Annotated in this window: 50 protein-coding genes (2 of these 50 cut by a window edge); 25 read left to right on the plus strand and 25 right to left on the minus strand. The window is 60.1% G+C overall.

Features of this window, described 5'->3' with window-relative positions; genetic code table 11:
- Nucleotides 1–258: the final stretch of a YitT family protein gene (locus OKB77_RS00340; protein WP_005349421.1), read on the plus strand. Its footprint begins 354 nt before the window's first position; the window shows 258 of its 612 coding nt (coding positions 355–612); the start codon falls outside the window, past its left edge; its stop codon occupies nucleotides 256–258.
- Nucleotides 259–359: 101 nt separating this feature from the next.
- Here the strand turns inward: OKB77_RS00340 and OKB77_RS00345 are convergent, their stop codons facing one another.
- The 5 genes from OKB77_RS00345 to OKB77_RS00365 form a co-directional block, all read right to left on the minus strand.
- Nucleotides 360–1,406: an ABC transporter ATP-binding protein gene (locus tag OKB77_RS00345; protein ID WP_265776138.1), complete on the minus strand. Its 1,047-nt coding sequence runs from the start codon at nucleotides 1,404–1,406 to the stop codon at nucleotides 360–362.
- Nucleotides 1,403–2,461: an ABC transporter ATP-binding protein gene (locus OKB77_RS00350; protein WP_100646685.1), complete on the minus strand. Its 1,059-nt coding sequence runs from the start codon at nucleotides 2,459–2,461 to the stop codon at nucleotides 1,403–1,405. The genes OKB77_RS00345 and OKB77_RS00350 overlap by 4 nt, the downstream gene beginning before the upstream one ends.
- Nucleotides 2,462–2,492: 31 nt before the next feature.
- Nucleotides 2,493–4,310, minus strand: coding sequence for an extracellular solute-binding protein (locus OKB77_RS00355; protein ID WP_245132850.1), 1,818 nt, complete (start codon nucleotides 4,308–4,310; stop codon nucleotides 2,493–2,495).
- Between the two features lie 151 nt (nucleotides 4,311–4,461).
- Complete coding sequence (locus tag OKB77_RS00360; RefSeq protein ID WP_013724081.1) at nucleotides 4,462–5,505, minus strand: ABC transporter permease; 1,044 nt, start codon at nucleotides 5,503–5,505, stop codon at nucleotides 4,462–4,464.
- Between the two features lie 2 nt (nucleotides 5,506–5,507).
- Entirely contained in the window at nucleotides 5,508–6,533 is a 1,026-nt protein-coding gene (locus tag OKB77_RS00365; RefSeq protein WP_031227629.1) for an ABC transporter permease subunit, read from the minus strand.
- Nucleotides 6,534–7,272: 739 nt separating this feature from the next.
- Here OKB77_RS00365 and OKB77_RS00370 point away from each other — a divergent pair.
- The 8 genes from OKB77_RS00370 (at nucleotide 7,273) to OKB77_RS00405 (ending at nucleotide 16,421) form a co-directional block, all read left to right on the plus strand.
- The gene (locus OKB77_RS00370) at nucleotides 7,273–9,828 is read left to right on the plus strand and encodes a TonB-dependent receptor (RefSeq protein ID WP_199415948.1); all 2,556 of its coding nucleotides are present in this window, start codon (nucleotides 7,273–7,275) and stop codon (nucleotides 9,826–9,828) included.
- 108 nt (nucleotides 9,829–9,936) lie between these two features.
- Nucleotides 9,937–10,701 (plus strand): DUF3450 domain-containing protein, encoded by a 765-nt coding sequence (locus OKB77_RS00375; RefSeq protein WP_005338938.1) that lies wholly within the window; start codon nucleotides 9,937–9,939, stop codon nucleotides 10,699–10,701.
- Nucleotides 10,698–12,071 carry a MotA/TolQ/ExbB proton channel family protein gene (locus OKB77_RS00380; protein ID WP_270816788.1) on the plus strand — a complete coding sequence of 458 codons (1,374 nt, stop codon included), beginning with the start codon at nucleotides 10,698–10,700 and terminating at the stop codon, nucleotides 12,069–12,071. The genes OKB77_RS00375 and OKB77_RS00380 overlap by 4 nt, the downstream gene beginning before the upstream one ends.
- 10 nt (nucleotides 12,072–12,081) lie before the next feature.
- Nucleotides 12,082–12,609, plus strand: coding sequence for a MotA/TolQ/ExbB proton channel family protein (locus tag OKB77_RS00385; RefSeq protein ID WP_005338936.1), 528 nt, complete (start codon nucleotides 12,082–12,084; stop codon nucleotides 12,607–12,609).
- 67 nt (nucleotides 12,610–12,676) lie between these two features.
- The gene (locus OKB77_RS00390; RefSeq protein ID WP_005338933.1) at nucleotides 12,677–13,084 is read left to right on the plus strand and encodes an ExbD/TolR family protein; all 408 of its coding nucleotides are present in this window, start codon (nucleotides 12,677–12,679) and stop codon (nucleotides 13,082–13,084) included.
- A gap of 16 nt (nucleotides 13,085–13,100) precedes the next feature.
- Nucleotides 13,101–13,736, plus strand: coding sequence for an energy transducer TonB (locus OKB77_RS00395; protein ID WP_005343441.1), 636 nt, complete (start codon nucleotides 13,101–13,103; stop codon nucleotides 13,734–13,736).
- An 11-nt stretch (nucleotides 13,737–13,747) separates the two neighbouring features.
- A complete protein-coding gene (locus OKB77_RS00400; RefSeq protein ID WP_270816790.1) occupies nucleotides 13,748–14,989 on the plus strand; it encodes a tetratricopeptide repeat protein in 1,242 nt (413 codons plus the stop codon).
- A gap of 511 nt (nucleotides 14,990–15,500) precedes the next feature.
- Nucleotides 15,501–16,421, plus strand: a complete 921-nt coding sequence (locus OKB77_RS00405) for a L,D-transpeptidase family protein (protein ID WP_199415950.1) — start codon at nucleotides 15,501–15,503, stop codon at nucleotides 16,419–16,421.
- A 92-nt stretch (nucleotides 16,422–16,513) separates the two neighbouring features.
- Here OKB77_RS00405 and sppA read toward each other — a convergent pair whose 3' ends face one another.
- Nucleotides 16,514–18,358: a signal peptide peptidase SppA gene (gene sppA, locus OKB77_RS00410; RefSeq protein WP_252412946.1), complete on the minus strand. Its 1,845-nt coding sequence runs from the start codon at nucleotides 18,356–18,358 to the stop codon at nucleotides 16,514–16,516.
- Between the two features lie 208 nt (nucleotides 18,359–18,566).
- Between sppA and OKB77_RS00415 the strand changes: the two genes are divergently transcribed.
- Together OKB77_RS00415 and OKB77_RS00420 are read left to right on the plus strand one after the other, a co-directional pair.
- Nucleotides 18,567–20,606, plus strand: a complete 2,040-nt coding sequence (locus OKB77_RS00415) for an NADPH-dependent 2,4-dienoyl-CoA reductase (RefSeq protein ID WP_265776136.1) — start codon at nucleotides 18,567–18,569, stop codon at nucleotides 20,604–20,606.
- Nucleotides 20,607–20,720: 114 nt separating this feature from the next.
- On the plus strand, nucleotides 20,721–21,269 hold the full coding sequence (locus OKB77_RS00420) for an NAD(P)H nitroreductase (RefSeq protein WP_199415953.1): 549 nt from the start codon (nucleotides 20,721–20,723) through the stop codon (nucleotides 21,267–21,269).
- A 382-nt stretch (nucleotides 21,270–21,651) separates the two neighbouring features.
- Here OKB77_RS00420 and OKB77_RS00425 read toward each other — a convergent pair whose 3' ends face one another.
- The 4 genes from OKB77_RS00425 to OKB77_RS00440 all read right to left on the minus strand — a co-directional run bounded on the left by OKB77_RS00425 (nucleotide 21,652) and on the right by OKB77_RS00440 (nucleotide 25,884).
- Nucleotides 21,652–22,206, minus strand: coding sequence for a sugar O-acetyltransferase (locus OKB77_RS00425; protein ID WP_265776135.1), 555 nt, complete (start codon nucleotides 22,204–22,206; stop codon nucleotides 21,652–21,654).
- 66 nt (nucleotides 22,207–22,272) lie between these two features.
- Nucleotides 22,273–23,250, minus strand: a complete 978-nt coding sequence (locus tag OKB77_RS00430; RefSeq protein ID WP_270816796.1) for a D-2-hydroxyacid dehydrogenase family protein — start codon at nucleotides 23,248–23,250, stop codon at nucleotides 22,273–22,275.
- 201 nt (nucleotides 23,251–23,451) lie between these two features.
- On the minus strand, nucleotides 23,452–24,330 hold the full coding sequence (gene prmA / locus OKB77_RS00435) for a 50S ribosomal protein L11 methyltransferase (protein WP_005338919.1): 879 nt from the start codon (nucleotides 24,328–24,330) through the stop codon (nucleotides 23,452–23,454).
- A 537-nt stretch (nucleotides 24,331–24,867) separates the two neighbouring features.
- Nucleotides 24,868–25,884, minus strand: a complete 1,017-nt coding sequence (locus OKB77_RS00440) for a zinc-binding alcohol dehydrogenase family protein (RefSeq protein ID WP_265776133.1) — start codon at nucleotides 25,882–25,884, stop codon at nucleotides 24,868–24,870.
- A 100-nt stretch (nucleotides 25,885–25,984) separates the two neighbouring features.
- Here OKB77_RS00440 and OKB77_RS00445 point away from each other — a divergent pair, with 100 nt between their 5' ends.
- A complete protein-coding gene (locus OKB77_RS00445; RefSeq protein WP_162504381.1) occupies nucleotides 25,985–26,857 on the plus strand; it encodes a LysR family transcriptional regulator in 873 nt (290 codons plus the stop codon).
- Nucleotide 26,858: 1 nt separating this feature from the next.
- On the opposite strand, the gene OKB77_RS00450 is transcribed toward OKB77_RS00445, so the two are convergent.
- From OKB77_RS00450 to acs, 7 genes are all read right to left on the minus strand, one after another.
- Nucleotides 26,859–28,286, minus strand: a complete 1,428-nt coding sequence (locus tag OKB77_RS00450) for a PTS transporter subunit EIIC (protein WP_167570464.1) — start codon at nucleotides 28,284–28,286, stop codon at nucleotides 26,859–26,861.
- Nucleotides 28,287–28,375: 89 nt separating this feature from the next.
- Nucleotides 28,376–29,833 (minus strand): sodium/pantothenate symporter, encoded by a 1,458-nt coding sequence (gene panF, locus OKB77_RS00455; protein WP_199415957.1) that lies wholly within the window; start codon nucleotides 29,831–29,833, stop codon nucleotides 28,376–28,378.
- Nucleotides 29,823–30,086 (minus strand): YhdT family protein, encoded by a 264-nt coding sequence (locus tag OKB77_RS00460; RefSeq protein ID WP_005349483.1) that lies wholly within the window; start codon nucleotides 30,084–30,086, stop codon nucleotides 29,823–29,825. Before OKB77_RS00460 ends, panF begins: the two co-directional genes overlap by 11 nt.
- Before the next feature lie 127 nt (nucleotides 30,087–30,213).
- Nucleotides 30,214–31,554, minus strand: a complete 1,341-nt coding sequence (gene accC, locus OKB77_RS00465) for an acetyl-CoA carboxylase biotin carboxylase subunit (RefSeq protein ID WP_005338910.1) — start codon at nucleotides 31,552–31,554, stop codon at nucleotides 30,214–30,216.
- A gap of 15 nt (nucleotides 31,555–31,569) precedes the next feature.
- The gene (accB, locus tag OKB77_RS00470) at nucleotides 31,570–32,028 is read right to left on the minus strand and encodes an acetyl-CoA carboxylase biotin carboxyl carrier protein (protein WP_005338908.1); all 459 of its coding nucleotides are present in this window, start codon (nucleotides 32,026–32,028) and stop codon (nucleotides 31,570–31,572) included.
- Nucleotides 32,029–32,064: 36 nt separating this feature from the next.
- Nucleotides 32,065–32,514 carry a type II 3-dehydroquinate dehydratase gene (gene aroQ / locus OKB77_RS00475; protein ID WP_005338907.1) on the minus strand — a complete coding sequence of 150 codons (450 nt, stop codon included), beginning with the start codon at nucleotides 32,512–32,514 and terminating at the stop codon, nucleotides 32,065–32,067.
- Between the two features lie 288 nt (nucleotides 32,515–32,802).
- On the minus strand, nucleotides 32,803–34,749 hold the full coding sequence (gene acs / locus OKB77_RS00480; protein WP_139439974.1) for an acetate--CoA ligase: 1,947 nt from the start codon (nucleotides 34,747–34,749) through the stop codon (nucleotides 32,803–32,805).
- Between the two features lie 167 nt (nucleotides 34,750–34,916).
- Between acs and OKB77_RS00485 the strand changes: the two genes are divergently transcribed.
- Complete coding sequence (locus OKB77_RS00485; RefSeq protein WP_225315392.1) at nucleotides 34,917–35,198, plus strand: hypothetical protein; 282 nt, start codon at nucleotides 34,917–34,919, stop codon at nucleotides 35,196–35,198.
- A 57-nt stretch (nucleotides 35,199–35,255) separates the two neighbouring features.
- Here OKB77_RS00485 and OKB77_RS00490 read toward each other — a convergent pair whose 3' ends face one another.
- The 5 genes from OKB77_RS00490 to torC all read right to left on the minus strand — a co-directional run bounded on the left by OKB77_RS00490 (nucleotide 35,256) and on the right by torC (nucleotide 42,684).
- Nucleotides 35,256–37,700 carry a sensor domain-containing protein gene (locus tag OKB77_RS00490; RefSeq protein ID WP_443111788.1) on the minus strand — a complete coding sequence of 815 codons (2,445 nt, stop codon included), beginning with the start codon at nucleotides 37,698–37,700 and terminating at the stop codon, nucleotides 35,256–35,258.
- Between the two features lie 153 nt (nucleotides 37,701–37,853).
- On the minus strand, nucleotides 37,854–38,222 hold the full coding sequence (locus OKB77_RS00495; protein WP_005349490.1) for a hypothetical protein: 369 nt from the start codon (nucleotides 38,220–38,222) through the stop codon (nucleotides 37,854–37,856).
- A gap of 7 nt (nucleotides 38,223–38,229) precedes the next feature.
- Entirely contained in the window at nucleotides 38,230–38,898 is a 669-nt protein-coding gene (gene torD / locus OKB77_RS00500) for a molecular chaperone TorD (RefSeq protein WP_128836391.1), read from the minus strand.
- 99 nt (nucleotides 38,899–38,997) lie between these two features.
- Nucleotides 38,998–41,490, minus strand: coding sequence for a trimethylamine-N-oxide reductase TorA (torA, locus tag OKB77_RS00505; RefSeq protein ID WP_005338899.1), 2,493 nt, complete (start codon nucleotides 41,488–41,490; stop codon nucleotides 38,998–39,000).
- A gap of 27 nt (nucleotides 41,491–41,517) precedes the next feature.
- Nucleotides 41,518–42,684 (minus strand): pentaheme c-type cytochrome TorC, encoded by a 1,167-nt coding sequence (gene torC / locus OKB77_RS00510; RefSeq protein ID WP_005343495.1) that lies wholly within the window; start codon nucleotides 42,682–42,684, stop codon nucleotides 41,518–41,520.
- 145 nt (nucleotides 42,685–42,829) lie between these two features.
- On the opposite strand from torC, the gene torR reads away from it, so the two are divergent.
- Nucleotides 42,830–43,543 (plus strand): two-component system response regulator TorR, encoded by a 714-nt coding sequence (gene torR / locus OKB77_RS00515; protein ID WP_270816800.1) that lies wholly within the window; start codon nucleotides 42,830–42,832, stop codon nucleotides 43,541–43,543.
- A gap of 36 nt (nucleotides 43,544–43,579) precedes the next feature.
- Here torR and OKB77_RS00520 read toward each other — a convergent pair whose 3' ends face one another.
- Nucleotides 43,580–43,984: a GFA family protein gene (locus tag OKB77_RS00520; RefSeq protein WP_075115410.1), complete on the minus strand. Its 405-nt coding sequence runs from the start codon at nucleotides 43,982–43,984 to the stop codon at nucleotides 43,580–43,582.
- Nucleotides 43,985–44,021: 37 nt separating this feature from the next.
- Nucleotides 44,022–45,068, minus strand: a complete 1,047-nt coding sequence (torT, locus tag OKB77_RS00525) for a TMAO reductase system periplasmic protein TorT (protein WP_270816802.1) — start codon at nucleotides 45,066–45,068, stop codon at nucleotides 44,022–44,024.
- 70 nt (nucleotides 45,069–45,138) lie between these two features.
- Here torT and torS point away from each other — a divergent pair, with 70 nt between their 5' ends.
- Nucleotides 45,139–47,964, plus strand: coding sequence for a TMAO reductase system sensor histidine kinase/response regulator TorS (gene torS / locus OKB77_RS00530; protein WP_270816803.1), 2,826 nt, complete (start codon nucleotides 45,139–45,141; stop codon nucleotides 47,962–47,964).
- A gap of 48 nt (nucleotides 47,965–48,012) precedes the next feature.
- Here the strand turns inward: torS and OKB77_RS00535 are convergent, their stop codons facing one another.
- Nucleotides 48,013–48,297 carry a hypothetical protein gene (locus OKB77_RS00535; RefSeq protein ID WP_100654434.1) on the minus strand — a complete coding sequence of 95 codons (285 nt, stop codon included), beginning with the start codon at nucleotides 48,295–48,297 and terminating at the stop codon, nucleotides 48,013–48,015.
- 323 nt (nucleotides 48,298–48,620) lie between these two features.
- Between OKB77_RS00535 and glyA the strand changes: the two genes are divergently transcribed.
- The 10 genes from glyA to OKB77_RS00585 form a co-directional block, all read left to right on the plus strand.
- Nucleotides 48,621–49,874, plus strand: coding sequence for a serine hydroxymethyltransferase (glyA, locus tag OKB77_RS00540; RefSeq protein WP_040068624.1), 1,254 nt, complete (start codon nucleotides 48,621–48,623; stop codon nucleotides 49,872–49,874).
- A gap of 150 nt (nucleotides 49,875–50,024) precedes the next feature.
- The gene (gene nrdR, locus OKB77_RS00545; protein ID WP_005338880.1) at nucleotides 50,025–50,474 is read left to right on the plus strand and encodes a transcriptional regulator NrdR; all 450 of its coding nucleotides are present in this window, start codon (nucleotides 50,025–50,027) and stop codon (nucleotides 50,472–50,474) included.
- Nucleotides 50,475–50,571: 97 nt separating this feature from the next.
- Entirely contained in the window at nucleotides 50,572–51,681 is a 1,110-nt protein-coding gene (gene ribD, locus OKB77_RS00550; protein ID WP_270816804.1) for a bifunctional diaminohydroxyphosphoribosylaminopyrimidine deaminase/5-amino-6-(5-phosphoribosylamino)uracil reductase RibD, read from the plus strand.
- 55 nt (nucleotides 51,682–51,736) lie between these two features.
- Nucleotides 51,737–52,390, plus strand: coding sequence for a riboflavin synthase (locus tag OKB77_RS00555; protein WP_139399163.1), 654 nt, complete (start codon nucleotides 51,737–51,739; stop codon nucleotides 52,388–52,390).
- A gap of 149 nt (nucleotides 52,391–52,539) precedes the next feature.
- Nucleotides 52,540–53,649, plus strand: a complete 1,110-nt coding sequence (gene ribBA, locus OKB77_RS00560) for a bifunctional 3,4-dihydroxy-2-butanone-4-phosphate synthase/GTP cyclohydrolase II (protein WP_270816805.1) — start codon at nucleotides 52,540–52,542, stop codon at nucleotides 53,647–53,649.
- 130 nt (nucleotides 53,650–53,779) lie between these two features.
- Entirely contained in the window at nucleotides 53,780–54,250 is a 471-nt protein-coding gene (gene ribH / locus OKB77_RS00565) for a 6,7-dimethyl-8-ribityllumazine synthase (protein ID WP_005338866.1), read from the plus strand.
- A 14-nt stretch (nucleotides 54,251–54,264) separates the two neighbouring features.
- A complete protein-coding gene (gene nusB, locus OKB77_RS00570) occupies nucleotides 54,265–54,678 on the plus strand; it encodes a transcription antitermination factor NusB (protein ID WP_005343514.1) in 414 nt (137 codons plus the stop codon).
- A 57-nt stretch (nucleotides 54,679–54,735) separates the two neighbouring features.
- Nucleotides 54,736–55,695, plus strand: coding sequence for a thiamine-phosphate kinase (gene thiL / locus OKB77_RS00575; protein WP_026034998.1), 960 nt, complete (start codon nucleotides 54,736–54,738; stop codon nucleotides 55,693–55,695).
- Entirely contained in the window at nucleotides 55,692–56,186 is a 495-nt protein-coding gene (locus OKB77_RS00580; protein ID WP_005349509.1) for a phosphatidylglycerophosphatase A family protein, read from the plus strand. The genes thiL and OKB77_RS00580 overlap by 4 nt, the downstream gene beginning before the upstream one ends.
- Nucleotides 56,187–56,673: 487 nt before the next feature.
- A protein-coding gene (locus OKB77_RS00585) for a dipeptide ABC transporter ATP-binding protein (RefSeq protein ID WP_042060080.1) crosses the window boundary here: on the plus strand, nucleotides 56,674–57,671 show its 5' portion. Its footprint extends 727 nt past the window's final position; 998 of the gene's 1,725 nt are visible here — the first part of the coding sequence; its start codon is at nucleotides 56,674–56,676; its stop codon lies beyond the right edge, outside the window.

Here is a 57,671-nt window from a genome sequence, read left to right on the forward strand (position 1 = left end):
ACCCTGATCGGCATGGGGCTGCTCATCATGTTTCGCCACAAGTCGAGTCTGGGGGGCTTCAACATTCTGGCGCTCTTTATTCAGGATCGCTTTGGCATCCGGGCGGGCAAGCTGCAGATGGGGCTCGATTGTGCCATTGTTGTCGCCTCGTTTTTCGTGGTGCAGCCCTGGATTCTGGCGCTCTCCATCGTGGCGGCGGTCATCTGTAATCTGGTGTTGACACTCAACCATAAGCCGGGCCGCTACCAGATTGCCTGACGAGCGGCAGCCGTGACGCGATAAGACAAGAGTGACCCGATAGCACGAGGCGGCCTGATGGCCGCCTCGTCTGTTTCTCCCTTGGTGTTTGTTCGCTGCGCCTAGCTTGCCTGTTCCAGCCTGCTGTCGCCGCTCATGGCGTTGCCATTGATCGCGCTGCCACTGATGGCGTGATCATCAGCTGCGAGCGGGGTGTGGCAGGCCACCTGATGATGGGCCTCATCACACGCCTCAAGCTTGGGCGCCTTGCTTTTGCACAGCTCGGTCGCATGTGGGCAGCGCTGGTGGAAGTGGCAGCCGCTTGGCGGCGAGATGGGGGAGGGCACATCGCCGGTCAGCAGAATACGCTGGCTGCGCCTGCGCGGGTCCGGTACCGGAATGGCGGAGATCAGCGCCTGGGTGTAAGGGTGGCGCGGCGCCAGATAAAGCGACTGGGCATCCGCCAGTTCGACGATCCGTCCCAGATACATCACCGCGATGCGATCCGAGATGTGTTTGACCACCGACAGATCGTGGGCGATGAAGATGATGGAGAGGTTCATCTCCCGCTGCAGGCTGAGCAGCAGGTTGACGATCTGCGACTGCACCGAGACATCGAGGGCCGAGACCGCCTCGTCGCACACCAGCAGCTTGGGCTTGAGGGCGATGGCGCGGGCGATGCCGATCCGCTGGCGCTGACCGCCGGAAAACTCGTGGGGGTAGCGATCCACCGCACTGCCCGGCAGGCCCACTTTCGCCAGCAACTCCTGCACCCAGCCGCGGCGCTGCTCAGTGTTGCCTTTACCGTGGATGATAAAGGGCTCCTCCAGGATCTGGCCCACGGTGTGGCGGCTGTTGAGGGATTCTGCAGGGTCCTGAAACACCATCTGCATCTCCTGACGCAGGGAGCGCATCTCCTTCGGGCTGAGGGCGGTGATGTCGCGCCCCTCGAAGGTGATGGTGCCTGCGGTCGGCTCGAACAGCTTGAGCAGGCTGCGCCCGAGGGTGGACTTGCCGCAGCCCGACTCACCCACCAGCCCCAGCGTCTCTCCCTGCTTGAGATCGAAACTGATGCCATCCACCGCATGAACCGTATATTGCTTGCGCAGGAAGCCGCCTCCCAGCCGGAAGTGCTGTTTCAGATCCCTGACCGATAACAGAGTGTTCATGGGGTCAACTCCTTCCAGTAGTGACAGGCGACATGGTGGCGCGGATTGAGTTGCTCCACCGCCGGAATGGCGCTGATGCAGAGATCGGTCGCATGGGGGCAGCGGTTGGAGAAGCGGCAGCCAGCGGGCATCTCGTGCAGGGCTGGCACCTGTCCCTTGATGGTCTTGAGCAGGCTCTTGGGCTCATCCTCAAGGCGCGGGATCGAGCTCATCAAGCCGTGGGTATAGGGGTGACGGGGGTGGTCAAACAGCTCGAACACGTCGGCCTGTTCTACTGCCCGCCCGGCATACATCACCACCACTTCGTCGCACAGCTCAGCCACTACCCCCAGGTCGTGGGTAATAAAGATGATGGCCATCCCGGTCTGGGCCTGCAGCTCTTTCATCAGTTCGAGGATCTGTGCCTGAATGGTGACATCCAGCGCCGTGGTCGGCTCGTCGCAGATAAGCAGGTCTGGCTCGCAGGAGAGGGCCATGGCGATCATCACCCGCTGGCGCATGCCGCCGGAGAGGTTGTGGGGATAGACCGCAAAGCGCTGGGCCGGTTCCGGGATCCCCACCTTCTGCAGCATGGCAATGGCCGCGGCTTTGCGCTGGGCCTTGTCATACTCCGGGCGGTGGAGGCGAAACACCTCCATCAGCTGCTCACCGACCGTCTGCACCGGGTTGAGGGCCGTCATCGGCTCCTGAAAGATCATCGAGATGCGGTTGCCGCGCACCTTGTACATCTGATCCGGCGCAAGTGACAGCAGCTCCTCCCCCTGAAAGCGGATGGAACCGGCCACCACCTGACCGTGGGGCTTGGGCAGCAGCCCCATGATGGCGAGTGAAGTGACACTCTTGCCACAGCCGGACTCGCCAACGATCCCCAGCGTCTGACCCGGTGCCACCTTGAAGCTGACCCCGTCGAGCACCTTGATCTTGCCGTCGTCGACGGCGAACTCCACCTCAAGATCGCGTACTTCGAGGATTGGGGCCTGGTGCTGGCCGTGATCAACGGCGAACTCCCCCCCGTTATCCGGTACGTCAAGAATGGGGGCCTGAGTGTTGGGCATAACGGCTGCTCCCTTCGCAATGGCCTGAATATCAATGACGTGCATAGGTCTTGTCGAGCAGGTTGATGGGCGCCAGCGCCTCCCCTGCCTCCTTGGCGTTGCGGGTCTCTTCCTTCACCTTGGGATCGAGCCAGAGCAGACCGCCGCTACTGTGAGGATAACCATCCATCGGCCAGTAGAGCAGATCCGGCGTGTTCTTGGTGGCAGGCACTTCCGGCAGCATCACATAACGCCAGCTGCTGGCCCGCACATAGTTGAGCTGCACCCCGGGCACGAAGATGGCGAGATCATAGATGCGCTGCTGGATCTGCTGGGAGAGCTTGGCCCGCTTGGCCATGTCGAATTCGACGTTGTAGGCATCGATCAGCGCGTCGAGCTCCTTGTCCGCTACGTTGAACAGGTTGTTGGTCTGCGGCTTGTTGGCGTTGGCGGAGTGGAAAAACTCCCAATATTGCGGATAGAGACCGCCGCCGCCCCAGCCGAGCCAGGCCGCCTCGTGTTTCTTCTCCAGCATCACCTTGAAGCCGGTGGCGCCATCCACCAGATTGAGCTCCAGATCCAGACCCGCTTTCTTGGCCTCTTCTTTCAGCACGGTCAGTCGCTTGGAGTGCTCCTGACTGGTGTAGGTGAGCGCCAGCGTCAGCCGCTCACCCTTCTCATTTTGCAGGATGCCGTCCGGCCCCGGCTTGTTGTAGCCGCCCTTGGCAAAGTACTCCCGCGCCTTGCCAATGTCATAAGCCCGCTCCGGCAGTGTGATGTCAGTGAACTCGCCAAAGCCCGAGTCGAAGGTGGTGGCTCTGTCGTAATCGCCGCGCAGCACGGTCTCGATCATCTTGTCGATGTTGAAGGCGTGCTGGATGCCGAGGCGCACGTTTACGTCTGCCAGTTTGGGGTTGGCCACATTGAGGTGAACTCCCTGACCGCCCTGTTTGGTGTCGGTCATGGCCATCACCTTCTGCACGTACCCCTTCTTGTACTCCGGGGTGACCGCTTTTTCATGCCACCAGTTGGGCAGGATCATCTCGAAGGTATCGATCTCCCCTTTCAGGAAGTGGCGGAAGGCGATGTTGTGGTCGCGGATCACCTGCACCTTGATGGTGTCGATGTTGAATCTGTGCTGGTTGTAGCGATCGTCTTTTGCCCACCAATCCTTCTGCTTGCTGAAGGTGACCGACTTGCCCTTCTTGACGTCGCTGATCACGTAGGGACCTGTGGTGGGCACCACGGCCCAGTTGTACTGCTTCACCCAGTTGGGGGTCAGCTTGTAGTAGTGCTTGGGCTGGGGCCACAGCTCGGTGGTGTTGAGCAGATCCAGCTTGGCCTTGCGGTTGCCCGCTTTGACCAGAATGGTGTGGTCGTCGATCTTCTCTACCGCTACCACTTCAGTGGTGTAGTAGTTGTTGAACCAGGGTCCCTTGATGTGTTTGGAGCGCATCATCTCGTAGCCGAAGGTGTAGTCATCGGCATTGACCGGCTTGCCATCCGACCATTTGGCTCGCGGATCCAGCTTGAAGTAGACGGTCTGGCTGTCTGGCGCGATGGCCCAGTGGGTCGCCAGCGAGGGGATGGGGTTGCCGGTATTGGGGTGGAAGCTGATGAGCCGTAGTTGGTTATCGAGAATAAAGGAGCGGAACGATCCGTTGGAGTCAGGCCCCACGGTGCGAAACGTCAGCGGAAAGCTCTCCACAAACATATTGAGGCTGCCGCCCGGCTGCGCCTTGGGGGAGGCGAACACAGGATCCGTGTCGTTGGTCTCCCATTTGAGATCCGCGGGCAGGCTGGCCGCCCAGACCCAGGATCCGTTTACCAGCACAAAGAGAGCACCTATCCATTTGATTTTATTTTTCATGTTTGACTTCCAGGTCTGGCCCCTGCACTGGGGGTCTTGATTGATAACGGGATTATCCCTTGCTCCCGGGACCGCCGATGGCGGCGGCCCGTCCTTCATTAATGACTGTTTGTTACCCGACGCCTGCCGATGTGTGTTGGCGCTGGCTGGCTTATTGGTAACGGGTAAATTTGCGTGGATCGAATGCCTCGCGGATTGCCTCACCAATAAAGGAGACCATGATCAGCACCAGACTCACCGCTGCCACCACCGAGCTGACGATCCAGATGGCATCCAGATTGTTGATGCCCTGGGAGAGCAGCTCGCCCCAGCTCGGGGTCGGCGGTGCCAGCCCGAAGCCAAGATAGTCGAGGGCCGTCAGGGTGGAGATATTGCCCACCACGGCGAACGGCGCCAGGGTGACGATCATCATCAGGGTGTTGGGCAGGATGTGGTTGAAGATGATCCGCCCAGTGGTCGCCCCTTGCGCCCGCGCCGCCATCACATAGTCCCGCGCCCGCTCCTTGTAGGTGAGGGTGCGCATATACCAGGTGATCCCCATCCAGCCGAACAGCACGTTGATGGCGACAAACAGGCCGAAGTTGGGCTTGGCCAGCGACACCAGGATCATGATGACGTAGAGAAATGGCACCTGGGACCAGATCTCGATAAAGCGTTGCAGGATGAGGTCGAAGCGACCGCCGAGAAAGCCCATCAGACAGCCGATGGTGACCCCGATGGCGTAACTGGCCGCCAGCGCGATAAAGGCAAAGCCGATGGCGATGCGAAAGCCGTAAACCAGCCGCGCCAGCACATCGCGGCCACTGGTATCGGTGCCGAGGAAGTGGCGCTCGGCCGCGCTGGGGGCGTAGGGCGGGTAGGCATCCTCCTTGAAATCCTGCTCGTAGGGGTTCCAGGGTACCGGCGGCAGCAGTACCCAGTCGCCCTGGCCCTCTGCGGCAAACTTGGCCTTGAGCTGGCGGTAGTTGGTTTCGTACTCGTAATCGAGCCCGAACTGCTGACCGGGGATCACATCGCCATAGGTGGGGAAATGCAGCTGGCCCTGATAGCTCACCATCAGTGCCCGGCTGTTGACCAGCAGCTCCGCCAGCAGGGAGAGCAGCACCAGGGTGGTGAAGATGATGAAGGAGTAGTAACCGCGCTTGATCGACTTGAAGCGCTTGAGTTTTTTCAAGGTAACCGGATTGAGCTTCATGGTCAGTCTCCAAACCGCACGCGGGGATCAACGAGGGCAACGCAGATATCGGAGACGATATTGCCTATCAGCATAAGCATGGAGGTGATGGCCAGAATGCCCATGACGGTGGGGTAATCCCGCTCGACGATCGCCTCGTAACCGAGCAGGCCGATGCCGTCGATGTTGAAGATGGTCTCGATGAGGAAGGAGCCGCCAAAGAAAACGGTGAGCACAGACCCCAGGTGACTGGCGATGGGGATCAGGCTGTTGCGCATGGCGTGGTCGGTGACCGCCTTGCGAAACGGCAACCCCTTGGCCACGGCGGTACGCACATAATCGGCCGACAGGTTCTCCATCAGGCTGTTTTTCATGGTCATGGTGAGGATGGCGAAATCGCCGATGGCGTAGGCGATAAGCGGCAGCAGGGCGTGGGCAAAGACAGTGCGGATCTGATCCCAGCTGCTCTCCATGTACTCAAAGTCGTCTCCCGGAAATCCGCCCATCGGCAGCCACTCCAGATGGAAGGCGAAGACGGTGATGAGGAAGATCCCCACCACGTAGGCGGGCAGGGCATAGGCCATGTAGATAAGCATGGAGCTCAACGAGTCGAAGCGGCTGTTGTGCCTAAGCGCCTTCGCCACCCCCAGTGGAATGGAGACCGCATAGCTCAGCAGAAAGGTTGCCAGCCCGAAGAAGGCGGTAACGGGGAGCCGCTCCTTGATGAGATCCCACACCGGTTCGTAGTAGCGGGTCGATTCGCCCAGATCCAGCACCGCCAGCTTCTGCAGCCACTCCCAGTAGGCGACCAGCATGGGCTTGTCGAGGCCATAGAAGGCCTTGAGCTCCTCGATCTGCTCATCGGAGAGGGCCTGCGCCCCCTTGCTGCCGCTGGAGCGGCCAGATTCATTCTGGGATACCTGGGCTTGCAGCAGCATGCGTTCGACCGGTCCGCCCGGCACGAAACGGGTGATGGTGAAGACGAGCAGGGTGATACCGAGAAACGTCGGGATGATCAAAAGCATCCGGCGTAGGAAATACGACAGCATGGTGGAACCTCGTCCTTGTTGTTCTTTTTTGCGGCCAGTCAAATCCGGTGACGGGCCTGTCCTTCCTGGCATTACGCGCTGGATTGGTTGCCAAACAGCAGACAATCCGCTTGGCCACTGTAAAAGCTCTGCAACAAAAATCAAGTACAAGGAAATGGAAAACTGGGACAAATGACCCGCTGAGACCAAATGCACCGAAAAATGACGTTTTTTATCTGAAAAGTGAAAATCAAAACAAAACGCTACTGCTCAACATTATTTTAAAAAATATAAACAGCTGTTTGTTTTGGCTTTGTGTGATTTTAAGTTATTGATTTGCAATGCTTTTGTTTGGGGTGTGAAATTGAAGGAAAACGATATCATCTCGACAATTTTATCTGTTATCCCCATGAGAACGGTCAGGTGCAACCCTCATGAAGTTAGTGTTTTATTCTTATTAATGCCGATAAATCAAAATAAGATATAAACGGACAGCACGTTAACTAATAAGTTCATCAAATTTTAATTCAGCGCCATTTATGCCATTTAACAATGTTTTTACATTGCGTGGGTTGTTTTTGGCAGAATTATTCACTAATTATGCCGGTCAAAATTAATACACTCCGCTTATTCTACGCCTGACTTCGCCATACCCCTGCTCCATTGACGTCACTAGTCAAAGATTGATAAGCCTTACACATCGCTCCAAAGAGGGCGGTATCAGGAAGCAAACAATAAACAACCAGGAAGGATATAAGCGATGCTTAGGAAGAGCAGAATCTCTGCTGCGATTGCGTTCGCCTTGGCGAGCCTTGCGGCGGCCCCATCCGTATCTGCCGAAGAAGGGCAGAACGTCGAAAAACTGCAGAAAATCAAAGTCACTGGCTCCCGTATCTCCCGTGTTGATGTTGAGGGGGCGACTCCGGTTGTCTCTGTCAGCAAGGCTCAAATTGAACAGTCTGGTCAGCAGACTGTGGCCGATTATCTGAAACAGGCCTCCTACAACTCCTTTGGTGGTTACTCCCCTTCCTCTGGCGACTCCTATCAATCTCAGGGAACCGTTGGTCTGCGTGGTCTGGGCTCTACCCGTACTCTGGTACTGCTCAATGGCAAGCGGATCGCAGGTTCACCGACTATGGGTGGTACTTCCATCAACCTCAACACCATCCCCATGGCGGCGGTTGAGCGGGTGGAAGTGAACCTGGATGGTGGCTCCGCACTCTATGGTTCTGATGCCATCGGTGGCGTTATCAACGTGATCCTCAAAGAGGGTTTCGAAGGGCTGACTTTCCAGGGGCGTATCGGTTCGCCGACCGAAGAGGGTGGTGACGAGCAGAGTGGTTCCATTGTCAGTGGCATCACAGGGGACAAGGGTTCTCTGATGATGGTTTACGAGCACGATGTGAAAGATGTGATCTATTACAAGGATCGTGACTATCTGGCCAAGCAGGGTGCCGAAGCCCCCAGTATTTATGGTCGCAATATCAAGGGTGTTGATGCCACGACCGGCAAGACAGTTACCCGTACTCTGGACGGCATTGACTGTGCCAATACAGGCGCCGGTTTCGTGCCCGTGGGGACAGCCTGCCGCTTCGACTTTGCCCAGATAGCAGCCAAAACCGCTTCCCGGACGCGTGATACCGTCTATGTGAACGGCCGCTATCACATTAACGATAACGTGGACTTCGTTCCGCAGTTGATTGGCTCCCGCGTCACCAGTTTTGGTCGCTTCGCGCCAGCTGCCGGTGCCTTCACCGTGGATGGTTCCACCCCCGAAAGCGCAGCAGTCCTGTCTGCCAACAACTTCAGCACCGCCAAGGCTGCGACCGTTTACTACCGCTTTAACAACGTCGGCCCCCGTGACAACGATGTGACTGACATGACCGGTAACATGAACCTTGGTTTTGAAGGGACTGTGCCGACCGAAGCAGTAGGCGATCTGGAGTGGAATGCTGGTTACATGTATTCCAAAACAGATAACCGCAGCAATGGTTCAGGCTACGTTCTGGAGCCAGCAGTACAGACTCAGGTTAATAGCGGGAAATTCATTAATGGCAGCTTCTCTGATGCGGCCACCAAGGACCTTTCGTACGATACCAGCCGTACCTCCAAAATGGACTTCTTCCAGTGGTACGGTGGTCTGGGTTGGGAGATGGGTGAACTGCCCGCTGGCCCGGTCAGCTGGTATCTAGGGGCCGAGTATAACGATTGGGTTTACTCCGACACCTACGACAGCCAGTCCGAAGCGGGTAACGTACTGGGTTCATCCGGCAACTCCGGTAGCGGTGTGCGCGATGTGTTTGCCACCTACATCGAGAGCCTGATCCCCATCACCGAGCAGATCGAGTTGAACCTGGCGGGTCGTTACGACAAGTACAGCGACTTTGGCAGCGCCTTCTCGCCCAAAGCGAGTCTGCGTTATCAACCGCTCGACCAGCTGATGTTCCGTACCTCCTGGTCCCAGTCGTTCCGTGCGCCGGGTCTGGATGATCTCTATGCCGCAGACTCGTTCTCTGCCGACTTTGCCAAGGACTATGTAGGCTGCCAGGCCAATGGTATTGCCAACTGTTCCGAAGCGCAGTACGACACAACGCGTAAAGCGAACAAGAACCTGAAGGAAGAGACCGCCAATACCTTCACCATCGGGGCTGCTTACAACCCGCTGGACAACCTGAACCTGTCGCTCGATTACTACTACATCAAGATTGATGACGTGATCCAGCTGGCTACCACTCAGACCCAGTTCTATCAGGAGCTTAATACCGGCAGCAACCCGAACGTTATTCGTGATGCCAACGGCGATGTCGAGATGGTCTACGCCGGCATGGTCAACCTGGGGCAACTCAAGACCAGTGGTATCGACTTCAAGGCGGACTACAAGTACGACTTTAACTTCTTCACCATGCGCTATGACTTCGGTGGCACTTACATCCTGAAGTATGAAGAAGGTCTGTTTGCCGGTGGCCCAATGATCGACAAGAAGGGTTGGAATGCGTTGCCAGACCTTCGCTTCAACTCCGGGATCGGTGCCAACTTCCCGCAGTGGTGGAATCTGGATGCTTATCTGAGCGCCAACTATATCGACTCCCAGAGTCAGGATTACGTGAATGGACAGGAAGAGGGTCATATCGCTTCCAACACCGTCTGGAACCTGAACGTCGCGGTCGATACCAGCTGGAATGCCAAGATCCAGACCGGTGTGAAGAACATGTTCAACCGCGGACCTTCTCTGTCGAGCGATGGCTTCACCTATGAAGAAGACCTCTACGGCATCGACGGTCGCATCTACTACATCGATTACACCCAGAAGTTCTAATCAACCCTGTTGATATACAACCTCAGCCGGCCCGGTCGGGCCGGCTGTGCCCAACGTCCAAGGAAGTTACGGAGATAGGGTAATCCTATGAAGACAAGGACCATTACAATGAAGAAAGCGCTCCTTGGCAGCCTGGTTTCGGCCGCCTTGTTGACCAGCTTCAATCTGAGTGCCGCCACTGCCGGTCAGGCCGTGGACGCTCAAGCCGCCACCGACAACGCATCCAAAGTTTCCCAGCAGAAGATCGACAGCTATGCCGAATCTGCCGAATCCGCATTGGCCCAGTACAAGGCCGCCCTGCGTCAGGTCGACAGTCTGCGCACCTACAACGAGCAGGTGAGCAAGATGGTCGAGTCCCAGAGCGCCGAGCTGGCGTCGATGCAAAAGCAGATCGCCCAGATCGACCAGACCAGCACCGAAGTGGTGCCCCTGATGCTCAAGATGATCGACTCCCTCGAGCAGTTTGTGTCACTGGATCTGCCGTTCCAGAAGGTCGAGCGCGAGGACCGCGTGGCGGCTCTGACCGACCTGATGAACCGTGCCGATGTCACCATCTCCGAGAAATACCGCAAGATCCTGGAAGCCTACCAGATCGAGGAGGGCTTCAGCCGCACCATCGAGGCCTACAAGGCGAGCCTGGACAAGGATGGCAGCGAGAAGACCTACGAGTTCCTGCGCGTTGGCCGTATCGCACTGCTTTACCAGTCCCCGGATGGGCAGGAGACCGGCATGTGGAACAAGCAGACCCGCCAGTGGGAAGAGTTGCCCCAGGAGTATCGCAGTGCGGTTGAACAGGGCCTTCGCATCGCCAAGAAGCAGGCGCCTCCCGCGCTGATCAAGCTGCCGGTTCAAACTGCGGAGAAAGCATCATGAAAGGAATCAAACTTGCTATTGCCTCCCTGATTGCGGGAGCAACCCTGGTCACCCTGCCGGTGACCGCCGCCGAAAAACCGGTGGATCTCAATGCGTTGCTAAACCAGGTCAAGGCCTCCAGCCTGAGCGAATCCCAACTCAACAAGGAGCGGGAAGCCCGCTTCCTGGCTGACAAGAACGAGCAGGGAGCGCTGCTGGCCAAGGCCAAGGCCGAGCTGGCAGCCGAAACCGCCAAGGGCGAGCAACTCAAGGCGACCTTTGATGCCAACGACAAGCAGCTGACCGAGCTGACTGAAACCCTGCGCCAGCGTTCCGGCAACATGGGCGAGATGTTTGGTGTGCTGCGTCAGTTCGCCGGTGAGTTCAAGGGGATCTTCAACGCCTCCGCCCGTCGGGTCGAGCATCCAGAGCAATCCGCCCTGTTGACCCGTCTGGCCGAGAGTAAAGAGCTCCCCTCCAGCGACGATCTGGAAGCATTCTGGACCACCACCCTCAGCCGCATGGTGGACGGTGGAGAGGTGAGCCAGATCCCGGCGACCGTGGTTTACGGTGAGGGCAACCAGGCCGAGAAGACCGTCACCCAGATCGGCGAGTTCAACACTGTTTCCGAAGGCAAGTACCTCACCTTCGTGCCGGAGACCGGTAAATTCGAGCAGCTCTCCCGTCAACCGGAGAAGAGTGTGCTGGCTCCCATCGCCGAGTTTGAACAGGGCGGTGACGGGGTCAAGCCCATCTTTATCGACCCGTCTCGCGGCGTGATCCTCTCCCTGTTGGTGCAGTCACCGACCCTCAAGGAGCGTATCGATCAGGGTGGTTCCGTGGGTTATGTGATCCTGGCATTGGGGGTCATAGGTACCCTGCTGGCCATCTTCTGCGGTATCCGCCTGTCGCTGATCGGCTCGTCCATGCGCAAGCAGCTGAAATCCGATCAGATCATCAAGGGTAACCCCATTGGTGACATGCTGGGGGCCTACCAGAACCATCGCGGTGACAATATCGAGGATCTGGAGTCCAAGCTCGACGAGATCATCCTGCGCAACGTGCCCAAGTTCGAGAAGGGCATCAGCATCATCAAGCTGATCGCCTCCGTAGCACCACTGCTGGGCCTGCTCGGTACCGTGGTGGGGATGATTGCCACCTTCCAGGCCATCACTCTGTTTGGTACCGGCGATCCCAAGCTGATGGCGGGCGGTATCTCCGAGGCGCTGGTGACCACCATGCAGGGTCTGGTCGTCGCGGTGCCCATGCTGTTCCTCTACACCATTGTGCAGACCCAGAGCCGTCGTCTGATCCAGGTGCTGGAGGAGCAGAGCGCCGGTTTCGTGGCCCGTTATCAGGAACGTCTGCACGCCTCCAAAGCCGCAGCGTAAGGAGTCACCCATGTGGTTCTGGTTGATTGAAGAAGTCGAGTCGGTCCGTCGGTTTTTGGGATTGGGGGGCGATGTACTGGTCGCCCTGTTCTTCCTGACCCTGATGATGTGGGCCCTGTTGCTGGAGCGCTGGTTCTACTTCATGGCGGTCTACCCCAAGCAGGTGAAGCAGACCAAGGCCACCTGGCTGGCCCGTACCGATCATCTCTCCTGGTCTGCCAAGCAGATCCGGCGCGAGCTGGTCTCACGGGTTGCCATGGCGGTGGACAAGGGTATGCCGGTCATCAAGGTGCTGATCGCTCTCTGCCCGTTGATGGGGCTGCTCGGCACCGTGGTGGGAATGGTGCAGGTGTTTGACACCCTGGCCATCACCGGCACCGGTTCGCCGCGGGCGATGGCATCGGGGATCTCCAAGGCAACGGTACCGACCATGGCGGGCATGATCGCCGCCCTTTCCGGCCTGTTTTTTGTCAACCAGCTCGATCACAAGGCCAAACTGGCGGTGCAAAAGCTGGAAGACAACCTGAAACACGGTTGATGCAGGATGCATACCCCCGGCCAGGCATGGCCTGCCGGGGGCACAGAACAAGCAAGGAGTTTCTGCTATGAGAAAACGTTACAGCGACAGCGGTGCTGACGAGGCGGCTATCGATTTGACCCCCATGCTGGACATAGTGTTCATTATGCTGATCTTCTTTATCGTCACCACCTCCTTCGTCAAGGAGTCCGGTGTCGAGATCAACCGTCCCAGTGCCAGCACGGCCGAGACGGTGAAGAAGGGCAATATCATGGTCGCGGTGCGCGAAAACGGTCAGGTCTGGGTCGACAAGCGGGTGGTCGAGGTGGGGGCGGTGCGCGCCAACATCGAGCGGCTGCGGGCCGAGAACCCGGAGAGTGCCGTGGTGATCCAGGCCGATAACGAATCCCGTTCCGGTCTGGTGGTGCAGGTCATGGATCAGATCCGCATGGCCGGTGTCCAGAACATCTCCATCGCGGCAGACAAGAGCAGCTGATGCCGGAGAGAGACCTATGAGATACCTGATATCGTTGGCGGTCTCCTGTGTGGTGGTGTTCTTTCTGTTTCTGGGAATGAACAAGCTGATCACACCGGATCACCGGGAGCTGGTGGAGAAGGATGACGTCACCATGACCGATTTCATCCGCCTCAAGCCCCAGGAGACCCTGCAAGAGAAACAGCGGGAGCTGCCCAAACCGCCGCCGCCCAAGCGTCCGCCACCGCCTCCCGAGATGGAAGTGGCCAGCACGGATCGGCCGAAGATGGAGAGCGCGCCGATGGACATGCCCAAGCTCGACATCCCGGTCAACATCGGTGGTGGCAACGCGCTGGGTGCCTACAGCACCGGCGGCGGTGGTGGCGGAGTCGGTGGCAACAACGGCGCCATTCCGCTGGCAACCTTCGAGCCCATGATGCCCCGCAAGGCGGCGCTGGCGGGGCTGGCTTCCGGCAAGGTGCTGGTGGAGTTCACCGTCACCGAGCGCGGCACCGTCAGCAACGTGCGGATCGTCAAGGAAGAGCCGCGCAGCTATGACCTCGGCAAAGAGGCGCGCAAAACCATCGCCAAGTGGACGTTCAAACCGGCCATGGTGGATGGCAAGCCGCAGGCGAGCCGTATGCAGCAAGAGATCGAGTTTGCGGTCAACTAAGGAAGGTGGCGATGAACAAGTTACAGAAGATGATCCTCGCCCCGGTCGCCATGGCGGTGCTGCTCAGCACCGCCAGTTGGGCCGCCGAGCAGCCGGCCCTGTCGGATCGGGCCTATCGGGCGGTCAACAAGGCGCAGGAGCTGATCACCGAGAAGAAATACGGCGAGGCCAATGCCAAGCTGCAAGACGCGCTCTCCGGCGCGGGCGAGCGCGTCTACGACAAGGGGGTCATATTGCAGACCCTCGGTTTCGTGGCCGCCCAGCAGGAGAAATACGGTCAGGCGACCAAGTACTTTGCCGATGCCATCGCGACAGGAGGTCTGCCGCCACCGGTGGCTCAGCAGGTGCGCTACAACTTGGCCCAGCTCTATATGGCGGAGGGCAATTATCAGGGGTCGATCAAGACCATGAAGGAGTGGTTTGCCAACCAGGGCAAGGATGACAAGCCCAACTCCCATGCCTATATCACGCTGGCCAACGCACACGTGCAGCTCAAGCAGTACCGTGACGCGATCCCAGCAGTGGATCAGGCGATCAAGCTGTCGGCAGGTAAAGCGCCGGAGTCCTGGTATCTGCTGAAGATGGGGGCTCACTACGAGCTGAAACAGTACAAACTGGCGACCGAGGTGCTGACCTCTCTGGTCAACATGTTCCCGGAGAAGAAGAAGTACTGGACCCAGCTGTCGGCCATGCATATGCAGGCAGGCAACGATGCCAAGGCGCTGGCTGCGCTGGAGTCGGCCTATAACCTCGGCATGTTGACCGAGGCTGCCGAGCTGCAGCGCCTCGCCAACTACCTCGCCTTCACCGGCATTCCCCATCGCGCCGCACGGGTGATGGAGAAGGGGATGAAGGATGGGGCGATTGAGCAGAGCGCCAGCAACTACAAGACCCTGGCCAACTACTGGCATCAGGCCAAGGAGTTGGATCCGGCCATCGACACCCTGGCCAAGTCCTACCAGCTGGCCCCGAGCGCCGAATTGCAGCTGAAAATGGCGCGCATGATGATCCAGAGCAAACGCTATCAGGATCTGGTGGCGCTGGCCGCCAAACCGGCAACCAATGCCAATGGTGAACAGCGGGCGGATCTCAAGTTCCTGACCGGGGTCGCCTATTTTGAGCAACAAAAGCCGAAGGAGGCCCTCAACGCCTTCACCCAGGCTGCTCAGAATGGCAACGTCAGCGGTCGGGCATCTCCGTGGATCAGCTTCCTCAAAGAGCAGAGCGGTGCAGGGGCGGCAGCCGTCCAGTAATTCCAATGACAACTACCTGTAGTCCCTTTTATGGTTGCCTGGTGGCTCCATTAACCGCTCTTCGGAGCGGTTTTTTTATGGTGGCTGCCAGCACCGGCGGGTGGCCGATGCGCGGTTTTATCCCTCTTCATGCCAATACAGAGCCTCCATCGACATTGGTCTATCTCTCCCGGTGTGACAAACGTTTCAGCTAGGGCTGCAACCGTGAAGCAAGGTGGCGCTGCGTTGTGGTTGATGGGGGCTCGGGTGGCTTGCTGACAGGCGGGCCGTGCCATTCATCTTTCTCTTTGCTGCGACTTGCCTGTGTGGCTTTTGCCCTGTTGATAAGCGTCACACCGAAAACGGCTACTTTTAACAAGAAAAGCAACATATGGAAGTTGAAATTTTGGCCGACTCAGGAAAGAATGCGCGCTCGGTTATTGGCGTCGTGGGGCAGGTTGACCCGCCACCGGCAGACCGAGGATGAGACGGCCCCCGGCCCATTTGGTACAGGAAACCACACAGGAATTTTATGAATCCCCTTCGCACTGCCGCTTCGGCCCTTTTATGCACATTTGCGCTGGTCAGCCAGCAGGCTGCCGCCGTCGAGTACCGTCTGCCTGCGGCCAACAGCCGCCTGATCGGTGAAAACCAGGAATACGTGGTGCCTGCGGACAACCGTCCGCTGGAGCAGATCGCTGCTGACTTCCAGCTGGGTCTGACCAACATCATGGAAGCCAACCCGGGCGTTGATCCCTATCTGCCGAAAGCGGGTAGCACCCTGATCATTCCCCACCAGCTGATCCTGCCCAACGCGCCCCGCGAAGGGATCGTCATCAACGTTGCCGAGATGCGTCTCTACTACTACCCGAAAGGGAAGAACGTGGTGGAAGTACTGCCCATCGGCATCGGTCAGCTGGGGGTAAACACCCCGGAGAACTGGATCACCAAGGTAGAGCGCAAGCGCGCCAACCCGACCTGGACCCCGACCGAGAACATCCGTCGCCGCTATGCCGCCCAGGGCAAGACTCTGCCGGCAGTATGGCCAGCGGGTCCGGATAACCCCATGGGTCTGCACGCCCTCTACATTGGCAACCTCTATGCCATCCACGGCACCAATGCCACCTTCGGTATCGGTCTGCGGGTGAGCAGCGGTTGCGTGCGTCTGCGCGCTGACGACATCAAATATCTGTTCGACAATGTGCCGGTCGGCACCCGCGTCCAGTTCGTCAACCAGCCGGTCAAGACCACGGTCGAGCCGGATGGCGGTCGCTACATGGAAGTACACGAGCCGCTGTCGCGCACCGAGGAGGAGTTCAACTCCACCGCCTCCGTGCCGCTCCCGATGACACCGGCCATCACCCGCTTCATCGCTCACGCCGAGTCTGACTCCAACGTGGTCAAGCAGGTGCTGGAACAGCGAAGTGGTATGCCGACCCGCCTCAATCCCTGATTGAGCAAGTTGGCGGTGCCTGGCGCACTGGCTGAATAAAGAAAACGGCGACCATCTGGTCGCCGTTTTCTTATGGGGGAGTCACCGCTTGCTTACTGCACGCAGACCGGGCAGAAGGCGTAGGTGCCTTGCGGATCGTTGAAGCGGGTGAGCGGGTCGAGACTGCGGTTCACTTCCACCAATGCCTTGCCAAATCCTGCCGGCAGCCAGCTTTGCAACTGGGGGGCCAGCACGCGGGCACTGCTGTCAAACAGCTGGCGCAGGAACTTGTCCTTGGTGGACTCCTCCTGCTCGATGGGGGTCACCTGCCACTCTTTGAGGTTGGCCAGTTCGGCTGCTGCCTTGATGGCGTCATCCAGATTGCCGAACTCGTCCACCAGACCCAGGGCCTTGGCATCCTCACCAGTCCAGACACGACCTTCGGCCGCTTTCTCGGCCTCTTCCGGGCTCAGACCACGGCCCTTGCTGACCAGACCGATGAAGCGCTGGTAGGTATCTTCTACGCTCAGCTGGATTGCCTGACCGACGTGATCCGGCAGGGCGCGGGTCGGGCCGACGCCGACGTAATCTGTGGTGCCAACCCCGTCGGTATGGACACCGAACTGGGCCAACGCCTTGTCGATGGTGGCGAACATGCCGAATACCCCGATGGAGCCGGTGAGGGTGGTGGGGGAGGCGAAGATCTTGTCCGCATCGGCGGAGATCCAGTAGCCACCGGAGGCGGCATAGCTGCCCATGGAGACCACTACCGGTTTGCCTGCCTGTTTCAGGGCCAGCAACTCGGCGCGGATCTGCTCGGCGGCGAAGGCGCTGCCGCCGGGGCTGTCGACCCGCAGGACCACGGCTTTGACCTTGTCATCGCGGCGGGCATCGGCCAGCAGGTCGGAGAGGCTATCACCGCCTATGGTGCCGGCAGGCTGAACGCCATCCATGATGGCGCCGCTGGCGACCACCAGACCCACCTCATCCTTGCCGCTCTGGGGATATTGTTCCGGAATGGCAGCCAGATACTCTTTCAGGCCGACCCCTTTCCAGCCGTGGTCGTCCGCTTCACCCACCTCTTTAATGACCGCCTGGGTCATCTCGTCGCGGGTGGCCAGCTGATCCACCAGCCCGTTGTCGAGGGCGTAGTTGGCGGCATTGCCACCGGCCTTGCGCAGCAGCTCGAGGAAGCGATCCTTGCCCGGTGCGACCGCATCGGGTTCGATCTCCCGCTGCTCGGCGACATCGGCCACATAGGATTGCCACAGCTGATCCAGCCAGCGCTGGTTCGCCTCCTTGCTCTCGGGGGACATCTCGTCGCGGGTATAGGGCTCGACGAAGGATTTGTAGGTGCCGACCTTGAATACATGCGGGGTGATGTTGAGCTTCTCCAGCGCCGACTTGAAGTAGGTCTGGTAGACCCCAAGCCCCTCGATCACCACGGCGCCGCTCTGGTTGAGCAGCACGTGATCGGCGTGGGCCGCCAGCAGGTATTGCCCCTGAGTGTAGAAGTCGGCCATGGCGATCACCGGTTTGCCGCTCTCCCGGAAGGAGTCGATGGCGCTCGCCACCTCCTGCAGTTTGGTGAAGTTGGCTCCCTGCAGCCCTTGTGGCTTGATCACCAGCGCCTTGATGCGCTCGTCATCCTTGGCACTCTTGATGGCCCACAGCAGGTCGGAGAGAACAATCTCGCTCGGCTGCTCGTCGCTGCTGTCCATCTGGCGCAGCAGTTGTACGGTGGGATCTGTCTGGGAGCGTTGCTCCACCAGCACGCCGTTGAGATTGAGGGTCAGCGCCCCTTCGATGGGCGCCTTGGGAGCCTCTTTCTGGCTGACGCTGAAGACGATGACCAGCACTACGATGAGAAACAGCAGATTGACCAGCATCAGCCGGGTGAAATTGAGCAGGCGCCACAGGCTGCGGAACAACCAACCCAGACCTTTGAAAATAGACATAGTCGCGTTATCGCCCTGTTAATGGGTAGAGAAGAGCCATTATTAACCAGTTGCGGGCGAAATTGCCATTTCCGACTGGCGGATCCCGCCTATCTTCGTTCAGGGCACGGCTGTTCGCTGAAAAATTGTCCAAACATTTGTTTGAAAAAGAATTTTCGATTCTTTACTCTAGCCTCAGTTTGATAACAAAAAATTAACTGGAGGCATCGTGAGCCGCTATCCGACCCTGCTGACCCCGCTCGACCTTGGTTTTACCCAGCTGCGCAACCGTGTGTTGATGGGCTCTATGCATACCGGCCTCGAAGAGGAGAAGGGCGGTTTTGACAAGCTGGCCGCCTTTTATGCCGAGCGCGCCCGTGGTGGTGTTGGCCTTATCGTCACCGGCGGCATCGCCCCCAACCTGCGCGGGCGGCTAGTACCTCACGGCTCTCAGCTGAGCTTTCCCTGGCAGGTGAGCAAGCACAAGAAGGTGACCAGCGCCGTGCATCAGGAGGGGGGCAAGATAGCGCTGCAGATCCTCCATGCCGGTCGTTATGCCTATCATCCCTTCAGTCTGGCCCCGAGCGCCCTCAAGGCTCCCATCTCCCCATTCAAACCGCGCGCCATGAGCGAGCGGCAGATCCGCGGCACTATTCGCGACTTCGCGGCTACAGCAGCGTTGGCCAAGGCGGCCGGTTATGACGGCGTCGAGGTGATGGGCTCGGAAGGCTATCTCATCAACCAGTTCATCTGCGAGCGTACCAACAAACGCACCGATGGCTGGGGCGGCAGCAGCGAAAAGCGGATGCGCTTTCCGGTGGAGATTGTCCGCGCCATCCGCGAGCGGGTCGGCACCGACTTCATCATTATCTTCCGCCTCTCCATGCTGGATCTGGTGGAACAGGGCTCGACCCTGGAAGAGGTGATTGCGCTCGGCAAAGCGCTGGAAGCGGTGGGGGTGACCCTGATCAACACCGGTATCGGTTGGCACGAAGCGCGTATTCCCACCATCGCCACCAGCGTGCCGCGCGGCGCCTTCAGCTGGGTGACCGCCGAGCTGAAAAAGCATCTCAAGGTGCCGCTTATCACTACCAACCGGATTAACACTCCCGAGGTGGCCGAGCGGATTCTGGCGGGTGGCGAGGCGGATATGGTCTCCATGGCGCGCCCCTTCCTGGCTGATCCCGAATTTGTCATCAAGGCGGCCGAAAATCGGGCGGACGAGATCAACACCTGCATCGCCTGCAACCAGGCCTGCCTTGACCATGTGTTCAAGCAGAAGCGAGCTTCCTGTCTGGTCAATCCCCGCGCCTGTTTCGAGACCGAGCTGACCTTTGGTCGCGTGCCCCAGCCCAAGAAGCTAGCGGTAGTGGGGGCGGGCCCGGCTGGCCTGGCGTTCGCCTGCTACGCCGCCGAGCGCGGTCATCAGGTGAGCCTGTTCGATCAGGCCAGCGAAATCGGCGGCCAGTTCAACTTCGCCAAGCAGATCCCCGGCAAGGAGGAGTTTCACGAGACTCTGCGCTATTTCGCCAAACGGCTGGAGAAGTGCGGTGTCGAGCTCTATCTCGGCCAGCGTCAGAGTGCCGAGAGCCTGCTCGGCGGCGGTTTTGACGAGGTGATCCTCGCTACCGGTATTCGTCCGCGCACCCCCAATATTCCGGGCATCGAACATCCCAAGGTGATGAGTTATCTCGACGTATTGCGGGATCACAAACCGGTTGGCCAGAAGGTGGCGGTGATCGGTGCAGGCGGCATCGGCTTCGATGTGGCCGAATTCCTTGTGGAGAAAAGGGTAGAGAAGAAGGTGGAGACGGATGCCGATGGGCACCGTGATCACTGGCTCAAGGAGTGGGGCATCGACAAACAGCTTGGCGAGCGCGGTGGCCTCACGGCTCCTGAAATCGACGCCCCCGAGCGTCAGATCTGGCTGCTCCAGCGCAAGGAGAGCAAGGTGGGTGACGGACTTGGCAAGACCACCGGCTGGATCCACCGTACCGTGCTCAAGAACCGCAAGGTGCAGATGCTCTCCGGGGTGCAATATCTGGGGATCGATGACGAGGGCTTGCATATTCAGGTGGGCGAGACCAAGCAGTGTCTGCCGGTGGATCAGGTGATCGTCTGCGCCGGGCAGGAGCCCCTCAAGGAGCTGCAGGCCGGGTTGCAGGCGGCAGGCAAGCCGGTGCACATCATCGGTGGTGCCGACGTGGCAGCCGAGCTGGATGCCAAGCGCGCCATCCGGCAAGGGGCCGAGCTGGCTGCGATCATCTAGCCAGCTGAGCCATCCTGCCCTTTATAGTGCGATAAACCCCTGAGCCTCAGGGGTTTTCTTCATTTGGTGCTGTGCTAAGGTAGCGCCATCATTGCCCCAGAGAAGGAATTGCCCATGGATGCCCTCACCCTGTTGCTCAACCGCCACTCCTGTGGCCGCCTGACCACACCCGCCCCCAGTGGTGAGGTGCTCGACAATATTTTGAAGGCGGGCCTGCGTGCGCCGGATCACGGCACCCTGACCCCTTGGCAGTTCATTCTGTTTGAAGGAGAGGGGCGCGAGCGGCTGGGCAAGCTGTTGGCGGACGCCGCCCGTGCCCGTGGCGAAGATGAAGAGAGCATCAAAAAGTGCAGCGAAGCGCCACTGCGGGCGCCCTTGGTCGTCGCCGTGGCAACCCGTTATCAGGATCACCCCAAGGTGCCGAAACTGGAGCAGGAGCTCTCTGCCGGTTGTGCCCTGATGGCGATGCAGATGGCGGCGCAGGCACAGGGCTTCAACGGTATCTGGCGCTCCGGCTGGTTTATCTTCGATGAGCAGATCAACAAGGGATTGGGGCTGGCGGCAGAGGATCAACTGGTGGGTTTCCTCTATCTCGGTACTCCCATGCTGGAAGCACGTAAACTGCGCGAACTGCCGCTCGATGAGTTTGTCCGCCGTTTCTGACTTTTCGGCCATGTCGCGGTTGAGAGAAGCAAAGCCTCGAGAAATCGGGGCTTTTCTGTTTAACCGTGAATAGTAACCAGAGAAATTGGGGAAAATAAATGGGTCAAAGAGGCTTCGCGCGCCCTAGCAGGTAATTATTTAAATAGTGCGATGTACCTCGCAATCCTGTTGTATTTCACTATGTAAAACGTTTGCGCATTCGCTAATATCTCCCTGCCAGTTTAGAAGGGCACTCCTTCTAATTTTTCTGCGATGAGAGTCGCAATTCCGTAGCACCTTTTAACAGCCCAACGTCTTCGTGACATTGGGCTTTATTTTTTTATGGGGTGTCGGGGCTGTTGTGAGTTGATGGCGGTATCGGCATACAACCCGGTTGGCTGCCTTATGCTCTGTTTTTGGCTGGCAGGATCCGGGCCGGATTGCCGACTACCCGAGCACCGGCCGGTACATCTTTGGTGACTACGGCGCCCGCGCCGACGATCGCCTCCCGCCCTATGGTGATGCCGGGCAGCAAGATGGCGCCGCCCCCAATCCAGACCTTGTCTTCAATGGTGACCGGCAGCGCCGTCTCTGTGCCCTGAATCCTTTCGTCGGCCTCCAGTGCATGGGCTGCGGTATAGACCTGCACGTTTGGCCCAATCATCACATGGGCGCCGATGCGAATGGGGGCATTGTCCAGCAGGGTCGCCCCCATATTGATGTAGGAGTCCTTACCAAGCTGAATATGACGGCCATAGGTGCAGTAGAGGGGTGGGCAGATAAAGGCGTTCTCTGCCAATTCGCCAATCAGCTCCGCCAGTAGTGCCCGCTGCTCAGCCTCATCTTCCGCCTGATTGAAACGGCGATAGCGCTGGGCCGCCTCCCGGCGCAACTGGGCCAGCTCGGGTGCCATGCAGTTGTACGGTTGGCTGCTGATCATCTTCTGGTATTCGATCATGAAGGTTGCTTTCCTTTATCTGCCAGGGATTTGGATATTGGCGCCAATACGGCAGAAGTAACGTGATCATCCACCCGATATGGGCAGAACCAGGTTGGCAGGTCTGCCTTCGGCAAAGGCCAGCACATTCTCGAACGCCACGCGAAAGTAGAGTTCGTAGCTGTTTTGCTCCACATAGCCGAGATGAGGCGTCGCCAATACGTTGGGCAGACGCAGCAGGGGCTCGCTTCCCTGTGTCGCCGGCTCGATGTCAAATACATCGAGCGCGGCCCGTTTCCCAGGATGGGTACTTAGCTCTGCATAGAGGGCGCCCGGCTCGATAAGTTCGGCACGGCTGGTATTGACCAGCAGAGAGTCAACTTTCATGCGGGCCAGATCTGCGCGGGTAACAGCGCCGCAGGTTGCCTCGCTTAGGCGCAGATGCAGCGTGAGGATATCGGCTTGACTGAAGAGAGCCTCCTTGCTGGAGGCGCAGGCATAGCCATCCAGCTCGGCCTGCCTGCGCGAAGCCTCACTGCCCCATATCAGTACTGACATGCCAAATGCCTTGCCATAGCGGGCGATCCGCTGGCCTATCTTGCCGTAGCCCCAGATGCCGAGCGTCAGTCCATGCAGCGTGCGTCCCAAACCGAGGTCACCAGATTGCTGCCATTGGCCTTGGCTTAACGCCTGGCTGTAAGCAGGTATATGGCGGGAGGCTGCCATGATGAGCGCCCAGCAGAGCTCGGCGGGAGCAATAGGGCTGCCGATCCCTTCTGCCACGGCAACGCCGTACTGCTGGCATAGTGCCGGGTCGATATGCTGGCTGACTTTGCCGGTCTGGCTGATGAGTTTAAGGGTGGGAAGCTGTATCAACAGCTGTTCGTCGATGCGGGTACGCTCGCGGATGAGCACCAGTGCTTCCATTCCTTCCAGCAGGGCGGCAAGGCGCGTTGGATCTGGTTCGCTCTGGTTGAGGATTGTGACGTCATGACCCGCCAGCAGGGCAAAGCAGGGGAGGTGGCGCACCTGATCCTGATAGTCATCCAGAATGGCAATCCGCATAAGAAATCCTTCTCGCTTACGTTGGCTCGGACCGCTATCTTACCGGAATAAATGCATCTGTTGTTTTCAAATGAACACAGTCAGAAGGGAGTGCAATCAAGCCCATGTCCACGGACCGGGAATAGCCCGGCAGGCCAAAACAATCAGGGCCCCCGAACGGGAGCCCTGATGGCATGAGGTTGGCGTCTATGTTGCCCGCGCTTAGCCGTGCTTGCGGCCGGAGAGGCGGCACCACTCCTCCTTGACTGCGGTCGGGTCCATCTCGAACCACTGGCCGTAGATAGTTTCCAGCTCCGGGGCCTGGCTCTCCAGCACGCCGGAGAGGGCCATCAGGCTGCCCGCTTTGCCGTGGCCGGCGATCAGCGGAGCCAGTTCGCGCAGCGGGCCGGCCAGGATGTTGGCGACCACTACGTCCGCTTCGACGTCTTGCGGCTGGTCGGCTGGCAGATAGAGCTCAATCTGGTCGGCGACACCGTTGCGCGCGGCGTTGTCGCGGCTGGCCTGAATGGCCTGCGGGTCGATGTCGATGCCGATGACGCGGGCAGCACCCAGTTTCAGGGCGGCGATGCCGAGAATGCCGGAGCCGCAACCAAAGTCGACCACGGTTTTACCGGTCAGATCGAGGCCGTCCAGCCACTGCAGGCAAAGGGCGGTGGTGGGGTGGGTACCGGTACCGAAGGCCAGACCCGGATCCAGCATGACGTTGACTGCATCGGGGTTCGGCACATCGCGCCAGCTCGGGCAGATCCAGAGGCGCTCGCCAAACTGCATGGGGTGGAAGTGATCCATCCACTCTCGCACCCAGTCCTTGTCTTCCAGCTGCTCGACCTTGTAGCCGACATTTTCGCCGAAGATCTGCTGGAAGAAGGCGATAGTGGGGGCCGGATCGGTTTCGGCATCGAACAGCCCCATCACTTCGGTCTCACCCCAGAGCGGGGTTTCACCGGGCATGGGTTCATAGACGGGCACATCCTTGGCATCCATAAAGGTCACCGCCTGGGCTCCACGCCCCAGCAGCATGTTGCTCACCTTGTCTGCGGTCTTGGCAGTGGCGTTGATTCGAATTTGTATCCAGGGCATGGCGTCGACTCTTCATAAATGTGAAACCGCGAGATTCTACCATCATGGGGCAGTGCTGTCGTGGTTTGCCCATGACGTGGAGGGATTCGGGGGCTTTTGCCGGATTGGCACGGTTCCTGTATTGCTCTATGCAGGCGAAGACGACCGGTTTTCGCTGAACGCTTTGCTCAAGTTCCGTCATCTTTCACTGCCACCCTCGGGTGGCATTTTTTTATCTGCACTTGTTTGCCTGGTAAACAGTCTGCCAGACAAAAAAAGAGCAAGGTCGGCACCTTGCTCAAGGACGGGCTGACGCCGTTTTGGCGCATTCATGCTGCTGTTGGCATGCCAGATGCAAAGACTAATATGTCCTGCATAAGGATATGTGTGTGATTGTTACCCCAATGTTCAGGTATTCAGGCCATTTCTCGCGAAATGGCCTCTTTTTTGGCTGATTGTCGGACGTTGGCCTGCCACAGGCTGTCATGAGTGCCGCTGATTGTGCCCGTTTGGGGCATCTCCTTGGTGAACTTATCCCATCATGGTGCGTTGGAGGGCTTAGTTGGCAAAGCCGCTCATGTCGATCACCAGTTTGCCCACCATGCGTCCCGCTTCCACTTCTGCGTGGGCCTGAGCCAGCGTGACCGGGGTCAGTGAGGGGATGGTTCTGGTCAGGGTGGTCTGCAATACCCCTTCATCGACCAGTGCCGCCACCCGGCCGAGCAAGCGGTGCTGCTCGATCATGTCAGGCGTCTGGAACAGGGAGCGGGTGAACATGAACTCCTGGCTGAAGGTGACGCTCTTGCTCTTGAGCAGGGAGAGATCCCACGGCTCGCTCGATTCGGCGATGGTGCAGATATGGCCAAACGGGCGGATCAGCCCTGCCATGGTGGCCCAGTGCTCGGCGGTGGCGTTGGTGCAGAAGATGGCATCGACCTGAGTGATGCCAAGGGTGGTCAGCTCCTCCTGCAACTTGTGGTGGTTCACAACCTGATGGGCGCCCATTTCGAGGCACCACTCGCGGCTCTCGGGGCGGGAGGCGGTAGCAATCACCTCCATGCCGGTGAGCTGGCGGGCCAGCTGGATGGCGATGGAGCCCACGCCACCGGCGCCGCCGATGATCAGCAGTTTGCCACGGCTTTCGCGGGTAAGAGCGAAGCGCTCGAACAGGGTTTCCCAAGCGGTGATGGCGGTGAGCGGCAGGGCGGCGGCCTCCACATCGCTCAAGCTGGTGGGGGCGATCGCGGCGATGCGCTCATCCACCAGTTGCAGGGCGCTGTTGCTGCCGGGGCGGCTGATATCACCGGCATACCAGACCCGGTCGCCCGCCTTGAACAGGGTGACTTCGCTGCCGGTGGCGATCACTTCCCCCACCGCATCCCAGCCCAGTACCCGGGGCGAGCTTTCAATTTTTGCCTTGGGCGAGCGCACCTTGGTATCCACCGGATTGACGGAGGTGGCGGTGACCCGCACCAGCAGATCCCGCGGGCCCGGAACCGGATCGGGCAGGTTGGCGGCGATGAAGCAGTCGGGGTGGTCGCTTGGCAAATAGTGAGTCAGGGCAATGGCTTTCATGGTTTTTCCTTTCAAATCGCTGTGTTCGGGATTGCCACTCACTCTAGTCTGGTTGATTATCAAGATTAAGATGGGTAATCGGTAAAGACTGTTTGAATATATGAACAATGTCGATCTCGAGTTGATGGGACTGTTTGCCACCGTGGTGGAGCAGGGGAGCTTTACCCGGGCCGCCGAGCTGCTCGGTATGCCCAAGTCGTCGGTGAGCCAGAAGATCTCGCGGCTCGAATCCCAGCTCGGGGTGCGGCTGTTGCAGCGTACCACTCGCAGGTTGAGCCTGACCCCGCAGGGGGAGCTCTATGTGGAGCACTGTCAGGGGCTGCTGGCACTGGCCCGCAGCGCCAATCTGGCGATGGCACGGCTGCGCTCGGCCCCGGCGGGGCGGGTGCGGATCACTGCCCCCGAGGCGACCGGCACCCTGCTGCTTGGCCGGATCCTCGCCGAGTTTCGCGCCCTCTATCCCGAGGTGGTGCTGGAGCTGACCCTGAGCGACGATCAGCTCGATCTGGTGGGGGAAGGTTATGATTTGGCGCTGCGGGCGGCGCCGCTGAAAGACTCCAGCCTTATCTGTCGGCGTATCGGTCAGGTGGCGCGTCATCTGGTGGCAGCGCCCGCCTATCTGGCGGCCCACGGCATGCCACAACAGTTGAGCGAGCTGGGCCGTTATGCCTGTCTGGTGCACTCGGCCATGCCGGTGTGGCCATTGCAGGAGGGTGGCTGGCGGCCGCAGGGGGCCTGTGTCAGCAACAGCTTGCTGGCGCTGCGGGAGATGGCGCTTCATGACGGGGGGATTGCCCTGTTGCCCCACCATGTCTGTGAAGGGGATTTGGCGGCGGGGCGGCTGCAGAAGGTGTTGCCGGATCAGCCCATTCCGGCCAACCCGTTCTACCTAATCTATCCGAGTCGTGAGCATCTGGCCCCCGCCCTGCGCACCCTGATGGATTTCGTGGCCGAGCGGTTGCCGTTCGCCTGAGTTACCAGCTGCTCTGGCTGGCCGACTCCTGATTGGGTTTGAGGCCAAGGGGGACCGACTGGCGCTCCGCCAGCATGCGGATCTGCCCTTCAATCAGGCTGGCGCTGGGGCCCAGCACCAGCACCAGCTGGTGCTCGTTGAGCTGGATCCAGGAGAGGCAGCCCAGGCCCAGCAGGCGAGATTCATCCACCAGTGAAATATCGCGCACCCGCAGGCTGAGGCGGGTGATACAGACACTCATCGCCACCAGATTGTCCATCCCGCCCAGCACCTTGAGGTACTGGATCGCCAGCATCTGCGGGTCTGAGGGGGCAACGCTGGCAAGGCGCGGATGCTCCACCGCGATGGGCTTGCTCGGCATGCTGAGGGGGGCGCGCTCCAGCAGTTGGTAAAAGAGCAGGGTGTAGGCGACGAAAAACAGGATACCGACCGGAATGAGCCAGAAGCTGTGCTCCCCAGCCTGATAGCTCAGCACCAGATCCAGCAGACCGGCGGAGAAGTAACTGCCCACCTTGATCCCCAGCCCGCTACAGACAGCGAGCGATAGCCCGGTCAGCAGGGCGTGGGCGAGAAATAGCCAGGGGGCGGTAAAGGCGAACAGAAATTCGATAGGCTCTGTGATACCCACCAGTGCCGAGGTGAGCGCCAGGGTGAGCAGCAGCCCGCCCTGTGGCAGCCGCTGCATCCGCTGGCGGTGCAGCCAGATGGCAAAACAGGCGCCCGGCAGGCCGAACATGATGATGGGGTAAAGACCGGCCACATACCCTTCATGAAGGGGCTGGGCGGTGGCCAGCGCCTGCAGGTTGCTCTCGCCAAGGCCGATGACGCTGCCCAATACCTGATGCAGCCCGAGCGGGATCAGCAGTCGGTTGAGGGTGCCGTAGCAGAAGGCGCCAAACGGCGTGGTGAGCAGCTCGGAGGTGAGCAGGGTCAGCCCGCGCTCCAGCGGCGGCCATAGCAGCGAGAGGGGGATGGCAATCAGCAGACAGGCCAAGGCCGACACCAGCAGGCTGGGAAACTCCCCCTTGGCGATCTGCAGCCAGCGGGGCAGGGTTTGCTGGTGTACCCAGGGGTAGATGATGGCGGTGGTGAGCCCCGCCAGCAGGCCGCAGATCATGTCGGCGTGCAGGTTGGGGGCCAGCGTATTGAAGGCGGTGCTGAGCAGCAGGAAGTTGACCGCACCCGCCAGCGTCTGTCCGCCCAGCTCTTGCCGACTCAGGCCAAAGGCGATCGCCACCGCATAGATAAGCGGCATCTGGCTGAAGATCGCCTGACCGGTGAGGGAGAGCACCGCCAAATCGAGCACGTCGGGTTGACCAAGCCGGTATATCAGCGCCGCCATCGGCAGGATGGAGACGGGCAGCAGCAGGGCATAACCGAGCCGCTGCAGGGCTTGAGTAACGACTTGTCGAGTGGCTTTAACGGGCATACAGCGGCTACGTTCTGTGACTTGGCGCACAGTTTAACCGGAAAACACCTATTTGGGGATAGTTTTGGAACCCCTAATTTATATTTTTATTATTTCTGCCCGAAAAGCTCGCGCACTTCCCGCGATGGCGGTGCCGTCCGCAGGCTGACCGTGATAAAGACCACCAGCGCCAGCGTGAGGCTTGGCACGATGGCGTGCAGGCCAGCCAGCTTGATCCCCCACTGACTGAGTACCCCATAGCAGACGATGCCGCTGACCATGCTGGCCAGCGCGCCCGGGCCGTTGGCCCGTGACCAGTAGAGACCGAGCACCAGCGGCCAGAGGAACACCGCCTGCAGACCGCCAAAGGCGAGCAGGTTGAGCCAGATGATCATCTCGGGGGGCTGCAACGCCGCCAGCAGCACCAGGCTGCCCAAGATCAGGGTGCAGAGCAGCGAGAGGCGGGGGATGCGCACCTCCAGCTTCTCCTGCTTTGGATTGAGATAGTTGAGGTAGAGATCTTTCACCAGAGTGGCGGAAGCCTGGATCAGCTGGGAGTCGATGGTGGACATGATGGCCGCCATCGGCGCCGCCAGAAAGACCCCGGCCAGCCAGGGGGGCAGCACTTCCATCATCAGGGAGGGCATGATCTTGTCCGGGCTGTCCATGCCCGGCAGGATGGCGCGGCCAAGGGCACCCGCCAGATGCATGCCAAACATCAGCAGGGCGCTGACCACTGTGCCGATCAGAATGCCGCGATGGAGCGCCTTGCTGTCGCGATAACCAAAGCAGCGCAGCGCCGAGTGGGGCAGTCCCACCACCCCGACACAGACCAGGATCCAGAAGCTCAGCATAAAGGGCTGGGTCAACATGTCGCCGGCCCCCTGCGGGCTCACCAGTTTGGGGTCGATCTCCCTGAGCTGGTGGATGAGGTTCGGCAGGCCGTCACCGGCAATCAGAATCCCCGCCAGCAGGGCCCCGGTGCCGATCAGCATGATGATCCCCTGCAGGGCATCGGTCATCACCACGGCGCGAAAACCGCCGATGATGGTGTAGAGCAGTACGCAGCTGGCAAACAGCATCAACCCCTGCTGGTAGGAGAGGCCGGTGGCGGTCTCCAGCAGGCGAGCGCCGCCGATAAACTGCACCACCATGGTCGCGATAAAGGCGAGGATGATAGTAATGGAGCCGAGGATCACCACCGCCTTGCTCTGGTAGCGGGCCCACAGCATGTCGTTGATGGTCACCGCATTGACCCGGCGGGCGATGATGGCGAACTTCTTGCCAAGCACCCCCAGAGTGAGCCAGACGGTGGGCAGCTGGATCATCGCCAGCAACACCCAGCCCAGACCAATCTTGTAGGCCGCGCCCGGTCCGCCGATAAAGGAGGAGGCCGAGGTGTAGGTAGCCACTAGCGTCATCGCCAGCACCAGCCCGCCCATGCTGCGGTTGCCGATGAAGTACTCCTGCACGAAGTTGCCTTCTGCGCGATGGCGGCTGGCCCAGAAACCCACCCCCAGCACCAGCACCAGATAGATGACGAGCGGCAGCATCAACTCAAGATTCATGGGATGACTCCTTGCCGGAAGGGGAGTGGGTATCGAGGGGGATCTCCACAAACAGCCGGTTCACCATCAGGGCGCAGAGCAGAATGAACAGCAGCGGCATCACCATGCAACTGAGCAGGAACCACAGCGGCAGCCCCCACAACTCCAGCTGGAGCGGGATAAAATAGGCGGTGCCATACCAGGCAAAGAAGTAGAACAGGGTCAGCAGCAGGCAGAAAGCTGCTTCCCGGCGGGCGAGAGCAAAACGGTTCACCTTGGCCTCCGACAAATTTGAGGGGCGCAAGGATAACAAAAAAGGGCCATGTCGCCATGGCCCTTTTTCAGCAGAGGCTCCTTGCGGAGCAGACTTCCATCGGAAGTCCGGTCTCTATCAGCGATCCTTACAGACCCAACTTCTTGTGCAGATAGTGGATATTGGTGCCACCGTGCTGGAAGTTTTCGTCTTTCATGATCTCTTTTTGCAGCGGTACGTTGGTCTTGATCCCTTCCACCACCAGCTCGTCCAGCGCATGGCGCATGCGGGCGATGGCAATGTCACGATTCTCGCCGTAGCAGATCAGCTTGCCGATCATTGAATCGTAGTGGGGCGGTACCTTGTAACCGGCATAAATGTGGGAGTCCCAACGCACGCCCAGACCACCCGGCGCGTGGAAGCGCTGAACCAGACCCGGAGAGGGCATGAAGGTGGCCGGATCTTCGGCGTTAATCCGGCACTCGATGGCATGGCCACGGATGCGGATATCCTGCTGGGTGATCGACAGGGGCTGACCGGCGGCGATGCGCAGTTGCTCCTTGATGAGATCGATACCGGTGACCATCTCGGTGACCGGATGCTCAACCTGAATACGGGTGTTCATCTCGATGAAATAGAACTCGCCGTTCTCGTACAGGAACTCGAAAGTACCCGCGCCGCGGTAGCCGATCTCTATACAGGCGCGCACACAGCGCTCGCCGATGAACTTGCGCATTTCGGCGGTGATGCCGGGTGCCGGCGCCTCTTCCACCACTTTCTGGTGGCGACGCTGCATGGAGCAGTCACGCTCGCCCAGATAGAGGGCGTTGCCCTGGCCGTCTGCCAACACCTGAATTTCGATGTGGCGCGGGTTTTCCAGGTACTTCTCCATGTAAACCATGTCGTTCTTGAAGAACTGGCCTGCTTCGGATTTGGTCAGGGCGATGGCGCCCGCCAGTTCCGCTTCATTGCGCACCACGCGCATACCGCGACCACCACCGCCACCGGCGGCCTTGATGATCACCGGATAGCCGATGCGCTTGGCAATGGCGGCGTTGTGCTTGGCGTCGTTGTCGACGGGGCCGTCAGAGCCCGGTACACACGGTACGCCCGCTTTCTTCATCGCTTCGATGGCGGAGACCTTGTCACCCATCAGGCGAATGGTCTCGGCGCGCGGGCCGATGAAGATGAAGCCGGATTTTTCGACCACTTCGGCGAAATCGGCGTTCTCGGAGAGGAAGCCGTAACCCGGGTGGATGGCCACGGCACCGGTTACCTCGGCTGCGGCGATGATGGCCGGGACGTTGAGGTAGGATTCAGTACTGGCCGGTCTGCCGATACAGATGGATTCGTCGGCCAGCAGCACATGTTTGAGCTCCCGGTCGGCGGTGGAGTGAACGGCCACTGTCTTGATCCCGAGCTCTTTACAGGCGCGCAGGATCCGCAGGGCAATTTCACCGCGGTTGGCGATGACTACTTTGTCCAACATGGGTGGCGATTTCCCTTATTCGATGATGAACAGCGGCTCGTCAAATTCGACGGCCTGACCATTTTCAACCAGGATCGCTTTGATCACACCGGCCTTGTCAGACTCGATTTGGTTCATCATTTTCATGGCTTCGACGATGCACAGGGTGTCGCCGACATTGACTTGCTGACCCACTTCCGCGAACGGCTTGGCATCCGGGCTGGAGGAGCGGTAGAAGGAGCCAACCATCGGGGAGCGCATCAGGTGACCGCTCGGGGCGGCATCTGCGGCCGGTGCGGCGGCAACCGGGGCGGCAGCGGCAGGTGCGGCAACCGGAGCGGCTTGCTGCATCATCATCTGCGGCATGGCGGTGGTCACCTGACCGGAGAAGTTGCGGCTGATGCGAACGGACTCTTCACCTTCGGAGATCTCCAGTTCGGCGATGCCGGACTCTTCAACCAGTTCAATCAGCTTCTTGATTTTGCGGATATCCATTAGCATTCTCTTTCTTCTTTATCTGATCAGTGATTATCAAGCCGCGCGCAGATGGTGCACGGCCGCGGTTAAAGCGAATTGGTAGCCATCGGCCCCCAGACCACAAATGACCCCTTTGGCGACATCAGACAGATAGGAGTGATGACGGAACGGCTCCCTGGCATGGACGTTTGACAGGTGAACCTCGATAAAAGGGATGGCGACACCCAGCAGCGCATCGCGAATGGCGACGCTGGTGTGGGTGAAGGCGGCTGGATTGATGATGATAAAATCCACCTGGCCCATGGCCTGATGGATGCGGCCGACCAACTCATGTTCGGCATTGGATTGCAGATGTTCCAGAGTGACACCGAGTTCGCTGGCGTTAAGCTTCAGATCGGCGACGATCTCATCAAGCGTCTTGCTGCCGTAGATACCCGGTTCCCGTTTGCCCAGCAGATTCAGGTTTGGTCCGTTGAGCAGGAGAATTCGGTGATTTTGCGACATATTGAGTACATCCTCGATGATAATGCTGCTATCTATCAGCTATCTTGTGGACTACCAGAAATCTAGCCATTTTCTGCGCAAATCGGTGTGCCCTGGCACACAGATTTCGCAATTATATTGATTTCGTGAAAATTAGCAGCATTTTACTGGTCTAATCTCTACATCTGGCTATTTATTGCACGTTTCGACCTGAGATACTTCGTCGCCGCCACCTTGCTGTTTGCTGGCAGATAAGAAACGACAAAGCCGGCACAGGGCCGGCTTTGTTGAGCAACAAACGAAGCGGGATCAGGCTGCTTCCGACTTCTCGCGGATGAGTTTGTCTACTACCCCCGGATCCGCCAGGGTGGAGATATCCCCCAGGCTGTCGGTCTCGCCGGTGGCGATCTTGCGCAAGATGCGGCGCATGATCTTGCCGGAACGGGTCTTCGGCAGCCCCTCCGCCCAGTGAATGACATCCGGAGTGGCGATGGCGCCAATCTCCTTGCGCACCCACTCCTTCACCTCTTTATGCAGCTCGCGGCTTGGCTCTTCCCCGGCGATCAGGGTGACATAGGCATAGATGCCCTGACCCTTGATCTCGTGAGGAACCCCCACCACCGCGGCTTCAGCGATCTTGGGATGGGCCACCAGCGCCGATTCAATTTCGGCGGTACCCATGCGGTGGCCGGAGACGTTCAGTACATCATCCACCCGACCGGTAATCCAGTAGTAGCCGTCCTCGTCGCGACGGGCACCGTCGCCGGTGAAGTAGCGGCCCGGGAAGGTGGAGAAGTAGGTCTGCTCGAACCGCTCGTGATCGCCGAATACGGTGCGCATCTGACCCGGCCAGGAGTCGGTGATCACCAGATTGCCCTCGGTGGCCCCCTCCAGCGGCTCGCCCATGTTGTCGACCAGCGCCGGTTGCACCCCGAAGAAGGGACGAGTCGCCGAGCCCGGTTTCAGGTCGGTGACGCCGGGCAGCGGCGTAATCAGGATGCCGCCGGTCTCGGTTTGCCACCAGGTATCGACAATGGGGCAGCGCTCATCACCAATGGTGCGGTAGTACCACTCCCAGGCTTCCGGGTTGATGGGTTCACCCACCGAACCCATGATGCGCAGGCTCTGGCGTGACGTGCCGGTGACCGCTTCGTTACCCTTGGCCATCAGGGCGCGGATGGCGGTAGGGGCGGTATAGAGGATGGTGACCTGGTGCTTGTCCACCACCTGACTCATGCGGTTGGTGGCAGGGTAATTGGGCACCCCTTCGAACATGATGGTGGTGGCACCGTTGGCAAGCGGCCCGTATACCAGATAGGAGTGACCAGTGACCCAGCCCACATCGGCGGTACACCAGTAGATATCCTCTTCGTGGTAGTCGAACACATATTTGAAGGTGAGACTGGCATAAACCAGATAGCCGCCGGTAGTGTGCAGCACCCCTTTGGGTTTGCCGGTGGAGCCGGAGGTATAGAGGATAAAGAGCGGATCTTCGGCGTTCATCGCCTCGGGCGGGCAGTCGCTGCTGACGGCGGCGGTCGCTTCATGCCACCAGATGTCGCGGTGGTTGTGCCAGGCGACATTGCCGCCGGTGCGCTTGAGCACGATCACCTTGTTGACCTGGGTATCCGGGTTGGTGAGCGCTTCATCCACATTCTTCTTCAGCGGCACCGGACGGCCACCACGCAGCCCCTCGTCGGCGGTGATCACGATGCGCGAGCCCGAGTCGATGATGCGGCCGGCCAGCGCTTCTGGCGAGAAGCCGCCGAATACGATGCTGTGTACCGCGCCGATGCGGGTACAGGCCAGCATGGCGATGGCGGCTTCGGGCACCATGGGCATATAGAGGCAGACCACGTCGCCGCGGTGAACCCCTTGTGCTTTCAAGACGTTGGCAAACTTGCACACTTCGCTGTGCAACTCGCGGTAGGTGAGTTTGCGATCTTCGGCAGGGTTGTCCCCTTCCCAGATGATGGCGACCTTGTCACCTCGTTCGGCGAGATGGCGATCGAGACAGTTGGCCGAGACGTTGAGCTGGCCATCTTCAAACCATTTGATGGAGACATGGCCCGGATCGTAGGAGGTGTTCTTGACCTTGGTATAGGGTTTCATCCAGTCGAGAATTTTTCCCTGCTCTCCCCAGAAGGTATCGGGATCCTCGACGGAGGCCTGATACATGGCGGCGTAGTCGCCCTTGTCGAGCAGTGCATTGCTGCTGATGTGGGGTTTGACCGGGTAGACCTTGCTCTCGCTCATCACTCACTCCTTTGAATAGATCTTTTAATGGTTTCTTAACAACTTATACCTTTGGTTGCGGGGGGCAATTAGACTTTTGGATAGGCGGCAACAGTTGGTTACAGGACAAAGGGTGACAATTAATTGGTGGTTGAGTAAAAGGGGGCCGTGTCGATTAATTGGAGGTCATGATGTTTTCTCTGTTGCTCTGTGCATCCCTTTGGCAGTTTGATGCGCCAGTGCCCGCTGGCGAACCTCCGAAAGAGTTTGCGATCACCCATCAGGAGGCCTCACCTGCGCTGCGGGATCGGGTGGCTGATCAGCTTGGTCATGCATGGCAGGCCAAAGAGCCCGGAACCAGACTCACCTTCAGCGAGCCAGCTCCCCGTTATGCTGGCGAATCACCGCTGACGCGCATGCTCAATGATCGTGATGATGGTTGGGAATCCCGCTTGCAGATTGAGTGGTAATCCGGTCGGCAGCCAGGAGGCGGATGCCTCCCGGCTGGTGATGATGATTGCCTGCCGCTATGAGACGTAGCGTTGATGCAGGCGATCTCCCATATGTTCTACATGCAGTGGTTTGCTGAACAGATAGCCCTGTCCTTCGCCGCAGTTGAGTGATTGCAAGAAGGCGTGTTGTGCCTTGGTTTCAATCCCTTCGGCGGTGACCTCCATATCCAGGCTGTCGGCCAGATTGATGATGGTGCGGCAGAGCTCCCGACTGTTCTTGTCTTCCGGTAATGCCTGCACAAACGCCCGGTCGATCTTGATGCGATCGATCGGCAGGGTCTTGAGCAGACTCAGTGACGAGAAGCCGGTACCAAAGTCATCGATGGCAATCTGCACGCCGAGATTTTTCAGGCGGGTAAAGAGATCCAGACTCTGTTCGACCCGCTGGATGATGCTCTCTGTCACTTCGATCTCCAGCCGCTCTGGCGGAAATCCGGTCTCGGCCAGGATGGCGGCGACCCGTTCAACATAGCCCGGGGAGCGCATCTCCCGCACCGACACATTGACCGACAAGCGGGGCACCGGCAGTCCGGCGGCCAGCCAGTTTTGTCCCTGCTCGCAGGCGTTGCGCATCACCCATTCCCCAATTTTCTCTATCAGGCCGCACTCCTCTGCCACCGGAATAAAACGGGTCGGCGCTATCATTCCCTCATTGGGATGCTGCCAGCGCAGCAGGGCTTCCAGTCCACTCAGGTGGCCGCTGGCCAGATTGGTCATGGGTTGATAGAAGATGCAGAGCTGTTCGAGCTCCAGGGCCTTGAGCAGGCCCTGCTCAATCTGCATCCGCTCGCGGGCTCGAGCCGCCATGCAGGGGGTGTAGAACTGGAATCCGTTGCGCCCCTGACTTTTCGCCTCGTACATGGCGCTGTCGGCGGCGCTGACCAGGGTTTCCGGACTGTCTGCATGATCCGGATAGATGGCAATACCGATACTTGCCGAGATCGCCACTAGCTCATGGGCCAGCTCAACCGGTTCACGCAACACGGTCAGCAGGGTATTGGCCAGGGTCGCCAGCTCGTCAGGCTCCTCCAGATAGGGGATCAGCACCAGAAACTCGTCTCCCCCGAGGCGGGTCGCCAGATCGTTGTGTTGCAGGCAGCCGCGGATCCGCTCTGCCAGCCGCTTGAGCAGCTCATCGCCAACCCCGTGGCCCAGGCTGTCGTTGATCAGCTTGAAGCCATCCAGATCGATAAAGAGCAGCCCCAACCGTTTGCGATTGAGCTGCGCGGTTTTCAGCTCCAGGGCCAGCCGCTCCTGCAACAGATGACGATTGCCCAGCTCGGTCAGGGGATCGTGATAGGCAAGGTGGTTCAGCTCGGCCTCCACCTTGCGAATGGCGCTGATGTCGGAAAGGGCGATCACATAGTGAGTAGTGTTGTTGAAGTTGTCATAGACAGCGCTGATCTGCTGCCAGGAGGAGAAGTAGCTGCCATCCTTGCGCAGACAAACCATCTCGCCATGCCAGGCGTTGTTGCCGGGGCGCAGGTGATACCAGGGATAGTCGAGGTCAGTGTAGCGCCTGGGATGCATGATGATATCCGGGGTACGGCCTATCACCTCCTCGGCATTGTATTGGGTCAGCATGGTGAAGGCCGGGTTGACCGACAGAATATGGTGCTCGCTGTCGAGGATGATGATCCCCTCGGCCGTGGTATCGAATACCACGTTGGCCTGATGGAGCCGCTCCTCCTGACGGCGGCGGGCGGTAGCATTGTGAATGACCCCCATGACCCGGTGGCCGACCGACTCGGTGGCGGGGACATGGTCGGCATGAATATCGACCCAGTGGCGCTCGTTGAGAGCGGTGAGGTAGCTCAGGGTGAGATGGATGGGGTCATGACTTTGCAGGGCAGTCTTGAGCTGGCTGCCGGATTCCGGTTCAAAACAGTCGACGAACGCTTGCAGCCCGCCGTGGAATTGGTTGGCCTCAATGCCCAGCAGCGGCTCAATCTGGCCGTCGAACAGTAATCTGTCCTCCGCCACGTGCCACTCCCACACCCCGATTTGGGCCGCTCGCATTGCCAGTTGCAGCCGTTGCTCGGTTTCGTACTGCTCGGTGATGTCCCGCACGATGGCGAGGATACCGTTCAGCTCCCCCTTCTCATCACGCATCGGGCTGTAGGTGGCCTGAAAACGGCGGGAGCTGCTGTCGTACGCCGCGGTTTGGCCCGTGATGGCGATATCCACGTAGGGCAGGCCGCTGCGCATGATCTGCTGAAACATAGGCTCCAGGGTCGGTGCCAGCTTGGGAACCACCTCTCTGAGGTGCTTGCCCTGATGCTCCTCGATGCTTTTGCCATTGATGTCGGCCAGCACCTGATTGACTTTACGGTAGCGAAATTCGCAGTCAAAGACGCCGATGCCCAGAGGGGCATTATCCATCAGCTGTTCCAGGACGGTGTGATCTGACAGCTGGGTCAACATTGCCTCGGTGTCGGCGTTGAAAAGCTTCCCATCCATGATGACCTCGGCATTGATTGTTTTATCACTTGCATCAGTTGTCAGTATGGCACGAACTGTTTGGCCGGGAGTCAAGCGGAGTTATCTGGTTGTTTTGACGGCAAGAATAGGCAGAAAAACCTGATAAAAAGGATGGAAAAAGGGGGCGAGTGGTTATCCCTTCTGGCGACCAAACGCCTGAATGCCGCGCACCAGTACGAGCCAGCCGAGCAGATGGAACGGGAGGGCAAGCAGATAGAGCAGCAGGAAGTGCGACTCGCTGCCGCTGCTGTTGATGAAGTCTATCCAGGCGGCCAGTAGCGCCAGCATGCCGGCAATCTGGAAGCGGCGGCGCAACACCACCTCGACGCCGAGATTGGCAAGGTAGAGGGTGAGCAGGATGCCGGCAAAGCCGGTGAGCTGGGCGGTGCCGTAGAGCTCGCGATCAGGGTTGAACAGCAGCGCGATCAGGGGAGTAATGCCCTGATCCAGCGGGATCAGGGCCAGCAGCCAGCATGCAATCAGAAGCAGGGCTGTCTTCATCGCGGGCTCAGTCGGCGGACGGTGCCGGTTTGACCAGAGAGAGGTAGTTGGCATCCATCTTGAGGAAGACCCCCAGCAGACGGGCACTGGCGCCGTAGAAGCCAAACCGGTCGGCGGCGCGACAGGCGCTTTCGAACTTGGTGAACCAGCCCAGCAGATGACCGTGCAGCAGCGCTTCCTGCTCGTCGAGCCAGCGTTCCCGCTCGGCCGCGCTCTTGGCTTCCGCCGCGCGGATGATGAGATTGCCCATCAGATCCAGCTCGATGGCCAGATGGTCGGCAGGCTCTTTGTATTTATCGCTGACATTGATGCCGAGGCGATCGAGGCGGGCCTGCATCTCGGCCATCGGGGCCTGCATCAGTAGCTTGGCACCGCCGCGGTAGAGCGATTCATAGGGCAGGGCGCCCTGTTTGGGATCCACCAGAAACAGGCCGGCGAAGTCGGCGGCGAGTTCCAGCTGGCGATCCGGGCGCACCAGCAGGCGGGCGATGGCATCGTTGAGCTCGGCCACGGCTTCGCGCATCGGATCCAGGGTGGAGAGGCTTTTCAGGAAGCTTCGCACATCATAGGTGTCATATTCGGCGATCTGCTCATCACTGAGTTCGGCGGCGAACAGGGTGGAGAACCACCAGTAGAGTTCGGCCCGGCGTTCGCTGGTAGCCATAAATTCCTGCATTTTTCCTCCGTGGATGGCAATCAGGAGCCTTGATGGCTCCCGATTCTAACGACTTTAAAAATAAAGGAAACTCAAGGGGGCGCTTTCGTCCCCCAGGGGTCAGAGTGCCGGGAACATGGGGTCGATGCCCTTGGCCGATTCCGGCGCGCCGAAGGCAGTGACGGCGGGCGCCTGTCCGCGGAACTTCTCGATCTCCACCAGCGCGGTATGGGCCGTGGTGGCCTGCGCCAGGCTGGAGGAGCCGATGTCGGCGGTCAGCACGTTTGGATCGCCGTAGGTACAGAGAGTCCCGACCTTGCCACCCTCTTGCGGGCCATACCAGGCTCCTTCCTGAATGCGCACCACGCCGGGGGCGTAGTCATCGCTCACCACCAGACCGGCCAATACCTGACCGCGACCGTTGAACACCCGCACCAGATCGCCGTCCTTGAGGCCGCGGGATTTGGCATCCTGCGGATTCATATAGACAGGTTCGCGACCCTGCACTGTGTAGGTGGCGCGATAGTTGTCGGAGGAGCAGAGCTGGCTGTGCAGCCGCTTGTCCGGGTGGCAGGATTGCAGGTGCAGCGGGTACTGTTTGCTGCCCGGCCCGCCGTGAGAGCGCTCGTAGGGTTCGATCCAGACCGGGTGGCCCGGGCAATCCCCATAGCCGTAGTCGGCAATGGTCTTGGAGTAGATCTCGATAAGGCCAGACGGGGTACCGAGGGGTTCCAGATCCGGCTCCTGACGGAACGACTCGTGGCGCACCCAGGGTTGGCCCGCCGGGAAAGTGACGAAGCCCTCGCCGTGCCAGAACTGGCTGAAACGGGGCAGACGAATGCCGATGCCGCGACCCTGCAGGCGGGCGTCGTCATAGATGCTCTGGATCCACTCCAGCTTGCTCTTGCCGCCGGTGAACTCGGCCTCACGACCGAAGCGACGGCAGAGATCGGCGAAGATGTCGTAGTCATCCCGCGCCTCGAACAGCGGCTCTACCACCTTGTACATGGCCAGAATGCCCGCGTTGGAGTGGGAGCCCCACTGCTCGATGTCATCCCGCTCATAGGTGGTGGTGGCGGGCAGCACGATATCGGCGAAGCGGCAGCTGGCGGTCCACTGGTGATCGATGCTGACCACGGTTTCCAGCTTGCGCCAGGCCGCGACCATCTTGTTGCGATCCTGCTGGTGGTGGAACGGGTTGTTGCCGCAGAACACCGCCATCTTCATGTGGGGGTAGGTGATGGTCTGGCCGTTGAAGGCGATCTGCTTGCCCGGATTGAGGATGCAGTCGACGAAACGGGCCACCGGAATGTATTTGGAGTAGCCCTTCCAGTCGCCGTCATGGAGTGGTTTAACGCCGGGGATGACCGAACTGAAACCTGACATAATGGGGCCGCTGGAGGTGATGGTGCCCGCCCCGTTGTAGTGCCAGCCAAAGCCGTAACCGCCACCTGGTAGGCCGATCTGGCCAAGCATGGAGGCCAGAACCACCAGCATCCAGGCGTACTGTTCGCCGTGGTGCATGCGCTGCACACACCAGCCGCCGATAAGCTGGGTGCGGCCGCTGCTCATGGCGCGGGCCAGCTCGCGGATGGTCTCGGCAGGGACGCCACAGATGGCGGCGGCCCACTCGGCATCCTTCACCTGACCATCGCTGGTGCCCAGCAGGTAGGGCAGGAACTTGTCAAAGCCTGTGGTGTAGTTCTTCAGGAACGCTTCGTCGTGGCGCTTCTCGCTGTAGAGGGTGTGGGCGATGCCCAGCATCAGCGGTACGTCGGTCTGCGGATTCAGGGTCACCTGATCGCAATTGAGGTACTTCTGGGTCTTGGATTTGACCGGGTCGACACTGATCACCCGGATCTCGCCTTTGGCCACCTTCTCTTTCAGCTGTGCCCAGTAGTCGTAGACGCTGTGATCCGGCACCAGCCAGCCCACCTGCAGGTTCTTGATGGGATCGGAGCCCCAGATAACGATGGTTTTGCTGTGCTCCAGCACCAGCGGCCAGGAGGTCTGCTGTTCATACACCTCCATGGCGCCCGCCACGTGGGGCAGGATCACTTGGGCGGCACCGGTGGAGTAGTCACCGGCCTTGGCCAGATAGGTGCCGTGCAGGTTCATGGCGCGCCCCAGCATGGCACCTGCGGAGTGCAGCTTGCCCACTGACTGCCAGCCGGAGTGGCCGGCATAGAGGGCGCTCGGGCCATAGGTCTTCTGCACCCGCTCCAGCTCGTGATAGAAGAAGTCCAGCGCCTGAGACCAGGTCACCCGCACGAAGCGGTTCTGGCCGCGTTCGCTGGTGTCGGACTGGTGGCCCTTGCGTAGCCAGTCCAGTCGCACCATGGGGTAGCGGATGCGGGAGGGGTTGTAGACCACTTCACTCAAGGCCTTGAGCATGTCGGTGGGGTGCTTGTCGTGCTCGAACGGCAGGGTCTCGACCCAGCGGCCATCGACCACCCGGGCACGGAAGGCGCCCCAGTGGGAGCCGGACTGCACCAGCTTGTCGCCGGACTCGGCGGCCATCACGGCGCGGCCGAGCAGGGAGGGGCCGATCAGGGCAGAGGCACCGCTGGCCAGCAAGCCACCCAGAAAACCACGACGGGAAATATTGATCATCTTGTTATTCCTCTTTCGAATCCGGACTTAGTGGCTGCCCTGACCACCGGTATCGGCGGCATGGTTTTGCAGGTATTTGAGCAGGGTGCGCTCCTCTTCCTTGCTCAGGCGATAGTAGGCAGACATCGCCTTGAGCCCCGAGATCCAGCCGTTGGCAGTGAAGTGAGCGGGATCCGGCGCGCCGTGGCAGGAGTTGCAGGTGGATTTGTACATCTCGCCGGCGTAATCCCAGATCGGCTTGAGCGAGGACTCAAAGCCCTTGCCATCGACCCAGGCCTGCACCTGAACCTGCTCCCACTTGATATGGGTGGCGCTGTCGGTCTCCTGCTTGAGCACTTTCTCGCTCGCTTTCAGTTCGTCACGGATGGTGGCGACGAAGACCCGCTTGCCCATGTATTCGCTCAGCACCCGGCCCTTGCCATCGCTCTCGCGCCACCCTTCGATGGTCACCTTGAGGCGATCGCCGCTGCGGTCCACCACGTCGATGCGGGAGGCGGGCAGCAGTTTGCCGACCGGGTCGGTGCTCTGTTCGCTGGCGTAGAGATCTTTTTCACCCAGGTTGTAGAGGGTCTCGGCGGCTGGCGCCTCTTGCGCGTCGTTAACCAGTGTGGCGTAAGTGGCCCGGAAGCCGCCCGCCATGTTGGGCAGTTCGTGGGCGATGCCTTTGTGGCACTCGATGCAGTTCATGTTCTTCGCCGCCGCATCTTTCATCGCCAGCGCGGCCGCCGGGGACTGTTTGGCGTGATCCATGTTGTCGTAGCTGTGGCAGGACTTGCAGGTCTTGGAGTTCTGGCTGCTCATCCGTGCCCACACCTTCTCGGCCAGATGGAGACGCCGGTCCTCGAACTTTTCTTGGGTGTCGATGCTGTGGCCTATGTACTCCTGATAGAGGTCGTTGGCCGCCTCCATCTTGCGGGCCACCTTGCCGACGAAATCCTTCGGTTGATGACAGTCGGTACAGACCGCCTGTACCCCGGAGGCATTCTTGAAGTGGATGGACTCCTTGTACTCCGGATAGACGGTGTCTTTCATGGAGTGGCAGGAGATACAGAATTCGAGGCTGCTGGTTTTCTCAAAGCCATAGTGCAGGCCGACGGTGCCCGCGAGGGTGACGCCGACGCCCACCAGAAGCAGCGCCAGTACCGACCAGCGACGGCTGGGGGTGCGCAGGAAGTGCCACAGTTTTTTCATCATGCTCTCTCACATCACTTTTTTGATGGGAGCCATGATAGGGGGGCGTTGTGAACAGGGCTGCCGCCACAAATTAATGAAATAGGGGTATTTATGACAAAATGTGAATAGAATAATCCTCCCTTGTCGACCATCGTGAACCCTGCCCATGAGCTACCACATTCTGGTTGTTGAAGATGATGCGGTTACCCGCGAGAAGCTGACCGGCTATTTCGAGCTGGAGGGCTATCGGGTGACGGCGGTCGAAAATGGCCAGGAGATGCGCGCCGTGCTGGCGGAGCAGACGGTCGATCTGGTGATGCTGGATATCAACCTGCCGGGAGAAGATGGTCTGCTGCTGACCCGTGAACTGCGGGCGCGCAGCACGGTGGGGATCATTCTGGTCACTGGCCGCAGCGATGCGGTGGACCGAATTGTCGGCCTCGAGATGGGGGCCGACGACTATGTCACCAAGCCGTTCGAGCTCAGGGAACTGCTGGTGCGGGTCAAGAATCTGCTGTGGCGGATCTCGCTGGCGGCCGCCGCGCCGAGCGAGCCTGCGGTGGCTGACGATGCGGTGCGCTTCGGCCCCTGGCGTTTTGACATCCCCCGTCGCCAGCTCAGCAAGGACGGAGTGCCGGTGCGCCTGACCAAGGCGGAATATGAAGTGCTGGTGGCCTTTGTCGCCCATGCCGGGCGGGTGCTCAGTCGGGAGCGGATCCTGACCCTCATCAGCCATCGCGGCGATGGCCCGAGCGATCGCACCATAGACGTGTTGATCCGGCGGCTGCGCGGCAAGATGGAAGCGGATCCGCGGGATCCCCAGCTGTTTGTCACCGTCCATGGTGAAGGCTATCTGTTTGCTGGCGAGATAGCCTCCTGACCCCGTTGCGGTGGCCTTGACCTGTTTGACCGGGTATCAGACCGGCGGGCGGGTATCAAATTGCGGGCAGTCGTCGCCAATCTGGTGCCAGGGCGCCTTGGAGCCGACGAAGATGTGAAACGCGGGTCGCTGGCTCGGCACATCGTCCAGTACCCCGAGGCGCAGGTTGATCTTGCCGCTGCTGCTCTTCTGGCTGAACAGGCTGGAGCCGCAGTGACCACAGAAGGCCAGGGTGGTCTCTGCCGATTTCCGGTAGCGGCCGATGGCCTCTTCCCCTTTCACTATGGTGACCTTGTTGCCATCCAGTCCGCCGACCGAGGCGTAATCTCCCCCTGAAAACTTGCGGCATTCGCTGCAGTGGCAGTTCCCCATATAGTCGAACTGATCCGGCAGGGTCAGGGCGACGGCGCCGCACAGGCAGCTGGCATGTAACTCTTTCATCTCTTCTCCTTGAGTGTGCTGATCGGATTTGGAACGGCTATTCGACCCGATAGACGGGACGAAAAGCGCCATCCGAGAGGGAATCTGCGGGGTCGGCCAGCGGTGCAGAGAGCGTCAGAATGGGTGGCCCCATCACCCGCGGGCACTGCTCGGTATTGGCATCAGGGTGTTGTAGCAGGCAGACCGCCTGAGCGACCGCAAGGCGCCCCTGCAGCCGCATCTGATCGCTGTTGGCGGCCAGGATCTTGCCCCGGCGCAGTCCCCGCTGTACCCCGTGGCTGAAGTAGGTGCTCAGCACCTGGGGCCTGTCGAGATGGCGCTGCGCCAGCTCGTTGACCGCCACTTCGGCGGCGATGGCGCCCCCCACCAGATAGTCGAGGTCGGGATAGCGGGCCAGCGTCTGCTGCACCAGCGTGCGCTGGATTTCCCGGCTGTTGTCGCCGCGTTCGGTGGTGACCAGCTTGATGGCGCTCCCCTTGATGGCGTCGGCAAAGCCCGGCTCGACAAAGTTGTTGCCGCCACTCGCCTGCGGGCCGGGGAAGAGGGCGACCGAGACCGGCTTGCTGCCGGCGGGGTGGCGCTTCGCCAGCCAGTGGCCAATTTGCCAGCCCATCTGGTACCAGGAGACCCCCACCTTCGCTTGCACCAGACCGCTGGGTAGATCGTTGACCAACCCAAAGACCGGCAGCGGCGTGACCTTGATTGCCTCGCGCAAGCCCTGATAGCTCACCGCGCCGAGCAAGATGGCGTCGCTCCCTTCCTGCACGCAGCGCAGCAACTGCTGGCGCTGCTCGGCGAGGGCACCGTAACCCCCCGCTTCGTGGATCTGCAACTTGACTCCCAGCCACTTCGCTTCGTCCACCATGCCCTGATTGACTGAAAGCCAGTAGGCGTCGCGCAGATGGGGGTAGAGGGCACAGAGGGTCAGCGGCTTGGTTGCGGCGGCGGGTTCCTGCCACTGCTGGCGCAGCGGCTGGCCGCTGAATTCGCCGCCGGGCCAGATATCGACCGCAAAGGCGAGGGCGGCTCGGGGAAGCAGTAGCAACCAGATCAGCAACAACGGGGAGAGATAGACGCTTCGCATGGCCAGGGGTTTTGTTAAAGTGTTGGGCCATATTATCCGGTCAAAGCCGACCACAACCAAGGGACTTCCCGTGAGAATCTTTTCCGGCCTGGGTGGCAAGTTGCTGCTGGCCTTCTCCCTGATGGCGTTGCTGACCCTGAGTGCCTCCCTGCTGGGCTGGGTGGGGCTTAGCCATCTGCGCCAGCTGGAGCAAGGGGTGCAGCAGACTCTGGCCGATCAGGAGCTGGCCCGCACGCTCTCTCGCCTCAGCGGCGAGATCCAGAGCGCGTCACGGCTGCTGGCCACCGCGACCAGCGAGCAGGAGCGGGAGCATCAGGGACGCCTGCTCACCCTGCAGGGGCAACAGCTGCAGCAGGTGTTGGCTCAACTCGGCCGTGGGCAGGGTTCAACAAGCCTCGATCAGCTCAGTCAGAGCATCATCGGCAATCTGGGCCAGCAGGGCTGGCTGGTGGGAGAAAGATTGACCCTGATGGCGCAGGGGGAGGCGCAGCGGGCCCGTCTGGTGGCGGCGGCTGGGCAGATCGCCGAGCTGGCGCGCAGCCAGATGGAGAACGCCGAAACCGTGATGGTGGCGGGATTGGGCTCCCTCTACCAGCAGCAAGGGGGGCAAGCGGCCCGGACGCTGGACCGCCTGCTGGAGCAAGATCTCGACTGGCTGGAGCAGATGACCGAGCTGCGCCATCGCACCCTGATGCAGCAGCAGCGCATCGAAGAGATGTGGCGCAGCGAACGGCAGGAACAGTTGCAAACGCTATTGCAAGAGGGGCAGCGGGAGCTGGCTATCTTGCAACTGCGGGCCGGAGCGGTGACCGACCCGGCCCGCCGGCAGGCGGTGGAGCAGGCGCTGACCGTGCTGGCGCAGAGCGACAAGCTGGTACAACTGCGCAGCGACTGGCTCGGCAAGGGGGAGGCGCTGCGGGTGCTGGCCAATGCCAATGAGGCCCTGATGAGCAGCCTCAACCAGCAGGTCGGTGAGCTGGTCAGCCGTGCCCGCGATTCGCTGGGGCAGAGCCAGCTGGCGCTAAGCCAGCGCCTCAGGCTGCTGGAGCAGGCGTTGATGGCCATTGGCCTGCTCACCCTGTTACTGCTGATGCTGTTGATGTGGCGCATGGTCTACGGCCGGATCGTCTGGCCGCTGCAACGGGCGGTGGCGGGGATGAGCCGGTTGGCGCGCGGGGATCTGGCCCCTCTTGAGCCGATCGCCAGTACCGGGCGCGATGAGCTGGCGGAGCTGGGCCGAGCTTTACAGGTGTTTCGTGACAATGCGGTCGAGCTGGGCCGCTATCAGCGCGAGCTGGAGTCGCGGGTCGAGGAGCGCACTGGCCAGCTCAGCCACGCCAACGAGCGGCTCAATGAGGAGGTGGAGAAGCAACGGCAGGCCCGCGCCGAGGCAGAACAGGCCAACCGCGCCAAGTCGGTGTTTCTCGCCACCATGAGCCACGAGATCCGCACCCCCATGAACGGCATTCTCGGGGGCCTGACGCTGCTGGAAGATACCCACCTGAGCGATACCCAGCAGCGCTATCTGGCCGCCATCGAGCACAGTGGCGAATCCCTGCTGGAGATCCTCAACGACATTCTCGACTACTCCAAGATAGAGGCGGGCCATGTGGAGGCGCGCCGCGAGCCCTTCCCCCTGTTTCAGCTGGTGGATGAGCTCAGCGCGTTGTTTCGGCCAAAAGCAGAGGCCAAGGGGGTCACCCTGGCGCTGGAATATGCGCCCGGGCTGGCGCCTGTGGTCGAGGGGGATCTGGGCAAGCTGCGCCAGGTGCTCGGCAACTTGCTCGGCAATGCGGTCAAGTTTACCGCCCGTGGCCAGATTACCCTGACGGTAGCGCCTCTTGCCTGCCAAGGCCCTTGCGCCGAGCCCTGCATCCGCTTCGTGGTGCGCGATACCGGCCCCGGCATTCCGGCCGATGAGCAGGAGGCGGTGTTCGAGGCGTTTCGCCAGCGCAAGCGTGATATAGGCCATCAGGGCGGCACCGGGCTGGGTCTGGCGATCAGCCGCAAGCTGGTGGCCGCCATGGGGGGCGAGCTGATCCTTGTCAGCGAACCGGGCAAGGGGTGTGAATTCAGCTTCAGCCTGCCCTTGCAACGCTCGAGCGCCCAGCTGCCTGCCGAGGCGCAACCGCTGCACCTTGGCCAGTCCCGTGACATCCTGCTGGTGGAGGATAACGAGATCAACCGGCTGGTGGCGCACGGCATGCTGACCCGCCTCGGCCATCGCGTCACCCTGGCGGAGGATGGCCGCAGCGCGCTGGCGCTGGTGACCGAGCGCCCCTTCGAGTTGGCGCTGCTCGATATCAATCTGCCCGATATGGACGGCATGACCCTGCGCGAGGATCTGGCCGCCATCAGTGAAGAGATGCATGAGCGGCCGCTGCCAGCCATCGCCATCTCGGCCCAGATGTATCCGGAGGATATCCGCCACTGCCTTGCCGCCGGGTTTGTCGATTTTGTCGGCAAACCGGTGCGGCTGGCGGTGCTGGCGAACGCCATCGGTCAGCTGTTTCGGCAAGAGGGCGCCTCTATCGAGCCGCAGGCGCAGTTATCAGTAGCCGTTCCCCCAACTAACCAGCCTGAGTGGGCCAATCCGGTGCTGGATGCCGATCTGCCCCTGCTCGGTATGGCGCGGATCCGCCAGCTGGTCGCGCTGTTTGAGTCGCAAGGGCGGGTGTTGGTAGATAAGTTGGCTCAGGGTGAGGGGAGTGAGCAACGTCAGCTGGCGCATAAGCTCAAGGGGAGTGCGCTGGCGCTGGGGTTGACCGAATTTGCCAGCCACTGTGCGGCTCTTGAGGCGGGAGGCGGTGAGCCTGCGGCAATCGGGGCGCAATTTGACGCGGCGGTGAGCGGGTTGCAGCTGTGGCTGGCGGCCAACAGGGATGCGCCGTTCTGATCCCAGCTGGCGATGCACAACGTTCAGAGGGGGCCAGCCCCTGCGCCGTTATTCTATTTCGCGAAACAGCACCTGCTTGCACTTGGCACAGACCCATTCCCGGCGAAAATCGGTCAGGTGCACCATGCCCACCTCCAGCAACTCGTGGTGGCCGCAGTGATAACAGAAGATGATGTCGCCATCGACTGATTCAGGGTGGGCCGCCAGATATTCGGCTTTGGTGGGGAGTTGATCCCACGAGGTGGTGGGGAGATGTTTGCGTTGGCTGGTGTAGTAGACCCAATAGAACAGAAAAAAGACAGCCAGGATCACGAATGTCAGCAGATGGTCCATCTTGAACTCCTCCGGTTAGGTGCAGCCCCTCGGATGCATGGCTGCAATCAGCTCCATCATCATTAAATTTGTTTCGAATGAATATGTTACAGGATGGATAAAGAGGGCGTTGTGATCCCCTTCGGGTTTTGCCCGCCTGCAGCGGGATGAAAATGTGCCGTTTGGCGGAGCGGCCAGGGTATTGAACGGGGAGGGAATCTTGCTTTTTACAACATAAATTCAACATTTTTTTAGGTGGTTGGACTGTCTCTTTGATCCAGCTCACGTTACAATGCCCGCGCCCACTTCACCTAACGCGCAAACGATTTTCAGGAGAGAAACGGATGTTGAAACGTGACATGACCATCGCCAATTATGATCCGCAATTGTGGCAGGCCATCACAGACGAAACCCGTCGTCAGGAAGAGCATATCGAGCTGATTGCGTCTGAGAACTACACCAGCCCCCGTGTCATGGAAGCCCAAGGCTCCCAGCTGACCAACAAGTACGCCGAAGGTTACCCCTCCAAGCGTTACTACGGTGGTTGCGAGTATGTGGATGTGGTCGAAACCCTGGCCATCGAGCGCGCCAAAGAGCTGTTCGGTGCCACTTACGCCAACGTGCAGCCGCACTCCGGCTCCCAGGCCAACAGCGCCGTTTACATGGCTCTGCTGCAGCCGGGCGACACCGTACTGGGCATGAACCTGGCCCACGGCGGTCACCTGACCCACGGCTCTCCGGTCAACTTCTCCGGCAAGCTTTACAACATCATTCCCTACGGTATCGATGAGTCCGGCAAGATCGACTACGACGACATGGAACGTCAGGCTGTCGAGCACAAGCCGAAGATGATGATCGGTGGCTTCTCTGCCTACTCCGGCATTGTTGACTGGGCACGCATGCGCGAAATAGCCGACAAGGTCGGTGCCTACCTGTTCGTCGACATGGCTCACGTGGCTGGCCTGATCGCCGCTGGCGTCTACCCGAACCCGGTTCCCCACGCTCACGTGGTTACCTCCACCACTCACAAGACCCTGGCTGGTCCGCGCGGTGGTCTGATCCTCTCCGCCGCTGACGACGAGGAGCTCTACAAGAAGCTCAACTCTGCCGTCTTCCCGGGTGGCCAGGGTGGCCCGCTGATGCACGTCATCGCCGGTAAAGCCGTTGCCTTCAAAGAGGCGCTGGAGCCGGAGTTCAAGACCTATCAGGCTCAGGTCGTGAAAAACGCCAAGGCGATGGCTGCGACCTTTATCGAGCGCGGTTACAAGATCGTCTCCGGCGGTACCGACAACCATCTGATGCTGGTTGACCTGATCGGCCGCGAGCTGACTGGTAAGGATGCTGACGCTGCGCTGGGCAAAGCCAACATCACCGTCAACAAGAACTCCGTGCCCAACGACCCGCGCTCCCCGTTCGTCACCTCCGGTGTACGGATTGGTACCCCGGCTATCACCCGCCGCGGTTTCAAGGAGGCCGAGTCCATCGAGCTGACCCACTGGATCTGCGACGTACTGGACAACCACGACAACGATGCCGTGCTGGCCACCGTGCGCGAGAAGGTGCTGGATATCTGCCGCCGCTTCCCGGTCTATGGCTGATAAGTCAGACCGTCCGGTTTGAGACCAATGCCACCTGCGGGTGGCATTGTTTTTTCTGGCTTTTACCGGTTTTGGATGGCCGTGCTACACTGGCCGACCTAGATCCTGGCCCGCCGGGCCGGTCCCTGTTCCATTAACGCCGGAGGTCCGATGCATTGCCCATTCTGTAGTGCGGTTGATACCAAGGTGATCGATTCCCGTCTGGTGGCAGAAGGCCATCAGGTGCGCCGCCGTCGTGAGTGTCTGCTCTGTCACGAGCGTTTTACCACCTTCGAGATGGCCGAGCTGGTGATGCCCCGCGTCATCAAGTCCAACGGTTCCCGCGAGCCGTTCAACGAAGACAAGCTGCGCGCCGGCATCCTGCGGGCGCTGGAGAAGCGGCCGGTGAGCATGGAGGCCATCGAAAAGGCGGTCAACCATATCAAATCCCGCCTGCGTGCCACCGGCGAGCGCGAAGTCGCCTCCGAGCTGGTGGGCAATCTGGTGATGGATGAGCTCAAGAGTCTGGACAAGGTGGCCTATATCCGCTTTGCCTCCGTCTATCGCAGCTTCGAAGATATTCGCGAGTTCGGCGAAGAGATTGCCAAGCTGGAGAAGTAAACCTCCATGCTCACCCATGTTGCCGCGTCCGATTACGCTGCGCTAATCGAACCTACGATATTGCGTAAAGTCGAGATGTGTTGTCAAAGGAGCCCGAATGTTTAGTCAAGATGATTACCAATGGATGAGTCGGGCCCTCGAACTGGCCCGCCGCGGCCGCTACACCACGGCCCCCAACCCCTGCGTCGGCGCCGTGCTGGTGAAAGATGGCGTGGTAGTTGGCGAAGGGTGGCATCAGAAGGCGGGCGAGCCCCATGCCGAGGTTTACGCCCTGCGCGCCGCCGGTGACAACGCCCGTGGCGCTACCGCCTATGTGACCCTCGAACCCTGCTCCCACCATGGCCGTACCCCTCCCTGCGCCGAAGCGCTGATCAACGCCGGCGTGGCCCGGGTGGTAGCAGCCATGGTTGACCCCAATCCCCAGGTGGGCGGACGCGGCCTGCGGATGCTCTCCGAAGCGGGCATCAAGACCGATTTCGGCCTGCTGGCGAGTGAAGCCGAGGCGCTCAACCCGGGCTTTTTCAAACGGATGCGTACCGCCTTCCCGCGGGTGACCGTCAAGCTGGGGGCCAGTCTCGATGGCCGTACCGCCATGGCGAGCGGCGAGAGCCAGTGGATCACCTCCCCGGATGCGCGCCGTGATGTGCAGCGACTGCGGGCCCGCCACGATGCGGTGCTCTCCAGCGCCGAAACCGTGCTGGCTGACGGTGCCTCCCTGACCGTGCGCTGGGACGAGCTGCCCCCCTCGGTCAAGGCGAGCTATCCCAAAGAGACCCTGCGCCAGCCGCTGCGGGTCATCGTCGATTCGCAAAACCGCCTCACACCCGACTTGCCGCTGTTCCAGAGAGAGAGTCCGGTGCTGCTGGCCCGTCATAAGGCGTCAGGCGAGTGGCCCGTGTGGGTGCAGCAGCTGGAGCTGCCGCTGCTGGATGGCAAGCTGGATCTGGTCAGCCTGTTCATGTTGCTGGCCAAGCAGAACGTCAACTCGGTACTGGTCGAGGCGGGGCCACGGCTGTGCGGCGCCCTGCTGGAAAAAGGGCTGGTGGATGAGCTGGTGCTCTATCAGGCGCCCAAACTGATGGGTGACGAAGGGCGCGGCCTGTTCCATCTGCCCGGTCTGACCCGGCTGTTCCAGGCCCCCAAGCTCGCCATCAAGGATGTGCGCATGGTGGGGCCGGATATTCGCATTACCGCCAAAATAGCCTGATTTATCAATGTTCAAGGGGGCATAATCTGCCCCCGTCATCAGCAAGGTGATCTGCATGTTTACCGGAATTATCGAAGCGGTGGGAACCCTGGCCGAACTGCGCCGTCAGGGCGACGACATGGCCCTCACCGTCCATGCGCCGCATCTCGACTTCAGTGACGTTAAACTGGGCGACTCCATCGCCACCAACGGCGTCTGCCTCACTGTGGTGGCGCTCGGCGACAAGAGTTATACCGCCGACGTGTCGCTGGAAACCCTGTCACGCACCGGTTTTGCCGCCGCCAGAGTGGGCGATCGGGTCAACCTGGAGAAGGCGCTGATGCCCACCTCCCGCCTCGGTGGCCATCTGGTCTCCGGCCACGTAGACGGGGTAGGGGAAGTGAAAAGCGTCTCCAGCAGCGGCCGCGCCATCGAGTACTGGATCAAGGCGCCGAGCGAGCTCTCCCGCTATATCGCCGAGAAAGGCTCCATTGCTGTGGATGGCATCAGCCTCACCGTCAACGCGGTGCAGGGGGACCTTTTCCGCCTGACGATCGTGCCCCACACCGCGCAGGAGACCACCATCGCCAGCTGGAAGCCGGGCCACAAGGTCAACCTCGAGGTGGATCAGATCGCCCGCTATCTGGAGCGGCTGATGATGGGGAAAAGTCAGGAGAGCAGCGCCTCGACTCTGACCATGGAGACGCTGGCCAAGGCCGGTTTTCTCTGACGGTGTGCGCTGAGTCTGGCCACCAAAACGATTTTCTGTGATCCCGCTCTGATTGAAATGGAGCCGCTAGCCCCAATCTAGAGCAACATACACTCGCATTTGCGTTGAGCCTGCGGGCTCAACCCCCAAGCACACTGATGGAGTAGCCCATGGCGCTGAGCACAACCCAGGAAATCATTGCCGACATCAAGGCTGGCAAGATGGTGATCCTGATGGATGACGAAGACAGGGAGAACGAAGGGGACCTCATCATGGCCGCCTCCTGCGTCCGTCCGGAGGATATCAACTTCATGGCCCGCTACGGCCGTGGCCTCATCTGCCTGACCCTGACCCGGGATCGCTGCAAGCAATTGGCGCTGCCGCTAATGGTTGATCGCAACAATGCCCAGTTCTCCACCGCCTTTACCGTCTCCATCGAGGCGGCCGAAGGGGTGACCACAGGTATCTCAGCCGCCGATCGTGCGGTGACCGTGCAGGCCGCTGTGGCGGCCAATGCCAAGGCGGCCGATCTGGTGCAGCCGGGCCACATCTTCCCGCTGATGGCGCAGGATGGCGGCGTGCTGACCCGTGCCGGTCACACCGAAGCCGGTTGCGATCTGGCCCGTCTGGCCGGTTTCGAGGCGGCCGCCGTCATCGTCGAGATCCTCAACGAAGATGGCACCATGGCGCGCCGTCCTGACCTGGAGATCTTCGCCGAGGAGCACGGCATCAAGCTCGGCACCATCGCCGACCTCATCGAGTACCGCAACCAGCACGAGACCACGGTCGAGAAGGTGGCCGAATGCAAGCTGCCGACCGAGTTTGGCGAGTTCGACCTCATCACCTTCCGCGACACCATCGACAATCAGGTTCACTTCGCCCTTAAAAAGGGTGAGGTGCAGGCCGACCAGCCGACCCTGGTGCGCGTCCATCTGCACGATGTGCTGAGCGATCTGCTGCTGACCGACCGCCACGCCGCCCGCAGCTGGCCGCTGCCCAAATCCATGGCCCGCATCGCTGACGAAGGCGGGGTGCTGGTGATTTTGGGGGCGGAATCCCACGGCGCCGAGCTGCTGGCCCGGGTCAAGGGTTTTGAAGCCGCCGACAAGGGACTGGCACCGGAAGGAGCCAAGTGGCAGGGTACTTCGCGTCGGGTTGGCGTGGGTTCCCAGATCCTCAAGGCGTTGGGCGTGAGCAAGATGCGTCTGCTGAGCTCGCCGAAGAAGTACCATGCCCTCGGTGGTTTCGGTCTGGAAGTGGTTGAGTACGTCGGCGAGTAAGCGCGCCGGACTGGTTACATCGCGATCATGGCCGTCTATTGCGGCCATGGTTTTTGTCGTGGGTCTGTTGTGCTAGAATGTGCGCACTTTTGACTCCGGCCCTTTTGATTGCACAGATACAGGATTTCCAATGAAGGTTATCGAAGGAAATATCGCCGCTCCTGAGGCGCGCGTTGCTATTGTTGTTGCCCGTTTCAACAGCTTCATCAACGACAGTCTGGTGAACGGCGCGGTGGACGTACTGAAGCGTCAAGGTCAAGTGCAGGACAGCAACCTGACACTGGTAAAAGTGCCGGGCGCGGTTGAAATGCCATTGGTCATCAAGAAGCTGGCCAAGAGTGGTCAATACGACGCCATCGTGGCGGTCGGTACTGTCATCCGTGGCGGCACCTACCACTTCGACCTGGTGGCAAACGAGAACAGCAAGGGCATGGCCCAGGTAATGATGGAATATGAAATTCCCGTTGCCTTCGGTGTGCTGACCACTGAAAACATTGAACAAGCCATCGAGCGTGCAGGTACCAAGGCGGGTAACAAGGGTGCAGAGGCTGCACTGGCAGCGCTCGAAATGATCAACGTCCTGAAAGAACTGGACGTGTAACGAGGAGAAGTACATTGAAACCGTCTGAGCGCCGTAAAGCCCGCCATTGCGCCACCCAGGCCATCTACCAGTGGCAGATGACCAAGGCTAACGTGGGTGACATCGAAGAGCAGTTCAAGATCGATCAGGACACCAAGGGTGTAGACCTGAACTATTTCCGCGATCTGCTGTTCGGGGTAGCCCTCCACTGCAGCGAGCTGGACAAGGTGTTTGCACCTTTCCTCTCCCGTCCGCTGGAAGAAGTGGACATGGTGGACAAGGCGATCCTGCGTCTGGCGACCTACGAGCTGACCCGTCGTGATGATGTACCGCCGCGCGTGGTCATCAACGAAGCGATCGAGCTGGCCAAAGCTTTTGCTGCCGATGACAGCCACAAGTTTGTCAACGGTGTACTGGACAAGGTGATCAAATCGCTGAACAAGCGTTGATCCTGCTGTCCGTCAGCATCTAAGAGAGGAGCCAGCTTATTGCTGGCTTTTTACTGTATGGGTGAATTTGAGCTGATTGATAAGTACTTCAAGGTTCCCCACGCCCGCAAGGACGTGGTGATGGGCCCTGGAGATGACTGTGCCCTGCTGACCCTGCCCCCCGATACCCAGCTGGCGGTGAGCACCGACACTCTGGTGAGCGGCGTACACTTCTTTCCCGACATGGATCCGGTGGATCTCGGCTACAAGGCGCTGGCCGTCAATCTCTCCGATCTCGCCGCCATGGGGGCTGAGCCGCGCTGGGTGTCGCTGGCGCTGACCCTGCCTGCCATCAACGAAGGTTGGGTCGCCGGTTTTGCCGAAGGGTTTCTGGAGCTGGCCGAGTACTACAACGTCGCGCTGGTGGGCGGAGACATGACCCGCGGGCCGCTCTCCATCACCATCTCGGTGAAGGGGTCGGTGCCTGCCGGTCGCGCCCTGATGCGCAGTGGCGCCAAAGCCGGTGACGGCATCTATGTGACCGGCACCCTGGGGGATGCCGCGCTGGCGCTCTCCCACCTGCTGGGCAAACGCACCCTCAACGAGAACCAGTTGGCCGCCGTGCTGCCACGGCTCGACCACCCCCATCCCCGCATTCTGGCCGGTCAGGCCCTGCGCGGGCTGGCGGGCAGTGCGCTGGATCTCTCCGATGGTCTGGCATCGGATCTCGGCCATATCCTCAAGGCCTCCGGTGTGCGGGCCCAGATCGATCTCGATCTGCTGCCGCTCTCGCCGGTGCTGCAGGATGCGGTGAGCGAGCAGGAGGCGTGGCAACTGGCGCTGGCCGGTGGCGATGACTACGAACTCTGCTTTACCGTACCGGAGGAGCATCGTGGCGCGCTCGATACGGCGTTGGCCCACAGCGGGGTCAAGTTCAGCCGCATCGGCCGCATCGTGGCGGGCGAGCCGGGCATCGACTACCTGCGTGGCGACCAAGCGGTCGAGCTGCAACTGAAAGGGTGGGATCACTTCGCATGAGTTTGTTCAGGATAAAGCCCGAGCTGACACGACTGGATCTGAAAAATCCGCTTCATTTTTTGGCGGTGGGGTTTGGTTCCGGTCTCAGCCCCAAGGCGCCGGGCACCATGGGCACCCTGGCGGCCATTCCGCTCTACCTGCTGGTGAGCGGGCTGCCGACCCACTGGTTTATCGCCTTGCTGGCGGTGGGTTTTGTCGTGGGGATCCGTATCTGCCAGAGCGCCACCGATGCCATCGGCATGCCGGATCACGGCGCCATCGTCTGGGACGAGGTGATCGGTTTTGGCGTCACCATGATCGCCGCGCCAGCCGGCTGGGAGTGGGTGGTGGCGGGCTTCGCGCTGTTCCGGTTGTTTGATGTGCTCAAGCCCTGGCCCATCTCCTGGTTTGATCGCCGGATCCACGGTGGTCTGGGCATCATGCTGGACGATCTGATCGCTGGCCTGTTCGCCCTGTTTTGTATGCAATTACTGGCATTCTGGCTCGGTTGAGAGTCATCTTCCGGGGGATGACCGTTCTGGCATCCCCCGATTTATATCTGCTTAATTTTCATTCATCGGCATATGCTGCCGTTTATCATCCATTTCACATAAATATTCACTACTCATTCGGGGCTGGTTATCGTTTTGGAAATAGTGATAAATGCTGCTTGTTGCGTTGTTGTTGAAATTAAAGTAATGATACCAATAGATGTACGGACGCACCGGCCATTTGTGTGATGAAAATCATCATTTATCTCTGCCGAATTGGTGGTTATCTGCACAAAACATTGCGGAATTGTATAACTCAATCATTTACACCCGTGGTCAAACCGTCTAAGTTACTCGCGGGTTATTCCAAAAAAATGCAAAAAACCCGCCCGGATCGCTGGTTTCGCTGCCTCATGGATTGAGCAAATATTGCCCAAGGTAACAACCGGCATCTGCGGCTGATTTACGGACGAATTATTTGGGACGGATGTCCCCCGCAGAGGTAAACATGTCCTTGCTCGAAGTAAAGAACTTGCGGATCGAGTACCCCTCCCGCTACGGGGTACTGGCCGCGGTGAAGGATCTCTCTTTCTCTATCGAAAAGGGTGAGATTGTCGGGGTGGTCGGTGAATCCGGCGCTGGCAAGTCCACCATCGGCAACGCCGTTATCGATCTCCTGAGCCCGCCAGGTCGCATCGCTCGTGGCGATATCTATCTCAATGGCGAGCTCATCTCCGGCAAGAGCCAGAACGAGATGCGGGCCATCCGTGGCTCCCGTATCGGGTTCATCTTCCAGGACCCCATGACCTCCCTCAACCCGCTGTTCACCGTTGAGCATCAGCTGGTGGAGACCATTCTGGCCAATACCGACCTCTCTCGCGAGGCCGCTTTTACCAAGGCATTGGAGCTGATGGGGGCGGTGGGTATTCCGCAGCCGGAGCTGCGCATCAAACAGTATCCGCACCAGTTCTCCGGTGGCATGCGTCAGCGGGTGGTTATCGCCATCGCGCTCTCCTGCGATCCGGAGCTGATCATCGCCGACGAGCCGACCACTGCGCTCGACGTCTCCATTCAGGATCAGATCCTCCAGCTTATCCGCGCCCTCTGCAAAGAGCGTCAGGTGGGCTGCATGCTGGTGACCCACGACATGGGCGTGGTCTCCAACGTTACCGACAAGGTGGCGGTGATGTATCGCGGCGATCTGGTGGAGTTCGGCCTGACCGAACAGGTGCTGGGCAGCCCCAATCACCCCTATACCCGCAGCCTCATCTCGGCGGTCCCCCGTTCCGATGTGAAGCTGGTGCGCTTCCCGCTGGTCTCCTATATCGAGGATGCCAGTGCGCCGGATACCAATATCGACCTCAAGACCCACTGGCTCGGCCAGAGTCAGGACGAGCGTGCCTATGAAGGGGCGCTGCTGCGGGTGGAGAACGTCGATCTGAAGTTCGTCACCAAGGACTCCATCTTCCCGAGCCGCCGCCAGTATGTACGCGCCTGCAACAACAT

The organism is Aeromonas sp. Y318-3, from assembly GCF_027706185.1.
Lineage (GTDB): Bacteria > Pseudomonadota > Gammaproteobacteria > Enterobacterales > Aeromonadaceae > Aeromonas > Aeromonas veronii.

Coding starts and splice junctions, on each gene's coding strand:
- OKB77_RS00345 (WP_265776138.1), bottom strand. CDS start 1,406: ATGAACACTCTGTTATCGGTCAGGGATCTGAAACAGCACTTCCGGCTG.
- OKB77_RS00350 (WP_100646685.1), bottom strand. CDS start 2,461: ATGCCCAACACTCAGGCCCCCATTCTTGACGTACCGGATAACGGGGGG.
- OKB77_RS00355 (WP_245132850.1), bottom strand. CDS start 4,310: ATGAAAAATAAAATCAAATGGATAGGTGCTCTCTTTGTGCTGGTAAAC.
- OKB77_RS00360 (WP_013724081.1), bottom strand. CDS start 5,505: ATGAAGCTCAATCCGGTTACCTTGAAAAAACTCAAGCGCTTCAAGTCG.
- OKB77_RS00365 (WP_031227629.1), bottom strand. CDS start 6,533: ATGCTGTCGTATTTCCTACGCCGGATGCTTTTGATCATCCCGACGTTT.
- OKB77_RS00370 (WP_199415948.1), top strand. CDS start 7,273: ATGCTTAGGAAGAGCAGAATCTCTGCTGCGATTGCGTTCGCCTTGGCG.
- OKB77_RS00375 (WP_005338938.1), top strand. CDS start 9,937: ATGAAGAAAGCGCTCCTTGGCAGCCTGGTTTCGGCCGCCTTGTTGACC.
- OKB77_RS00380 (WP_270816788.1), top strand. CDS start 10,698: ATGAAAGGAATCAAACTTGCTATTGCCTCCCTGATTGCGGGAGCAACC.
- OKB77_RS00385 (WP_005338936.1), top strand. CDS start 12,082: ATGTGGTTCTGGTTGATTGAAGAAGTCGAGTCGGTCCGTCGGTTTTTG.
- OKB77_RS00390 (WP_005338933.1), top strand. CDS start 12,677: ATGAGAAAACGTTACAGCGACAGCGGTGCTGACGAGGCGGCTATCGAT.
- OKB77_RS00395 (WP_005343441.1), top strand. CDS start 13,101: ATGAGATACCTGATATCGTTGGCGGTCTCCTGTGTGGTGGTGTTCTTT.
- OKB77_RS00400 (WP_270816790.1), top strand. CDS start 13,748: ATGAACAAGTTACAGAAGATGATCCTCGCCCCGGTCGCCATGGCGGTG.
- OKB77_RS00405 (WP_199415950.1), top strand. CDS start 15,501: ATGAATCCCCTTCGCACTGCCGCTTCGGCCCTTTTATGCACATTTGCG.
- sppA (WP_252412946.1), bottom strand. CDS start 18,358: ATGTCTATTTTCAAAGGTCTGGGTTGGTTGTTCCGCAGCCTGTGGCGC.
- OKB77_RS00420 (WP_199415953.1), top strand. CDS start 20,721: ATGGATGCCCTCACCCTGTTGCTCAACCGCCACTCCTGTGGCCGCCTG.
- OKB77_RS00425 (WP_265776135.1), bottom strand. CDS start 22,206: ATGATCGAATACCAGAAGATGATCAGCAGCCAACCGTACAACTGCATG.
- OKB77_RS00430 (WP_270816796.1), bottom strand. CDS start 23,250: ATGCGGATTGCCATTCTGGATGACTATCAGGATCAGGTGCGCCACCTC.
- prmA (WP_005338919.1), bottom strand. CDS start 24,330: ATGCCCTGGATACAAATTCGAATCAACGCCACTGCCAAGACCGCAGAC.
- OKB77_RS00440 (WP_265776133.1), bottom strand. CDS start 25,884: ATGAAAGCCATTGCCCTGACTCACTATTTGCCAAGCGACCACCCCGAC.
- OKB77_RS00445 (WP_162504381.1), top strand. CDS start 25,985: ATGAACAATGTCGATCTCGAGTTGATGGGACTGTTTGCCACCGTGGTG.
- OKB77_RS00450 (WP_167570464.1), bottom strand. CDS start 28,286: ATGCCCGTTAAAGCCACTCGACAAGTCGTTACTCAAGCCCTGCAGCGG.
- panF (WP_199415957.1), bottom strand. CDS start 29,833: ATGAATCTTGAGTTGATGCTGCCGCTCGTCATCTATCTGGTGCTGGTG.
- accC (WP_005338910.1), bottom strand. CDS start 31,554: ATGTTGGACAAAGTAGTCATCGCCAACCGCGGTGAAATTGCCCTGCGG.
- accB (WP_005338908.1), bottom strand. CDS start 32,028: ATGGATATCCGCAAAATCAAGAAGCTGATTGAACTGGTTGAAGAGTCC.
- aroQ (WP_005338907.1), bottom strand. CDS start 32,514: ATGTCGCAAAATCACCGAATTCTCCTGCTCAACGGACCAAACCTGAAT.
- acs (WP_139439974.1), bottom strand. CDS start 34,749: ATGAGCGAGAGCAAGGTCTACCCGGTCAAACCCCACATCAGCAGCAAT.
- OKB77_RS00485 (WP_225315392.1), top strand. CDS start 34,917: ATGATGTTTTCTCTGTTGCTCTGTGCATCCCTTTGGCAGTTTGATGCG.
- OKB77_RS00490 (WP_443111788.1), bottom strand. CDS start 37,700: ATGGATGGGAAGCTTTTCAACGCCGACACCGAGGCAATGTTGACCCAG.
- OKB77_RS00495 (WP_005349490.1), bottom strand. CDS start 38,222: ATGAAGACAGCCCTGCTTCTGATTGCATGCTGGCTGCTGGCCCTGATC.
- torD (WP_128836391.1), bottom strand. CDS start 38,898: ATGCAGGAATTTATGGCTACCAGCGAACGCCGGGCCGAACTCTACTGG.
- torA (WP_005338899.1), bottom strand. CDS start 41,490: ATGATCAATATTTCCCGTCGTGGTTTTCTGGGTGGCTTGCTGGCCAGC.
- torC (WP_005343495.1), bottom strand. CDS start 42,684: ATGATGAAAAAACTGTGGCACTTCCTGCGCACCCCCAGCCGTCGCTGG.
- torR (WP_270816800.1), top strand. CDS start 42,830: ATGAGCTACCACATTCTGGTTGTTGAAGATGATGCGGTTACCCGCGAG.
- OKB77_RS00520 (WP_075115410.1), bottom strand. CDS start 43,984: ATGAAAGAGTTACATGCCAGCTGCCTGTGCGGCGCCGTCGCCCTGACC.
- torT (WP_270816802.1), bottom strand. CDS start 45,068: ATGCGAAGCGTCTATCTCTCCCCGTTGTTGCTGATCTGGTTGCTACTG.
- OKB77_RS00535 (WP_100654434.1), bottom strand. CDS start 48,297: ATGGACCATCTGCTGACATTCGTGATCCTGGCTGTCTTTTTTCTGTTC.
- glyA (WP_040068624.1), top strand. CDS start 48,621: ATGTTGAAACGTGACATGACCATCGCCAATTATGATCCGCAATTGTGG.
- nrdR (WP_005338880.1), top strand. CDS start 50,025: ATGCATTGCCCATTCTGTAGTGCGGTTGATACCAAGGTGATCGATTCC.
- ribD (WP_270816804.1), top strand. CDS start 50,572: ATGTTTAGTCAAGATGATTACCAATGGATGAGTCGGGCCCTCGAACTG.
- OKB77_RS00555 (WP_139399163.1), top strand. CDS start 51,737: ATGTTTACCGGAATTATCGAAGCGGTGGGAACCCTGGCCGAACTGCGC.
- ribBA (WP_270816805.1), top strand. CDS start 52,540: ATGGCGCTGAGCACAACCCAGGAAATCATTGCCGACATCAAGGCTGGC.
- ribH (WP_005338866.1), top strand. CDS start 53,780: ATGAAGGTTATCGAAGGAAATATCGCCGCTCCTGAGGCGCGCGTTGCT.
- thiL (WP_026034998.1), top strand. CDS start 54,736: ATGGGTGAATTTGAGCTGATTGATAAGTACTTCAAGGTTCCCCACGCC.
- OKB77_RS00580 (WP_005349509.1), top strand. CDS start 55,692: ATGAGTTTGTTCAGGATAAAGCCCGAGCTGACACGACTGGATCTGAAA.